Here is a 57,671-nt window from a genome sequence, read left to right as displayed (position 1 = left end):
GAGCGCGAAATCAGGCGCAGCAATTCCTGGTAATAGCGTTCAAGCACCGCGCATGTCCCCGTGATCAAAACGAGCCATGATAGCAAGCCCATCAAATAATAACAAGAATCATTCTCATCTATGGTGCAATCTGAGGCGCCGGATAACGCTGGATATTTTTGGCAATGCAGACAATAATCGGCAGCAGAAGGCGCTGTCGCAGAGAATATCGCCATGTATTATCGATTTTATCGATACTAACTAGGTATATTTTCCGTTTTACATCGATCTTCATGCCATGCATAATCTGTTGCAACTGAAGCCAGACAATCAGCCGCAGCCGTCATTCGCCTGCAGCCGGTTGCGGTTTTGACATCCTCCACTTTCTGTTAGGAACCTACAATGAAAAAACTGCTCGCTTTTATCGCCGCCGCCGGCTTCTCGCTGTCCGCCGTTGCCGCTCCTGAAGTCTATGTCATCGATGGCAGCCACACTTTCCCCCGTTTCGAGTACACCCACATGGGCTTCTCGACGCAGCAAAGCCGTTTCAATAACACCACCGGCAAGGTCACCCTGGACCGCGCCGCCAGGACGGGCGCCGTCGAAGTGCTGATCGACACCAAATCTGTCGACACGGGTTCGACCCTGTTCAACTCGCACATCCAGGGCGAAGACTTCCTCGACACGGCCAAGTACCCGGTCGCCACCTACAAGTCGACCAAGTTCAATTTCGACGGCGACAAGCTGGCCTCCGTCGACGGCAACCTGACCCTGAAAGGCGTGACCAAGCCAGTCACCCTGACCGTCACCTCGTTTACCTGCGCACCGCACCCGATGCTGAAAAAAGACGCCTGCGGCGCCAACGCCACGGCCAAGATCAAGCGCTCGGAATTCAACGCCGGCAAATATGCGCCGGCCGTCAGCGATGATGTCACTTTGACGTTCGCCATCGAAGCGATCAAACAGTAAAAACGTGTGACAAAATCTACTGCGCGTCGCGCTTTGCGGCCTGCGATGCTCACCGTGCTCAAGCACGGTTGCGCTTCTTAGTCGCAAATCATCGCCGCTCGCTACGATTTGTGTCAGACGTTTGTGTGGTGCTGAAGAAGTATCACTGCAAACCAAAAAAATGGCGGCGGACTTCGGTTCGCCACCATTTTTTATACCCACCCCCGGCTTTTATGCCAGGTGATACACCTCCTGCTGCCCATACACGGGCGTGTTCAACCCTTCCATGCGCGCCTTCAGCTGCAGCGACAGGTATTGCGAATAGTGGCGCGACTGGTGCAGGTTACCGCCGTGGAACCACAGCGCTTGCTGCTGCGTGGGTTTCCACATATTGCGCTGCTCGCCCTCCCACGGGCCCGGGTCCTTCGTCGTGGCGGAGCCGAGTCCCCACACCTTGCCCACTTTATTCGCCACCTCGGGCGAGATCAGGTCGGCCGCCCAGCCATTCATGGAACCGTAGCCGGTAGCGTACACCAGCAGGTCGGCCGGCAGTTCCGTGCCGTCGGACAGCACGATGGAATGGCTTTTCAGCTCCTGCACGCCGACGCCGCTTTTCAGCTTGATCTTGCCGTCGGCGACCAGCTCGGAGGCACCCACGTCGATGTAGTAGCCGGAGCCGCGGCGCAGGTATTTCATGAACAGGCCCGAATCGTCGTCGCCGAAATCGAGCATGAAGCCCCGTTCTTCCAGCCGCGCATAAAAATCCGCATCGCGCTCGCGGATGGCCTGGAAGACGGGCTTCTGGAAGTCGGCCAAAATCTTGTATGGGATCGAGGCGAACGTCAGGTCCGCCTTGGCCGTCGTCATGCCGGACGCCAGCGCCCGTTCCGAATACAGGTCGCCCAAGGCCAGGTCCATCAAGGAATCGGACTTGACGATGTGCGTCGACGAGCGCTGCACCATGGTCACGTCCACGCCCGCTTCCCACAGGGCGGCGCAGATATCGTGCGCGGAATTGTTCGCGCCGATGACCACCACCTTCTTGCCGGCATACGCGTCCGGCCCCGGATGCTGCGACGAGTGCTGCTGCTCGCCCTGGAACACGTCCATGCCCTTGAACTTCGGCATGTTCGCCTTGCCCGACATGCCCGTGGCCAGCACCAGCTGCTGCGGCTTCAGGGTGACGGGCTGGCCGTCGCGCAGCACTTGCACCGTCCACTCGCCCGTGGCTTCGTCGAAGCTGGCCGATTCGCAGGAAGTCGAGCCCCAGTAGTTCAGTTCCATCACCTTGGTGTACATTTCCAGCCAGTCGCCCACCTTGTCCTTGGGTGTGAAGACGGGCCAGTTGTCGGGGAACGGGATGTACGGCATGTGGTCGTACCAGACGGGGTCGTGCAGGCACAGCGATTTATAGCGCTTGCGCCAGCTGTCGCCCGGGCGCGCGTTTTTCTCGATGATGATGGTCGGCACGTTCAGCTGGCGCAGCCGCGCGCCCAGCGCGATGCCGCCCTGGCCGCCGCCGATGATGACGCAATAGGGCTGGCGCGCGTAGCCCAGTTTGGCCGCTTCCTGTTCGCGGTGCTCCAGCCAGCTGCGGCGGTCCGTGCGCGCGCCGTGTTCCGCGCCCATGGGCCGCCGCCCGCCCTTGGCTTCCTCAAAACCCTTCAATTCGCTCATGGTGGTGAGCAGGGTCCAGATCTTGCCGTCGCGGATGCGGATGAAGCCCACGCCGCGCGCCACGTTCGTTTCCACCGTGATCCAGCTTTGCAGCACGCCGCCCGCTTCCACGGCATGCTCGCCGTCGGCGATGCGGACGGTCACGGGCTGCACGGCGCCCAGTTGCGCGGCCAGCATGGCGGCGATCTGCCCGCGGCCTTCCAGCGTTTTCAAATTCCAGGTAAACAGCACCAGGTCGCGCCAGTAGCCGTCCTGTTCGAACAATTGCGCGGCGCCCGTGCCGTCGCTGGCGCGAAGACAGCCTTCGAGCTGCTCCAGGATGCCGGCCACGGCCAGATCGTGTGGGTTGATATCGGTTTGCATCGTGTCTCCTCCAAGTCTGCTGACTTTATGATGGGATGCGGCTGTGTTGCCGCTGACGATGTTGTAACACCGGCGTTCCGGCCCCGCATCCCGCAGCGCAGCATGGCGGAATGTGAGACGGAAATCTCAGCTTGCCGGATGCCTTACTGGCGGTGCGGCGGCACGATGTGCAGCTGCTTGAGGCGCCGGTACAGGGTGGCGCGCGAGACGCCCAGCATGGCGGCCGCCTGCAGCGGGCGCCATTTGGCGGCGCTCATGGCGTTGACGATGCGCGTGCGCTCGGCCAGCTCCGGCGGCGTGTATTCCAGCACGCCGTCCGCGACGGGCGCATTGCGCGTGGCGCGCACGCTGGCCTGGCGCAGCGGTGCGCGCACGCGGGCGTGCAGCCAGGTGCTGCCGCCGGCCAGGCGCAAGGACAGCAGATTGTGTCCCGCGCGCGCATCGAACAGCCGCTCGGCGCGCACTTCCAGCACGTCGGCGACGGGACGCGGCAGGGTGTCCAGCCCCCCGATGACGTCGCGCGCGCAGCGGTTGGCGGCGACGATGTCGCCATGCTCGTCGATGGCGAGCAGCATTTCCGGCTGCACTTCCACGAAGTGGCGGTTGCGGTGCGCCAGCAGGATGCAGCAATGGCCATAGGACTTCAGGAAAAAGCCGTCCTCGATCAGGGTCGCGCCTTGCCGCACCAGCTGCTTGACCAGGCGCTGGCTGTCGCGCGCATCGGGGGAAGTCAGCGCCGAGGCATCGAGCACGCCGATCAAGTCGCCGTGCGGCGAAAAGATCGGTGCGGCGCTGCACGTGAGGCCCGTGAAGGCGGCGCGGAAATGGTCGGTCTTGTGCACGGTGATGGCTTCCTGGTCGAGCAGCACGGAGGCGATGCCGCACGTGCCTTCCTCCTCTTCCGACCAGCACGAGCCCGGGTACAGGCCCGCCTTCTTGAAATCCTTGCGCTGGTCCGTGTCGACCACGTAATCGATGGTCACGCCGCGCGCATTGGCCAGGATGACGCAGTAGCCCGCTTCGCGCACCATGGCGTGCAGGCGAGGCAGGCACTGGCCCGTGGAGCGCAGAAAATTCTCCTCGGATTGCTGGATGGCGCGCAGTTCGGCGCCCGTCAGGATGCGCGGCCCCGTGGTGGAGGCGGGGTCGAGCCGGTAGTCGTCCAGCGAGCGCCGGTACGATGACGCCAGCCTGGCCGTATCGGCGCCAGGATGGACGACACGGCCCGCGATCAGGTCGCGTACGCGGTCGATATGGCTGGTCTGGCGGACGTAGGGCATGGCGCTCTCCGGTGTCTCGGTATTTTTGATGGTATGCCCGTTTGTAGCATGAAGGCCGGGGGGACGCATTCTGCGCTGCAGCATGGCGCGCACGTGAGACGTTCGTCTCAGCGCCTGGCGCCGCACAGTAGGATGCTTTACAACAATAAAAAAGAGCATCTCTGATAACATTCGTTCAAATCTAAAGTCAGCTATCGCAAGGGATACCTATGGCAACGCAAGCGATGTTCCCGGTGCGCCGCTCACTCGTCCTGGCCCTGCTGGGCTGGAGCGCCGCCTGCTGCGCCGCCGGCCAGCTCGATCCCGAGGGGCTGAGCAGCATGGAAAAGGAAGTGGCCCGGCGCGCCGCCGTCGAGCCGGCCATCGGCGCCGACTGGCAGGTGATGCGTTCCGTGGAAGCGGGCGTGCAGGTGGCCGGCGAGAGCAATCTGTTCTGGAAGCTGTCGAATACGCCGGCGCGCAATCCCGGCTTCGATTTCAATCCCTACTGGTACGAGTTCTATGTCAAGCCGGCGCTCGGTTTCAAGCGCAACCTGGGCGACGGCAAGCAGCTGTATGCGCGCGCGTCGGCCGTCGGCTCGGGCACCTTGCGTCACGATCCGTTTGGCGCGGGCGATACGGGCCGCATCTCGGTCGAGGAATTCGTCGCCGGCATCCGCCTGCCGCTCGGCGGCACGCGCGCCATGCTTGACCTGTCGGCCGGCGCGCAGAATTTCACGCTGGGCACGGGCATGCTGATTGCCAATGGCGGCTCGAACGGCTTTGACCGCGGCGCGCTGAAACTGGGGCCGCGCAAGGCCTTCCAGAATTCCGTGGTGGCCAAGATAAGCCAGGACGCGTTCAGCGCCCAGGCGTTTTACCTCGACCCGAATGAAAACCCCGACAACGATAGCGGCACGCGCGTCGTCGGCGTGGATGTCAGCTACGCGCCCGCGAACGACCGCAAGGCCGGCATCGCGTATGGCAAGGTACCGCGTTCGCATGCCGCGTATCCGCAGGCGGCGCCAGGCGGCATCGGCGCGCCGCTGGCCGTGCCCGATGGCCGCAAGGACTTGCAGTTCGTGTATGGCTACGCGCGCGTTCCCGTGCTGCCCACCATGCTGTCGAAAGGCTGGTTCGGCGTCGATGCGGCGCGCGAATGGAATACGCGCGAGCCGATGCGGGGCTGGGGCTGGCGCACGGAAGGGGGCTTTTCGCTGCCCGACGTGGCGTGGACGCCGAAGTTCACGCTTGGCTACCAGAGTTTTTCCGGCGACGATCCGCGTACGGCGCGCAACGAGCGCTTCGACCCGCTGTTCTTCGAAGGCACGCCGGGCGCCTGGGCTTCGGGCAGCAAGGCGACCTGGGTTTTCGTCAATGCCAACGTGAATGCGCTGCAGGCCACCATCGAGCTGCACCCGACGCCGAAGGACACCGTGACCGCCTACCTGGCCCAGGTGCGGGCCAACCGGATGGGCAGTCCGCTGCAGTTCGGCCAGGCCACGCGCCTCGACGTGCCGGGCGACGCGCCCGTGGTGATCGCGGGCGTGCTGCGCCCGATGCTGGCCAACGACGTCTTCGTCAAATACGTGCGCGTGGTGAACCCGAATACCTACCTGACCCTGGGTTTCAGCGCCTCGTTCGCGCAGTCGGGCGTGAACCAGCTGGTGAACGGGCAGGCCAAAACGTGGACGGGCTGGCTGGCGAACGTCGTATGGGTTTATTAAGTATTCTGATTATCAAGGAGAGCATCGCATGAACGATTTCCCAAGCATGAAACGCCTGGCCCTGGCCGCCGCCTGCCTGGCGCTGGCCGCCGGCGCCTACGCGGCAGAGGCGACGGCGCCGCTGTCGGCCGCCGCCAGCGATCCGGCCGCCTTGCAATGGATGGTGGGCGCGCCGCCGCCGGCCGACAAGATCATCCGCTTCGACGATGGCAGCTATTTCAATTTTCCGCAGCTGCGCTGGAGCGTGTCGCACTTCCGCCAGCTGATGCCGACGGTGGCGGTGGCGCGCGGCTTGAAAGCGCCCGTGCCCTTGAAACGCGCGCTGCGCAACGATATCGACGGCCTGCGCTTCACGCCCCTGGGCGCGAAGGAAACGATGACCTGGGAGCAGTCGCTGGGCGCCAACTACACGGACGGCATCGTGGTGCTGCACCGGGGGCGCATCGTGTATGAGCGTTACCTTGGCGTGCTGAAGGAAAGCGGCCAGCACGGCGCCATGTCGGTGACGAAGTCCGTCATGGGCACCATCGGCGCGGCCCTGGTGGCCGAAGGCAAGCTCGATCCGAACAAGAAAGTGGCCGAGTATGTGCCGGAGCTGGCCAAATCCGCGTTTGGCGACGCTACCGTGCGCCAGGTGCTCGACATGACCACGGGCCTGAAATTCAGCGAAGATTACGCGGACCCGAAAGCGGAAGTATGGCAGCACGCGGCGGCCGGCAGCCCGCTGCCCAAGCCGAAGGATTACACGGGCCCGCGCAGCTATTTCGAGTACCTGCAGACGGTGCGGCACGAGGGCCGGCACGGCGAGGCGTTCGGCTACCGCACGGTCAACTCCGACGTGCTGGGCTGGATCATCGCCCGCGTCACGGGGCAGAACGTCAACGACTACCTGTCCGAGCATGTCTGGCAAAAGCTGGGCGCCGAGCAGGATGCCTACATGACGGTCGACTCGACGGGCACGCCGTTTGCCGGCGGCGGCCTGAATGCCGGCTTGCGCGACCTGGCCCGCTTCGGCGAGATGCTGCGCAACGATGGCCGCTACAACGGCCAGCAGATTCTGCCCAATGCGGCCGTCGACGATATCCGCCGTGGCGGCGACAAGCAGCTGTTCGCCAAGGGCGGCTACGATTTGCTCAAGGGCTGGAGCTACCGCGACATGTGGTGGGTCACGCATAACGACCATGGCGCCTACATGGCGCGCGGCGTGTACGGCCAGCGTATCTACATCGATCCGAAGGCGGAAATGGTGATCGTGCGCTTCGCCTCGACGCCGACGGCAGCCAATGCGGCCAACGATCCTACCACCACGCCGGCCTTCGAAGCGCTGGGCAAGCTGCTGCTGGCCAGGCCGAAGTAAGACTGGCCGCGCGGCTGCATGGCCAGCCGTGCGGCGGAACGGGCACAACTGCAATATACTGTCCTTTCGTCATCATTTATTGCTTAAGTGATAATTTATTTGTTGCACGCAAGGAGCAGGCACCGTGGAAACCAGCCAGCCGGACCAACCGCACCCGCCGCTCTGGCGGCGTCTGCTGTGGCCGGTCGCCCAGCTGGGTTCGGCCTTCAAGCTGACGGGCACGCATCTGCTGCACCACGTGATCGGCGCGAGCCTGATCGCCGCGCTGATGCTGGTGCTGGAAGGTTTTCACGTGCTCGAATGGCTCGATGCTGCCATGCTGCGCGCCAGCGCGGCGCAGGAGCAATTGCTGGACCGGGGCAAGGACCCGGGCGCCGCCTACCGGCCCGGCATCATCGAAATCGACCAGCCCGCGTTTGAACAGGTCTTCGACGAGCGCGAACCGCTGGAACGCACGCGCCTGGAGCAATTGATCGCCAGCGCCGCCGCGCGCGGCAGCAAGGTGCTGGCCATCGACCTGGATCTGGCGCCGGCCGTGTATGAGCAGCACAAGGCGGGCGAGCGGCCGCTCGACAGCCTGCTCGACCGGCTGGCAGCCGATGGCCGGAAACTGGTGCTGATCCTGCCCGAGCAGTCGGACGAGAATGCGAACCTGCCGTGGATACGCGCGCGCTGCACGGCCGGCATCCACTTCGCCAGCCCGCGGATCCGCGAGCGCATGGGCGCCGTCACGCGCATCGAGCTGAAAAGTCCCGTGCTGGCGGCCGTGGCCTTCGAGCTGGCGCATGGCGCCGATGAACAGGAGCAGCAGCAACCCATGCCGGCGGCCCTGTCCGAGCAAAAAGAAGTGGTGGCGCTGGCTGGCCGCGTGTGCCAGCTGGCGCGGCGCACGGGCAGCGAAAAGGAGCTGGCGCGCTGGGCGTTCGAGCCCGTCATCCGCGGCGACGCCAGGGCGGCGGCCGAGCAGAATGCCGTCACGGCGCCGTTTCACCCGGCTGCCGTGGCGCCGGCATTCCTGAATCCCACGCGCACGCGCGTCCAACTGATCGAGGGCCAGGCCGGCGTGGATGCCGGGGCGCTGCGCAAGAACGTCGTGTACATCGGCAGCACGTATGACGTGCGCGACCGCTATACGACGGCCGAAGGCGAGCAGGCCGGCCTGCACCTGCATGCGGCTGCCCACACGTCGCTGGGCATCGGCACGGCCGACGTCAATAAATATGCGGTGTTCGCGGCCGATATCGTCATCGGCGTGCTGCTGGGCTGCCTGTTCGGCGGTCTGTGGACCCTGTACGGCCGCGCCGAACTGGCCATCGACAAGCGCATGGAAGACCATGATTTCAGCCGCCTGCACCGCATGGGCACCGTGGCCGAATTCTATGGCATCCGCCTGATGCTGGCGCTGGTGTGGGCTTCGCCGTTTGCCATCGGCGCGCTGGCCATCTACCTGTCGCGCGGCTTGCTGGAGCAGGGCTGGTGGGTCAACCCCGGTCCGCTGATCGCCGGCATGTTCCTGCACGCGATGTCGCTGCGCGACGAAGCCCACCATCCGCACGAGGAAGTGCCTGGCCTGTCCGTCTGGGCCCAGCTGCGCCGCACGCATCCCGGCATCGTGCTGGTGCAGGCGCCGCTGGCGGTGCTGTTGTTGATCGTCGCCGTGATCTGAAACAGGTGAAATTGGCCGATGGCTTGCCGCGTTATCGTGGCGCGCGCAGCCAGGGCGATCTGGCCGCCGGTGAACGCTGATTAGTCGGTAATGGCGCGCAGGCGCGCCAGCGCGTCTTCCACCACGAATTCGGGCGCGGTTTCGATGCGCTTTGCGCCGCGCGCTTCAAGGTCGAGCATGCGGATCTGGTTGACCAGCGCCACGCCCTGCGTCGTCGTGCCGCTGCCGCTCAAGGACGCGGCAAAGCCCGCGTGGCGGGCAAAATCGCCGCCTTGCGTGATGGGAGCGACCAGCACGACGCCGAGCGCGTTGAAGGCGCTGGTGGATAGCACCAGCGCCGGCCGGTATGTACCGCGCTGCTCACGGCCTTCCGTCGGCTCCAGATTGACCATCACGATGTCGCCACGGCCGAACTGGACGCGCTTTACCATGCTTCGCGGCCTGCCGGTTTGACCTGGCTCCATGCCGCCATGTCGGCCGGTTCTGGCGCCGTGACATCGCATTGAGCCACCAGATCATCGAGCGTAAAGGCGGGGCGCTTGGCTTTCAGGAATATGCCGTCGGGACGCACATCAACCGCCAGCTTGTCGCCCAGCGACACCTTCAGCATGCCCAGCAGTTCTGTTGGCAAGCGCACCGCAGCACTATTACCCCATTTTTGGATGGATAGTTCCATGTGACCTCCTATGTGTCTACATTGTAGATTCATGTGATCGCATAATCAAGGACGCTGCTCACCCGATCAGCTTCAACCCCGGCGGCAGCGCCTCGCCCAGCATGCGCTTGGTATTCGCTTCGTCCAGCTGGGTCACTTCGCTGACCATCGCCTGCCACAGGGGCGGGGCGCCGACGGCTTTCAGGCGGGCGAGGATGGTGGCGCGCAAGTCGTCGGCGATGTCGCGCGAGCGGTCGCCCGTCATGCGCGCCAGGTGGGTGGCCGCGAAGGCGGCCGGTTCGATTTTTTTCCAGTCCAGCGCCAGCAGCACCTGCAGCCATTCGGCCACGGTGGCGCTGTCGACCACTTCGTGCGCGCTGCCGTGGAAGGGTTGGCGCGCGCCGACCCTGGCCAGCGCCCACAGGGTGTTCGTGTCGGCCGCTTCGCCCTTGTTACTGGCTTTCTCCAGGCGTTTCAGCAGCCAGGCGCCCACTTCCGCCTTGTAGGCGCCGGGGATGCGCTCCAGCGAGGCGCCCAGGCGCAGCATGTCGTCGTCGCTGCCGTTCACGAGGGTGACGGGGCGGCTGCCGCGCTGCGCCGCATCGGCTTGCAGGTTGAAGGCGAAGTCGTCGAGCAGGCGCAACTGCTGCTCCGTGCTCAAGCCGCCGGCCACCCGGCGCCACAAAGTCCACCATTCGGCGCACACCTGGCTGTCCTTGTGGTGCTGCACGCCCGTGTCGAACATCGCCCACAGCTGCTCGATGCGCCACGGGTCCAGCGCATCGCCATAGCCGGGACGCAGGCAGTAGCCGGCCAGATTCAGCCAGACCCGTTCATGCTCGGCGGAGCGGCGCCGGCCACGGGCGCGCAGCAGGAGGGCATCGAACAGCTGGCGCAGCAATGGCGTATCCCAGCTTTCGCGCCCGCCCAGACCACGTTCCAGGTGCTGGCGCAACTGGCGCACTTCCTTGACGTCGACCTTTTGCGCCTTGCCGCCGAAGATGCGCTCGATCTTCTCGATGGCTTCCTTCATGCGCGGTGACACGGCTTGAGCCTCGCCACCGCCTTGCTCTTCCTTGCCAGCGCGCAATTGGAATTCCAGCAGCCAGCGCGCACCGGCATCGGCTGCGGCCACGCAATGCACTTCCAGCGTGCCCACTTCCGTCATCACGGTGGCCAGCTGCACGGTGATTTCGCGTTTGTCATTGCCGCCGTCTTTGGCGTGCAGCACGCTGGCCAGCGGCGGCAGGCGCAGGTAGTCGCCCGCGTCCAGGTCGACGATCTCGCCCAGCTGCGGCGGCGTGCCCGCTTCGGCAAGGGACGTGGCCAGGTGGAAGCGCACGGGCCGGCCCAGGCGCAGCGCGAACAGGCGCTCCGTCAGGCGGATTTCCTCGCCGCTGGCGCTGCCACGGGGCAGGATGCAGACGGCGCGGTGGTCCTTGCCCGCTTCGCCCAGCACGAGGAAATAGCTGCGCGGCGAACCGCCGCCGATGCGCGGCGCCTGGCCACGCCGGGCCAGCGCGTAGGCGACAGCGCCACGGGCCACGGCCACGTCGGGATTGTCGTTGTGCAGGATGGTCAGCGGCTGTCCGCGCCAGTGCGCCAGGGTGTCCGCCAGGCGGCGCGCCAATGCGTCGGCGCGGAACACGCCGCCATTGAGCAGCAGGGTGTCGGGCAGGTCGCCCTGCAGTGCCCCTTGATTCTGCTGCAGGAAGCTGGCCAGGTGGCGCGTGATGGCCGCGTCCTGCGCATACGGCAGGCCGAATTCGACGATGCCGGTACGGCCCTTTTTCGCTGTGTCAGCCAGTTCCACCTTCGGGAAGAAGCCGTCGACCACCATGGCCGCCACTTCGTCCCGCGTGACGTCGGCGGAACGGCTGCCGCCTATCAGGCGCGAGCCGGCGCCCAGCAGGGTGACGGTGGTTTTCTCCGGTGCATCGCTGGAGAGCAGCAGCTCCTTGGCGGCGCGGCAGCGTTCCATCAGCTGCGACAAGCGCGCGGCGGACAGCTTCATGCCGCCTTCGCTGCCCGCCGCCATGCGCGTTTCCACCAGGTGGGCCAGCGCCAGGTCCATATTGTCGCCGCCGAGGATCAGGTGGTTGCCCACGCTGCTGCGCGTGAGCTGCGGTTCGCCGTCGTCATCGAAGGCCACGTCGATCAGGCTGAAATCCGTGGTGCCGCCGCCCACATCGCAGACCAAAATGCGGCGCGTTTGCGCCAGGTCAAGCCGCAAGGTGTCGCGCCGGCGGTGCAGGTAATCATAGAAGGCGGCCTGCGGCTCTTCCACCAGCCGCAAGGTGGGCAAGCCCGCCATGCGCGCCGCTTCCAAGGTGAGTGCGCGCGCACCCTCGTCGAACGAGGCGGGGATGGTCAGCACCAGTTCCTGCTCTTCCAGGGGCGCGGCGGGGAAGCGGTGGTTCCACGCGGCGCGCACGTAGGCCAGGTAGCTGGCGCTGGCCGCCACGGGCGACACTTTCGCGACATCGGCATCGGCGCCCCACGGCAAAATCGGCGCCTGGCGATCCACGTTCGCGTGCGACAGCCAGCTCTTCGCGCTGGAAACGAGCCGGCCCGGCACTTGCGCGCCGAGCTGGCGCGCCAGGGCGCCCAGCACGGCATGCTCCACGCCGGCCACGTCCTGCTGCGGCCAAGGCAGCTGCAAGTCGCCCGCCGCCAGTTCGCCGGCGGCGGGATGGTAGCGCAAGGAAGGCAGCAGGGGGCGTGCGCCCACTTCGCCGGGAGCGACCAGCTGCTCGATGGCGAACAGCTGGATGCCCGCCTGCGCATCGGCGGCATTGGCATAGGCGACCACCGTATTGGTGGTGCCCAGGTCGATGCCGACCAGGAAGGCCGGCTTGCCCGCAGTGCCGCGCATGCCTATTGCTGCGGCGTGCCGCGCACGTCGAATTCCACCTTCCAGCGCTCGGCGCCGTCAGGGGAAACGGCCAGCAGCTCCAGGGTGCCCGCTTCCGTCACGCGCGCGTGCAGCTTGACCTGCACCACGTCGCCGGCCGAGCGGCCTTCGGCGGACAAGGTCGCCTGGATTTCGCTCAGCTCCTGTAATTCATCGGGGCCCCAGAAGTCGAGCAAATCGCCGATCTGGTCGTTGCGGCGCGTGGACGAGGCAAAGAAGCGGAAGTGCACGGGTTCGCCCACGACCAGGCCGAATTGCTGGCCCGGCAGTTCCAGTTCGCTGCCTTCTTCCATGCCGAACGGCGCCACGCACAGGGCCTGGATCGGCGGTTCCATGCCGGGGATGGCCGGCATCGCCGATTCGATGGCCACGTAGAAGGAGCTGGCCGTGCCGCCGCGGATGCGCACGCCATGGCCCCGGCGCACGTAGCTGTAGTAGGCGGCGCCGCGCGCCACGGCCAGGTCCAGGTCGGCCCCGGCCAGCATGCGCGCCGGCTCCGCGCCTTCCATGTACAGCCAGTCGTTGACGGTGGCCATGATGCGCTGCACCAGCAGGTCGGACTTGAAGACGCCGCCGTTGAACAGCACGGCCGTCGGGTGCAGGAAGCTGGCGTCGGCCGATTGGCGGCCAGCGAAGCCTTCCAGTTCGCTGGTGGCCGCCACTTGCCGGCCCAGGAACGCGGCCAGGTGGCGCGTGATGGCCGCGTCCTGCGCATACGGCAAGCCCAGTTGCGTCAGGCCGGCGCGCGTGCGCACGGCGGGGCGGCTCGACGCTTCCACTTGCGGGAAGAAGCCGTCGAGAATGAAAGTGGACACTTCCGCGCGCGTCAGTTCCGTGCGGATGGAGCCGCCGATCAGTTTCGAGCCGCGGCTCGGCACGACGATCGGTGCCACATCGAGGCCGCTGTCGGCCAGCAGGCTTTCCTTGGCGCTGCGGCAGCCATAAGTGAGCGCGCGCATCTGCCAGGCGTCCAGCTGGGTGCCGTTGGCGGCCAGCTTGCGCGCCACCAGATGGGCCAGTGCCAGGTCCATATTGTCGCCGCCGAGCAGGATGTGCTCGCCGACGGCCACGCGGTGCGGTTCCAGCACGCCGTCGCGTTCCAGCACGGCGATCAGCGAAAAGTCGCTGGTGCCGCCGCCCACGTCGACCACTAAAATGATGTCGCCGGGCTTGACTTCCTTGCGCCAGCGCCCTTCGCTGGTCTGGATCCAGCTGTACAGGGCCGCCTGCGGCTCTTCCAGCAAGGTCAATGAGGCGTAGCCGGCCGCCTGCGCCGCTTCCATCGTCAGCTCGCGCGCGGCCGGATCGAACGAGGCGGGGATGGTGACGGTGATTTCCTGCTCGGCGAACGGTGCTTGCGGGTGGGCGTTGTCCCAGGCCTGGCGCAAGTGCGTCAGGTAGCGCGTGGCGGCCGTGATGGGCGAGATGCGCGGCACTTCGGCCGGCGCGTCGTTCGGCAGGATGGCCGCGCGGCGGTCCACGCCCGGGTGGCACAGCCAGCTTTTCGCGCTCGACACCAGACGGATCGGCGTGGTGGCGCCGCGGCTGCGGGCCATTTCGCCGACGACGAACGGCGCTTCGGCTTCCTCGGTGACCCAGGGCAGGGCCAGGTCGCCCGCCGCCACTTCATCGGCGTGCGGCAGGTAGACGAACGACGGCAGCAGCGACAATTCTTCGACGGTGCCCGGCGCCGACAGCTGCGGGACTTTCAGCACGCCGTGGCTCGATTGCTCGCCGTCGCTCTCGACCAGGTTCACGTACGACAGGGCGCTGTGGGTGGTGCCCAGGTCGATGCCGATGGCGTAGCGTGCGGTATTGTTGGTTTGATCGTTCACAGTTCCACCTCGGCTGGCGCCAGGATGGCCGCGTCGTGCTGCTCGCTCAGTTTCGGCAGGCGCACGCTGGACGCGCGCCAGCCGCGGTGGCTGAGGGTGCCCGTGAACGGCGCCGAACCGACGACGTTGCCCGTCAGGCGCACTTGCGCGGAATCAAAGCCTTCCTGCAGCACGATGCGGCTGCCTTCGGCTTCCTGGCGCACGGCCTCGATGGTGAAGTATTCGCGCATGACCTTGGCGCAACCTTCATGCACGACGCGGGCGGCCGCGCCGATGTCGGCGTCGGCATGGCTGCCCAGGTTTTCCTGGGTAAAGTCGATCAATCGCGCTTCGCGTTGCAGCAGGGCCAGCAATTGCAGGGCCGCATCGGGCGTCGCTTCCTTCAAAATGACGGGCGCGGCGGCCGGCGTCGGCACGGGGGCGGGCGCCGGAGCCACTGGCGCCACCGGGGCGGCTTCGGGCAAGGACAGCTTTTCCACGCGGGCCGCATAGGCGGCGTCCGACAGCGTGCTGAAGAAGGCGCCGAAAGCCAGCGGGACTCGGCGCCAGAACGATGGGTGGGACGATGAAGTGCTCATAGGGAACTCGTTTCTCTGATCTGTAGGGAGGCGTCGGCGGCGGGGGCCGCTTCGCAAGGTAGTGCCATGTGCGGGGCCAACAGGGCCGGCTGCGTTTGCCCGCATGATACCAGCTACCGGGCCGCCGCCAAAGTCGCCGCCCCCCTGGCAGGCAGGCCGAAGCGTGGATTTTCTTTGTTCCTGCGCAAGGAAACGTTCGATTTCGTGCCGCTTCGACTAGAATCGCGCATTATCTTTTTGCATGACCTGGATGCCATGTCTACCGACTTTTCCCTGTATTTAGCCAGCAGCACTTACATCGACAGCGACCATCCGGCCGTGCGCGCCAGGGCGGCCGCGCTGGCGGCAGGCGCGGTGGGCGACGCCGCCATCGCGGCCCGCTGCTTTGCCTTCGTGCGCGACGAGATCGCCCACAGCTGGGATTACCGGCGCAATCCCGTCACCTGCCGCGCTTCCGACGTCTTGCAGCATGGCACGGGCTATTGTTATGCGAAGAGTCATCTGCTGGCCGCGCTGCTGCGCGCCAACGGCATTCCTGCCGGCCTGTGCTACCAGCGCCTGGCGGTGGGCGAGGTGGGGCCGCCGTTCTGCCTGCATGGCTTGAACGCCGTGTATCTGCAGGAATTTGGCTGGTACCGCATCGATGCGCGGGGCAACAAGCCCGGCGTCGACGCGGCCTTTGTGCCGCCACGGGAACAGCTGGCCTTTCCCGTGCTGGCGCCCGAGGAGCGCGATTTGCCGGAAATCTGGCCGGCGCCGTTGCCGCAGGTGATCGCCTCCCTGACGGGCCATGCGACGGTGCAGGACGTGGCGGCGCATCTGCCCGATGTCGAGATGCTTCCGTTGAACAAATAATCATAGAAAGAAACCATGAAAAAAATCCATATTGGTCTGATTGGCCTGATGCTGCTGGCCGGTTGCGGCAGCAAGGGCGAGAGCGGCGGGCAATCGAGTGCCGCGCGTCTCGACGGCAAGGAAAAAGGCAGCGAGTTTCTTGCCTATGAGCATAACGTCAGCGTCGATACGAGCGAGGCGCAAGTGCCGCTCCTGTATGAAAAAGTGGTCGCCGCCTGCAAGGCCGATACGGAAAACGGCTGTCTGCTGCTCGATTCCAGCATCAACGGCGGACGCTACGTGCACGCACGCATCAGCGTGCGCGCCAAGCCGGCCGGCATCAAGAAGCTCGTCGCGCTGGTCGCGGCCGAAGGCGACGTCACCAGCCAGGGCACCAAGGTGGAAGACCTGGGGCGTCCGGTGCTCGACAGCAAGAAACGCCTGGAAATGCTCAAGCAGTACCAGGCGCAGCTGCAAGACCTGGAAAAGCGCTCGGGCACCAACGTCGATGCGCTGATCAAGGTGAGCAAGGAACTGGCCACCGTGCAAGTGGAGCTGGAGCAGGCGACGGCCGCCAATGCGCTGTTGATGCAGCGCATCGACACGGACTTGCTGAACGTGGCCATCAGCGCCGACGGCAGGCAATCGTTCTGGCGCCCCGTCAAGCGCGCGCTGGGCAATTTCACGGAAAACCTGTCGGAAGGCGTGGCCAACGCCATCACGGCCATGGCCTACATCCTGCCGTGGCTGATCGCTTTCGTGCTGCTGTTCCCGCTGGGGCGCAAGGGCTGGCGCCGCCTGCGTGGAGCTCCGCGCAAGGATTGATGCCGGGATTGTTGCGTCCTGCGCACCGTTTTACGGCAATTTGAAACCTGGCTGCACAGTCCTTGTGCAGCCAGGTTTTTTTTCGTGCGGCGCTGGCCCCGTGCACCATGGCGGACACCCGCTGGCGCTGGCATGCATTCTGCTTTAACAACATCGCAGGCCCAGCTCGACCCCCACGAACCCATCACAGGAGTCCCCATGTCACGACGCATCATCCTGAAAGCGGCCGCCGCCGGCGCACTGGCCCTGGCCACGTCCACTTACATGCAGGCGGCCTTGGCCGCCGACACGATCAAGGTGGGCATTTTGCACTCCCTGTCGGGCACCATGGCCATTTCCGAAACGTCGCTCAAGGATGTGGCGCTGATGACGATTGCCGAAATCAATGCCAAGGGCGGCGTGCTGGGCAAGAAGCTGGAGCCGGTCGTCGTCGATCCGGCCTCGAACTGGCCCCTGTTCGCGGAAAAGGCGCGCCAGCTGGTGGCGCAGGACAAGGTGGCTGTCGTGTTCGGCTGCTGGACGTCCGTGTCGCGCAAATCCGTCTTGCCGGTGTTCAAGGAACTCAACAGCTTGCTGTTCTACCCGGTGCAATACGAGGGCGAGGAGCTGGAAAAGAATGTGTTTTATACGGGGGCCGCGCCGAACCAGCAGGCGATCCCGGCCGTGGAGTACCTGATGAGCAAGGATGGCGGCGGCGCCAAGCGCTTCGTGCTGCTGGGCACGGATTACGTGTATCCGCGCACCACCAACAAGATATTGCGCGCCTTCTTGAAAAGCAAGGGTGTGAAGGATAACGACATCAGCGAGGTCTACACGCCGTTCGGCCACGCCGACTATCAAACCATCGTCGCCAACATCAAGAAGTTTTCTACGGGTGGCAAGACGGCCGTCATTTCCACCATTAATGGTGATTCCAACGTGCCGTTCTACAAGGAACTGGGCAATGCGGGCTTGAAAGCCACGGACGTGCCCGTCGTCGCGTTTTCCGTGGGAGAGGAAGAGTTGCGCGGCATCGATACCAAGCCCTTGCTCGGTCACTTGGCGGCCTGGAATTATTTCGAATCCGTCAAGAATCCCGTCAACACGGCCTTCATCAAGCAGTGGAAGGCGTATGCGGTGGCGCAAAAGCTGCCGAACGCGGGTTCGGTGGTGACGAACGACCCGATGGAAGCGACCTATGTCGGCATCCACATGTGGGCGCAAGCCGTGGAAAAGGCGAAATCGACGGATACGGACAAGGTGATCGCCGCCATGGCCGGCCAGAGCGTCAAGGCGCCATCCGGCTTTACCCTGACCATGGATGCCACGAATCACCACTTGCACAAGCCCGTGATGATCGGCGAAATCAAGGCCGATGGGCAATTCAATGTCGTGTGGAAAACCAAGGAACCGATACGCGCCCAGCCGTGGAGCCCGTTTATCAAGGGCAATGAGGGCAAGCAGAAGCTGTAAAGAGCTTGCGTGTCGATTCATCGCCGCAACCCCAGGCAAAGAGCTGGGGTCAGACCCGCCGGGTCTGACCCCTGTCCTTGCCTTTGGGGCAAGCGCTTGCCCCGTGCAGTTTTTCCATGGAACTTACAATGAGGTTCATCCCCAAACTGCTGGTCCTCGCCTGCCTGTTGCTCTCCGCGCTGGCGCAGGCCGCCATCCCTCCAGAATTGCTCAAGCCGCTGTCCGGCGACGATCCCGACGCCAGGGTCGCTGCCGTGGCCCAGATCGCCGCCCTGGCCACGCCCGAGGCCGCCAAGGTGCTGCAGGCGCTGCAGGACGACGCCTTGTATGCCACGCCCGATGGCAAGGTGTATATCGTCGACGGCGAGCAGGCGCTTGACCCGGCGCTCGGCAAGAACGTGCCGCTGCCTGACGGCATCGATGGCGTGATGGTCAACAACCGCTTGCGCTCGGCCGTGGCGGGCGCCTTGTCGGGGCTGAAACTGCTGGCGCCGGAACGGACCGAACGGCTGGCGGCCGCGCAAGCCTTGCAAAAGGCGGTTGATCCCGCGCAAATTCCATTGATCCGCGCGGCGTTGGCGCAGGAAAACGATGCTGAAATTACGCAGATATTGCAGGTGCTGATCGCCAGCGCCAACCTGCATGCGCCCGATGCGGCCACGCGCAAGGCCGCCGTGCAGGCGCTGGCCGGCAGCAGCGATGCGCGCCTGCTGCCCGTGCTGCAAGCCATGCTGGAGAAAGGTGGCGAGCCGGACGAATCCGTGCAACTGGCCGCCATCGAGACCATGCGCCAGATCAAGGGACGAGTGGCGCGCATGGAGTTCGTCGGCAATGTGTTTTACGGCATTTCGCTGGGCAGCGTGTTGCTGCTGGCGGCCCTGGGGCTGGCCATCACGTTCGGCTTGATGGGCATCATCAACATGGCGCACGGGGAATTGCTGATGATAGGCGCTTACACGACCTATCTGTGCCAGCTGTTTTTCCGCAACTTCCTGCCCGGCGTGCAGGACTGGTATTTGCTGACCGCCTTGCCTGCCGCTTTTTTCGTCTCCGGCCTGGTGGGCGTAGTACTGGAGCGCACGGTGATCCGCTGGCTGTATGGCCGGCCGCTGGAAACCCTGCTGGCCACCTGGGGCATCAGCCTGATCCTCATGCAGGCGGTGCGCACGATCTTTGGCGCGCAAAACGTGGAAGTGGCCAATCCCGCCTGGATGTCGGGCGGCGTCACCGTGCTGGGCGGCCTCGTGCTGCCGTACAACCGCCTGGCCATCATCGGCTTTGCCGTCGTCGTCGTCGTGGCCGTGTGGTTGATCCTGAACAAGACGCGGCTGGGACTGTTCGTGCGGGCCGTTACGCAAAACCGCCGCATGGCCGATTGCGTGGGCGTGGCGACGGGCAAGGTCGACATGCTCACTTTCGGCCTCGGTTCCGGCATCGCCGGACTCGGCGGCGTAGCCCTGTCGCAGCTGGGCAATGTGGGGCCGGACCTGGGCCAAAGCTACATCGTCGATTCCTTCATGGTGGTGGTGCTCGGCGGCGTGGGCCAGCTGGCCGGCACCGTGATCGCCGCGCTGGGCCTGGGCGAAGTCAACAAATTCCTCGAACCGGTGGCGGGCGCCGTGCTGGCGAAGATCGCCATTTTGATATTCATCATCATTTTCATCCAGCGCCGGCCGCAGGGTCTGTTTGCCATGAAGGGACGCAGCGTCGAATGATTACCTCTTATCAATCCAAGCCTGGCCTGTTCACGCGGCCCGTCTGGCTGGCGATTGCCGCCTGTACATTACTGGCGGCGTTGTTGCCGATTTTCAATCTGGCATTTGCCGAAGGGCATGCCTTGCACGTGTCCGCCTACACGGTGGCGCTGGTGGGCAAGTTCATGTGCTACGCGCTGGCCGCGCTGGCGCTGGACCTCGTCTGGGGCTACACGGGCATATTGTCCCTGGGACACGGCGTGTTCTTTGCCCTGGGCGCGTATGCGCACGGCATGTATCTGATGCGCGCCATCGGCGACCAGGGTCAGTATCACAGCAGCTTGCCCGACTTCATGGTCTTTCTCGACTGGAAAACCTATCCCTGGTACTGGGCCTTCACGGAACATTTCTGGTATTGCATGGCCCTCGTCGTGCTGGTGCCGGGCGTGCTCGCCTTCGTCTTTGGTTACTTCGCGTTTCGCTCGCGCATCAAGGGCGTGTATTTTTCCATCATCACGCAAGCGATGACGTATGCCTTCATGCTCTTGTTCTTCCGCAATGACACCGGCTTTGGCGGCAACAACGGTTTCACGGATTTCAAGACGATCTTGGGCCACAGCATCACGGCGCCCGCCACGCGGGCCGTGCTGTTCCTGCTGACCCTGGCTTTCCTGCTGGCCGCTTTGGTCGGCGCGCGCGCCATCGTCCGTTCGAAGCTGGGACGGGTGCTGCAGGGCGTGCGCGACAGCGAGGCGCGCTTGATGTTCCTCGGCTACAACCCGCTGTGGTTCAAGCTGTTCGTCTGGACCTTGTCGGCCGTGCTGTGCGGCATCGCCGGCGCCCTGTACGTGCCGCAGGTGGGCATCATCAACCCGTCTGAAATGTCACCGGCCAACTCCATCGAGATGGTCGTGTGGGTGGCGGTAGGCGGGCGGGGGACTTTAATCGGCCCCATCCTGGGCGCCTTCACCGTCAACGGCTTGAAAAGCTGGTTCACGGCCGCCATGCCGGAACTGTGGCTGTTCGCGCTGGGCCTGCTGTTTATCGTCGTCACCCTGTTCATGCAGCAAGGCATGCTGGGCGTATTGAGCAAGCTCAAACGCAAGCCCATCGTGGCAGAGGAGGCCGCATGAGTATCCGCATGTTGCCCGGCATGGCCAGCACCGAGGCTGGCCCCACGTACTCGCGCGTAAAAGGCGAGGGCGTCGATACGACGCATGGCGCCATTTTGTATCTGGAAGATATCAGTGTGTCGTTCGACGGCTTCAAGGCGATCAACAAGCTCAGTCTCGATATTTCCGTGGGTGAGTTGCGCTGCATCATCGGCCCTAACGGCGCGGGCAAGACGACCATGATGGACGTGATCACGGGCAAGACGCGGCCCACGTCCGGCACGGCCTGGTTCGGCCAGACCATGAATCTGGCGACCATGACGGAAGCGCAGATCGCCCACGCGGGCATCGGCCGCAAGTTCCAGCGTCCCACCGTGTTCGAGCAGCATACGGTGTTCGACAACCTGGAACTGGCGATGAAGATGGACAAGCGCGTGGCGCCCACCCTGTTTGCGCGCCTCACGTCCGAGCAGGAAGGCAAGATCGAAGCGGTATTGCGCTTGATCCGCCTCAACGGCCACGAAGCGCGGCCGGCCGGTTTGCTGTCGCACGGGCAAAAGCAGTGGCTGGAAATCGGCATGCTGCTGATGCAGGAGCCGCAGCTGATACTGCTCGATGAACCGGTGGCCGGCATGTCGGACGCGGAAACGGCGCGCACGGCGGAATTGCTCAATGAATTACGCGGCAAACATTCGATCATGGTGGTCGAGCACGACATGGGCTTTGTGACGGAAATCGCCCGGCAGGGCATCGTCACCGTGCTGCACGAAGGGTCCGTGCTGGCGCAAGGCCGCATGGACGAGGTGCAGGCCGACGAGCGGGTCATCGAAGTCTATCTGGGAAGGTAATAGGGGAGATCACAGACTATGCTGGAAGTACAACAGTTAAATCAATACTACGGCTCCTCGCACACCTTGCGCGGCATCAACCTGTCGGCGCGCAAGGGTGAATGCCTGGCCTTGCTGGGGCGTAATGGCGTCGGCAAGACGACCTTGCTGAAATGCCTGATGGGCGTGCTGCCCGTAGCGCAGGGCAAGGTGGTGTTCCACGGGCGCGACATCACGAAGCTGGCGCCGCATGCACGCGCAAAGCTGGGCATTGCCTACGTGCCGCAGGGGCGCGACATCTTTGCGCGCCTGACGGTCGAGGAAAACTTGCTGATGGGCATGGCGGTGAAGCGGGGCAGGCAAGCTGCGCGCATCGATCCCCACGTGTATGAACTGTTTCCGGTGCTCAAAGAGATGCTGCAGCGGCGCGGCGGCGACTTGTCGGGCGGGCAACAGCAGCAACTGGCCATCGCCCGCGCCCTGCTGGCCGAACCGCAACTGATCATCTTCGACGAGCCGACGGAGGGTATCCAGCCGTCCGTCATCAAGGATATCGGCAGGGTCATTTCCTTGCTGAAACAGCGCGGCGACATGGCCATTGTGTTGTGCGAGCAATATTTCGATTTCGCCCGCGAACTGGCCGACGACTTCATCGTGCTGTCGCGGGGGCAGGTGGTGGCCAGCGGCAAGGCGGCGCAGATGGATGGCGATGAGGTAAAACGGCACCTGGCCGTGTAAGGTCAGACGAGCTGCAGCCAGCCCAGGATCGCGCCGGCCGCCAGCAGCCACAATAAATGGATCGTCGTGCGCCAGATGATCAGGCCAGCCACGATGGACAGGCTCCACAGGGGCCAGTCCGTGCGGAAGTCATGGTTGGCGCCGCCCAGTATCATGCCCGTGGAAATCAAGAGGGCGACGACGATGGGCGCCATGCCTTGCTTGAAGGCGCGCACGGGGCGCAGCTCGCGGTTGCGGTAGCCCCACTGGGCTGCCACGTAGGTGAGGGTGGTGCTGGGCAACATGATGCCCACCATCGTGATGAACACGCCGAGCCAGGCGGCCGTGTAGCTGCCCGCGTTCATGCCCACGTTCCAGCCCATCAGGGCGACGAACAGCACGTTCGGGCCGGGCGCCGCTTGCGCGATGGCGATCGATTCATTGAATTGCGCCTGGGTCAGCCAGCCGTGCTGCTCGACGAGGAAACGGTGCATTTCGGACGTGGTGGAAATGGCGCCGCCGATCGACATCAGCGACAGCATCAGGTAATGGCCGAACAGGTTCAGCCAGTCGCCCGCGCTCAACACCAGTTGCAAGGGCGGATTCATGCGGACAGCTTTCGATACGTGAGCAGGCAGCCGATGCTGCCCAGGCCCAGCAGGATGTACAGCAGGGGCCAGCGGAAGACCGCCACCATCAGCACGCCCAGCACGGTGATGGGCAGGGTCAGCCACAGGGGCAGCGGATGCCTGGCCAGCGCGGTCGCCAGTTTCACGCCCGTGGCGGCGATCATGCCGGCCGACACGGCCGCCATGCCGCGCAGGGCGCCCGCCATCTGCGGGTTATCGCCAAAGCGCGTGTACAGCACGCCCAGCACGAGCACGATGACGAGGGGCACGGTCAGCATGCCGGCCAGCGCCGTCAGCGCGCCCCGCAAGCCGAAATAGCGCCCGCCCACCATCAGGGACAGGTTGACGACATTCGGCCCGGGCATGATTTGCGCCACGGCCCAGTCTTCCAGGAATTCCTCTTGCGTCAGCCAGCGCTTGCGCTCGACCATCTCGCGCTGGATCACGGCCAGCACGCCGCCGAAGCCTTGCAGGGCCAGCCAGGTGAACGAGAAGAACAGGTCGGCAAGCGAGGCGGGCTGGGGGCGGGGGAGGTCGGGCTGGGTGGTGGCGGAAGCAGGCATGGCTGATTATCGCCGTGGCCGCTCGCGCTTGTCCATCGCTTTCGGCTGCGGTTGTGCCTGGAAGAAAAAAACCGTGGCTCATGTTTCCCTGCCATTGACATCGAGAGTTTATCGGCAATACTTTTATCGGCACCATGATCGCTGTCCCTGTCCGCGCTGTCGCGGTTCGCACCGCTACGCCGTCGCCCCCCTCCGTCCCCTTCGCAGGAGTTGTCCATCATGCCTCAATCCACAGAAACGCTGCATATGCCCGTCAAAACCTTGGTGCCGCATGCCCGGATCGATCAGAAGATGTGCGACATCGTCAATCTGGGCATCGCCGTGCAGGCGGCCTTCAGTACCTTGTGCGCACTGGAATACCTGAAGTCATACAATGTCGCCCCGGAACTGATCGAGCGCGTGCTGCTGCACCCGGAGCAGCGCCGGCAGACCGTGCATTGAGTATCCGCACGGCAACTGTGTTGCCGGCGGCCGCGATCCGCTGTTGTCGGATTGATCATTGCGGCTCAGTTATGCACAAATGATGAGTTGACGAAATTGGCGAAATAATTTTCTTGTGATTATGTGTGAGTTTCTAAGTGGTTGATTTTAATGGGTTTTATTTTTGCTGTTTGATTGAGCAGTTTATTGAAAGCCGCACGGGCTGTGGCTTTGAAGGCTGTCAATAGGCGCTTATCCACAAAGATATCCACAGTCCGTGTGGATATCTGAAAAAGCGCTTAACAATCCGCCACTTAGGAAATTGACGCCGCTCAATCCATGTAATCGGCGGGCAAGATGGGCCGGAATGGGGCATGCCGCAAGCCTGTATGCCTATCCAGTGCTCTTGTTTTTATGACTGAAAGTAGCGGCGCAGGGTCAGGGCGTGCCGCCGGCCGGCGCCGCTGGCGTGTCGCCGCACTGGGCCAGGGCGGCGGCCAGTTCTGCGACCTGTTGCTGCGCTTCGCGCAAGGTGGCGTAGGTGCGCAGCGAGGCAATCACGGTGGTAAACAACTTGCGCGTGGTGAGGTCGGTCTTGCACCAGAAATCGTTGATGTCGTAGTCGATGATGATGCGGTGTTCCAGCGCCTGGCCGGGCTGGCCCGTGCGCAGGATGATGCGCACGGCGCTGTTGTGCAAGTCTTCGCGCACCTGGCGCGCCACTTGCAGGCCGGCATCCTGGGTTTCCATGATGACATCGAGCAGCACCACGGCGATATCTTGTGTGCCGCGCAGCAAGGCCAGCGCTTCGGCGCCCGAATACGCGTGCAAAAAACTCAGCCGGCGGCCCTGGAAGCTGGCCTGGCTAAGGGCGAACTTGGTCACCACATGCACATCGACATCGTCATCGACGATCAGCACGCGCCAAGGCGCCGCGTTGGCCGGTTCTGCCGCCGCATCTGCCCGTTCCAGCGGTTCGTCGACCAGCCAGTCGGGTTCGTCCGCCCCCTTGGCGGAACTATCGCTATCCATATTCATGCGTTTATCCACCGTTGATCGTCGTCGCTACTCCACACTATGCCAGTCTGCGGGGTTTGTCAAAACAATGCTGTTCAAGCAAGACGGCCTGGGCCAGGGATTGCCAATGCACGGCAAAATATATTTTCATGGTGGCAGGGTAAGTTTGTTTTAGCGCAAACTCCTGATTGCAAGTCATTGATTTCATTGGGGTAAAAAATTGCCTGTGAAATCAGCAAATTGTTGAAACCCGCATCAATACTGGTGTTGCGGCTTGTCAAGAGGGGCTTATCAACAACTTTATCCACAGTTGCTGTGGATATCTAAAAAAGCCGTGCAAAAACCGGGGCTTAGCGCCCGTTCGTGCGGCTGGGTGCAAGCATTCACGCGGCGAGCCCGAGCCCGCCCAACTGGGCAAATGCATGCAGGAAGCGCTGCTTGGCTTCGGCCGGACCCATGGCCTCGATTATACCGGGCAAGGGGGCGATGCCGTCAAGGTAAGCCCAGCGCTCGGCCGAGTGCGGCATCAGGTCGCGCTTTTCCGTGGCCAGCGCGATCAGGTCGGCCCGCTTGATGGGCGCGTAATCGGAAAAATCCAGGCCATAGGTGGCGGCGATGATGGCGCTGACTTTGTCTTCCAGCACGGCAAACTCCGGCAACAGCACTTTCAAGGGTTTGACCATGTCGCCCAGGTAGGCTTCGGCCGCGTCGTGCAGCAGGGCGGCCAGGCGCAAGGGGGGCGGCACCAGTTCGGCGACGATCAGGCTGTGCTGGGCGACCGAGTAAAACACTTGCGTCTGTCCATTGAAGCGGCACTGGTAAGCGAGGCCGTGCGCGATGTCTTCGATGGCGACCTTGTCGATATGCGGGCGCAAGGGATAAAAACGGTTGCCTGAATAGGTGGATACGTAGTCGGTAGTAATCATTTCTGGATCAGCTCGCCTGCTTTGCACGGATGATCCATCCTACACCGGATGGCCGCCGCTTGCCTCCCGCCTGTCCTTCCCCTTCCCGGCCGAGCCTATGCATCTTGGCAAATCCTTTAATTTATTTCATATCATTCATTGATATTTCTCAAATACACTGTGGAAATCTTGTTTGTCTGGAATTTAAATTTGGGGGCAAGGCAATGACGGCGATACCTTCGGCAAGACCTTCGTATATCTATCAGGGCGGTTCGGTGATGATGCACTCGCCGCTGCAATTGAAACAGTCGGAAATGTACGGCTATTTCGTCCGGGGCGACCTGGCGAAGCTGCAGGCGACCGTGAATACCACCCTGAACCAGGTGGCGGGCAGCAAGATGACCCTGAAAGCCCTGTCGCCGTATGTGATGCTGACGTTTACGCGCGTCAACCATGCGGATTCCGCCAACCCCGTCGACCAGGCAAAGGGCTGGATCACGGAAGTCGATATCGTCACCTGGATCATGGTCGGCCAGATGGACGCCGCCGGCAAGCTCGCGCATATCTACTGGTATCCGTGCCATATCTTCGTCGATGACGCGATGGCACTGATCAACGGGCGCGAGCTGTTCGGCTATCCGAAGTACCTGTGCGACTACGAGATTCCCGCTGCCGGCAGCGAGCCGCTGCGCTGCTCCGTGGCTGCCAAGGGTTTCCAGCATTTCTCGCCGGAAACGAAACTGGCCCTGCATCCGTTGCTGGAAGTCAACGCCACTGTGCAGACGGGGCAGCACAAGAACGTCAACAGCTTCCTCGAACTCATCGAGCAGGCGTTCCAGATTTTCCTGTCCATCCCCGATTTCTTTGACATGGACCAGGCCGACTTGGCCGATATTTTGTCGCTGCTGCGCAATCCGCGCATCGACCAGATTTTCCTCAAGCAATTCCCCGACAGCGCGGGCGTGAAAGCCGTGTACCAGGCCCTGGTGGCCGCGCCGGCCGAGATCAACCGCCTGTACAGCGCGCGCCTGCTCGGCTACGAATACGAATGCACCTTGCACGCCTTCGACAGCTTCCCGCTGGACCAGACCCTGGGCCTGAAGCTGGGGCCGCAGGCGGCGATATTGCCGTTCCAGGTGAATTTCGACTTTACGGCCATGCCGGGCGAGGAACTGGTCGACAATTCCCGCATCGCGCCGGAAAAGATCGCCATCCTCGGCGGCGGCGTAGCGGCCATGACCACGGCGTACTATCTGACGAATCAGCCGGGCTGGCAAAACCGGCACGCCATCACCGTCTACCAGCTGGGCTGGCGCCTGGGCGGCAAGGGTGCCAGCGGACGCAATGCGCAGCTTGGCCAGCGCATCGAGGAACACGGCCTGCACATCTGGTTCGGCTTCTACGCGAACGCCTTCAGGATGATCAAGGAAGCGTACGCGAGCCTGGAGCGTCCTCCCGGCGCGCCGCTGGCCACCTGGCGCGACGCTTTCAAACAGCACGATTACGTGGCCCTGTCGGAAGACGTCAAGGGGCAATGGCGCAACTGGTCCATCGTCTTTCCCACCTTGCCGGGCGAACCGGGCGAGGGCGGCGAAGACATCACCCTGTGGCAGATGGCCATCGCCATGGTGGGCTGGATCGAGCAGTGGATACGCCAGATCCGGCAGGTGGCGGACGCCGACGCGCGCATCGTGCGCGCCAGCGCGTCGCAAGGCGAAGGCGTGTGGCCGGGCTGGCTGCGCCGCCTGGCCGATGAAGTGGTGGGGCAGGCCGACGAGCTGGGGCTGGACGTGGGCCTGTCCGTGGGCGCCCTGGCGGCACTGGTGGCCGACCTGGCGCCGGACTCCACGCGCCACGACCAGGCCCGCCACCAATTGCTGGCCAGCACCCTGAACGGCATCCGCGCCTGGCTGCGCCTGCGCTACCGCGCGCTGATCGATGGCGACGACGAATTGCGCCGCCTGTTCATCTGCCTGGACCTGGGCATCACGGTCATGAAGGGCATGTTCCAGGATGGCGTGTTCAAGAACGGCTTCGACGTCATCAACGATATCGACTTGCGCGACTGGCTGCGCAAGCATGGCGGCGACGAGCAGTTCAGCGTCAACTCGGCGCCCGTGCGCGGCTTCTATGACCTGGTGTTCGCCTACGAAGGCGGCGATTTTGCGAAACCGAACATCGAGGCGGGGACGCTGTTGCGGGCGATGGCGCGCATCGGCCTGGCCTACAAGGGCGGCATCATGTTCAAGATGCAGGCCGGCATGGGCGACACGATCTTCACGCCGCTGTACGAAGTGTTGAAAAAAAGGGGCGTGGAATTCAAATTCTTCCAGCGCGTGGAAGAACTGGTGCCGGGCGCGGGCGATATCGACAGCATCCGCATCACCGAGCAGGTGCAATTGAAGGACCCCGCCGCCGGCTATGCGCCGCTGGTCGACGTGAAAGGCCTGGCGTGCTGGCCCAGCGCGCCCGATTACGCGCAGATCGAACCGGCGCAGGCGGCGCTGCTGCAGGAGAAAGAGGTCAACCTGGAATCGTACTGGAGCGAGTGGCCGCAGCAGTACCAGCAAGCGTTCGGCCGGGCGCTGCCCGCCACGGTATTGAAGAAGGGCGTCGACTTCGACAAGGTGGTGTTCGGCATTTCCATCGGCTCGCTGCAGGCCCTGTGTCCGCAACTGCTGGCGCAAAGCCCGGCCCTGCAACTGGCGGCCGACAAGGTGAAAACCGTGGCCACGCAGGCCTACCAGGTATGGCTCAACAAGGATTTGCGTCAGATGGGCTGGACCACGCAACCGAAGGGCCAGCAGCCGGTGCTGTCGGCCTTCACGGAGCCGTACGACACGTGGGCGCCGATGGATCAATTATTGGCGCACGAGGATTGGCCGGCGGGACTGGCGCCGAAAAACGTCTCCTACTTTTGCAGCGCCTTCCCCGTCGACAGCTATCCGCCCGTCACCGACACGGATTTCCCGGCCCGCTGCGCGGCACGCGCCAAAGCGGGCGCGCTGCACCAGCTGGAACGCGAAATCGGCGCGCTGTGGTCCGAGGCGGGCGGGCCTGGCGCGTTCCCGTGGCAATGGCTGGTCGACGCGAAGGCGGCCACGGGCGCGGCCCGTTTCGACAGCCAGTACTGGCGCGCCAACGTCGACCCGTCCGAGCGCTATGTGATGTCGGTGGTGGGCAGCACGCAGTACCGGCTGGCCACCGACCAGTCAGGATTCAGCAACCTGTTCCTCACGGGCGACTGGATCAAGACGGGCATCAACGCAGGCTGCGTGGAGGCGGCCGTGATGGCCGGCATGCAGACCTCGCGCGCCATGACGGGTTATCCGGCCGTGATCCAGGGGGAGACGGATTTTTAGGTATTTCGCTATGATGGCGTTTCATTGTTCCCTGCGCGAGCGAATCATGCAACGCCTGATGTTGTTGTTTCTGATCTGTATCAACCTGCACGCTGTCGCCGCGCCGCCCGGCGCGATTGTGCTGTGGCCCGGCGCGCCGCCCGGTGGCGCGGCGCCGGGGCCGCAGCGCGACAGCGCCAAGGGATCCATCACGCAGGTCGAACAACCGTATTTGATCGCGCACCGCCCGGCGCAGCCGAACGGTATCGCCATGCTCCTGGTCAGCGGCGGCGGCTATGCGCATATCGAGGCGGGCAAGGAGAGCGGCCCCGCCGCCAGCTGGCTACAGGCGCAGGGCATCACGGCGTTTGAACTCGTGTACCGCCTGCCGCAGGAGGGCGGAGGCGTCAGCGCGCCGTTCCAGGATGGCCGGCGCGCCATGCGCGTGCTCCGCGCGCGGGCGGCCGAATGGGGCATCGACCCGGCGCGCATCGGCATGCTGGGATTTTCCGCCGGCGCGCACCTGGCCGGCATGACGGCCGTGCAGGCGGATGCGGCCCGCTACGCGCCCGTCGATGCGGTCGATGCCGTCTCCGCGCGCCCGGACTTTGCCGTGCTGCTGTACCCCGTGCTGACCATGCAGCCGCCATTTGACACGACGCATGCGAAAAAGCAGCTGCTGGGCGCCCATCCTGCGCAGGCGGCGCGCGACGCGCTGTCGGTGGAACTGCACGTCGATGCGCGCACGCCGCCCGTGTTCATCGCGCAGGCGCTCGATGACCTGATTGCGCCGCCCGAGAACAGCCGGCTGATGGCGGCCGCCCTGCGCCGCGCGGGCGTGCCCGTCGAGCTGCATTTGTTCCGGCACGGCGGCCATGGCTGGGGCCTGGGCAAGCCGGGCAGCGAACCGGCCGCCTGGCCGCGGCTGTTGCTGGCGTGGCTGCAGGCGCACGGCTGGATGCCTCAGCCGGCGGGCTGAGTTTCCAGGTCGCGCCGCGCCACGCTCAGCGCCTCTTGCAGCTGCGGCAGGAACTGTTCCACGTTATCGAGCTGGCCGTTCGAGGCCAGGGTTTCCATCTGGTGGCACAGGCCGTGCAGGGTGGGGCGGCTCAGGTAGCCGGCGCTGCCCTTCAGGGCGTGGAAGGCGGCCGCCGCCGCGCTGGCGTTGCCATCGCGCACGGCGTGGCAAGCCAGGTCCAGGCGTCGCGGCGCTTCCGTCAGGAACGCTTGCGCGATGCGCTGCAAATGCTGCGGCGACAGGCCGGCCAGCGGCAAAATGTGCACGGGCGCCGTCATGGGATCGGCCGGTGTCTCCGCCTGCGCCGTGCCGGCATCGTCCAGGCCGAACTGGCGCGCCAGGCTGTCGTCCCCGGTGGGCGCGGCAGGCGGCAGCGCGTGGCCGCGCGCCAGCAGCAGGTCGATGATGGCGTCGATTTTCTCGAACAGCAGCGCTTCGTCGACGGGCTTGCTGAGGAAATCGTCCATGCCGCAAGCCAGGTAGCGTTGCCGGTCATGTTCGCTGGCGTTGGCCGTCAGCGCGAGGATGGGGATCTGCGCGTCGGGAATGGGGAATTCGGCGTTGCCGCCGTCGCGGATCAGGCGCGCCGCCTGTTCGCCATCCATCAGCGGCATGCGGCCATCCATCAGCACGCAATCGTAGGCGCCCGCACCCAGCGCGCGCAGCGCCTGCTCGCCGTTTTCCACGATGGTCACGGCATGCCCCATGCTTTCGAGCAGGGTGCCGATGATGATCTGGTTGGTGCGCACATCTTCCGCGCACAGGATGCGCAGGCGGCAGGCGTGGCGCGCGTGGCGTGCCGGCCGGCGCGCGTCGGCGGCCGGCGCGCTGCCCGGCGTCAGCGGCAAGGTGAAATGGAAGCGCGAGCCGATGCCGACCCGGCTTTCCACGCCGATCGTGCCTTGCATCAGTTCGACCAGTTCCTTGCAGATGGCCAGGCCCAGGCCCGTGCCGCCGTAGCGGCGCGTGGTGGAATGGTCGGCCTGTTCGAATTTCTGGAACAGGCGCGGCAAGGTGTCCGCGTCGATGCCGGGGCCCGTGTCGCTGATGATGAATTCGATTTCGCTGCAGCCGTCGCGGCGCGGCGGCGTGCGGGCGCGCCGCACTTCCAGCAGCACTTCGCCATTCGCCGTGAATTTCAGCGCATTTCCCAGCAGGTTGATGAGGATTTGCCGCAGGCGCGTGGGATCGGCGCGCACGTAGCGCGGCAAGTCCAGCGCCAGCTCGCGGCGCAGCAGCAGGCTCTTGGCGTCGGCCTGGCCCTGCACGATGCCGGCCGCGTCGCCGATCAGCGCCAGCAGGTCGAAGTCGACGGTTTCCAGGGTCAGCTTGCCGGCGTCGATCTTCGAGAAATCGAGGATGTCATTGAGAATGGTCAACAGCGACACGCCATTGTGCAAGCCGATGCGCAGGTATTCCTGCGTGCGGCCTTTGACGGACTGGTCGCGCAGGGCGAATTTCAGCATGCCGATCACGCCGGCCAGCGGCGTGCGGATGTCGTGGCTCATGGCGGACAGAAAATCGATGCGGTGGCGGCTGACCACTTCCGCGTGTTCCTTGGCCTTCAGCAGGGCGTCGTTGCTGAGGGTCAGCGCCAGGGTGCGCTCCTGCACGCGCTGTTCCAGGTTGTTGCGCAGCAGGCGGATCTGGTCGGCCAGGGCAAAGGCCAGCAGCAAGCCGTCTAAGGTGCCGCCGAGCAGGGTCACCAGCTGGGCGTTGGCCACCATGGCCGGCATCAGGCCCAAGTTGGCCGGCAGGATCAGGAAGCCGGGCAGCATCAGGGCGACGAAGGCCAGCACGAAGAAGCGCGCCGGCTGGTAGCCGCGGCGCCAGACGACGATGCCGCAGACGAGCGCGAGCAGCATCCAGATGCTGATGGCGATGGTGGCCAGGGTGTGCGCATACGACAGGGCGAAGAAGCAGCTGGGCAAGAGCAGCAGGGGCAGCACCAGGTTGATCTTGCTGATGCGGTGCAGCAGGGGCGAGTAATCGCGCAGGCGCAGGAAATGCGTATAGAACAGGGTGCTGAAGACGGGCAGCAGGAAAAAGGGCACGTAATGCAGCTGCAGCAGGCGCCAGTCGAACAGGTCGGCAAAGACGTGGAAGGTCATGGCCCAGGCCAGGCCATACGTCAGTACGTACAGCGTGTAATAGGCCGAGGCTTTTTCCAGGGTGATGGAAAAGATGAAGAAATTGAACAGGCCCAGCGCCAGCAGGGCGCCGATCGACGCCACCATCAGGAAGTTTTCCTTGCCTACCAGCTTGCGGTAATCCTGCTGCGTCTGCACGCCGAACAGCGGCGCGCGCGCGTAATAGGGGCTGGAAAAGCGGATCAGGATGTCATACGTGGCGCCCGGCGCCAGTTGCACGTTCCTGCCGTAGTGCAACAAATATTCGTGCGGACGCTGGTAGCCCGTCAGCAAGGTCTGCGGCGCCGTCTGCGGCCCGGGGCCGTATACGTACACGTCGACCAGGTCGATCAGGGTGTCGTTCGGGTCGATGACCCAGGCCGTTTCGCCGCTGTCGTTGCGCACTTGCGCGTGCAGCCAGTAGGCGCCGCCGAACAGGTCGACCTGGCCGGCCGGGCGCTGGCGCGCCAGCCAGGCGGGCAGGGCGGCCGCATCGGCGGGCGCGGCGTCACTTCCGGCGAGAAACAGTTGCCCGCCGTTGCCCAGGTGCTGGATGCCCTGCTTGCTCAAGGGCAAGGGCGCCGCCTGCGCCGCGCCCGCCAGGCCCAGCAGGCCGATCAGCAGGCCGAGCAGGAGCGGCCAGCCGCATAGCCAGGCGCAGACGCGGGAGCTGGAAGCGCGGTGGCGGGAAAGGGGCGGGTGGGCTGGCATCGATGGGTTTGGTGATGGTCGCGCGGGAAGCGGCGGCAACGCCGTTTGCTGTGGAGTGCCCATTTTAATCGACTCTCGGTGACATACGGCAATTTCATGTCCTGCCGGCATGGCGCCGGCTCCGGTATCATGGCGCCTTTGCCCGCGAGATATTCATGCTCAGTCCCGACCAGTTCCTGGCCTTCCTGGCCGCCGCCGTCCTCATTACCGCCAGTCCCGGCCCCGACAACCTGATGGTGCTGGGCGTGGGCATGTCGCGCGGGCGCCGCCAGGGCATGGCCTTCGGCCTGGGCTGCGCCCTTGGCTGCCTCACGCACACCGTGCTGGCGACCATCGGCGTATCGGCCCTGCTGGCCGCCTCGCCCACGGCATTTACCGCGCTGAAAGTGGCCGGCGGGCTGTACCTGGTGTGGCTGGGCATCGGCGCCTTGCGCAGCCGTGGCGGCGCCAGAGTCGATGGCGCGGCCGCCTTGCCCGACGAGTCCTTGCTGCGTTTGTTCGGCAAAGGGCTGTTTGCCAACAGTATCAATCCGAAAGTCGTGCTGTTTTTCCTGTCGTTCTTGCCGCAGTTCATCGTCGCGGGCCAGGGCAATGCCAGCTGGCAGACGGCGCAGCTGGGCCTCGTCTTCACGGCGCAGGCGTGCGTGCTGTTTGGCCTGCTCGGCTACTTTTCCGGCGCCGTCGGGCTGTGGCTGAACCGCCGCCCGCGCGCCGGCCTGTGGCTCGACCGGGTGGCCGGCACCATCTTCATCGGCCTGGGCTTGCGCCTGATCCTGGCGCGCTGAGCTCTTGCCTGGCGGTAATGCGAAACGCCAGTTCCATCTGATCCTGCACGGCCATGGCGCCGCCCAGGACGGCGAAGGGGACGATGCCGAAGTCGCTCTGTTTCAAGAGCAGGCTGCCGCTGGCCTGCAGGCGGCGTCCATCGGCCGCTTGCTCAATGCGCACCGGCAACTGCAGCGTGCGCGTCACGCCATGCAGGGTGATGTCCGCCTCGAGCACTTCCTTGTCGCCCGTGCGGCGCGCCTCGATGTTCACCCACGGATAGCGTTCCGCCTCGAGCACGCGCACCAGCATGTTTTGGCGCGTGCCGGCGATGGCGTCGGCCGACGGCATCGTCGTCAAGCCGGCCGCCTGGCGCAGGCTGGCTTCATCCACACTCATCTCGTCGAGCCGGAAGCGGAACTGCGCGCGTCCCGGCGCGGGCGCCACCACGCCCTGCAGGCTGCGGCTGGCCACCACGTGGTCATGCCCTAGCCGCGCCAGCGCGCCGCCGCGGCGCACGGTGATGGTCAGCAGGGACTCCTCGGGCGCGATGTGCAGCAGGTGCACGCCTTGCCGCTGCCACGCGGGCGCGGGCATGGCGGCCGGTGCGGCCGGTGCGGGAGCGGGGGCCGGCGCCGGCGGCAAGGGTATGCAGGACGCCAGCCCGGCGCAGGCAAGCAGGAAAATAGCGCGGATGGTTGACGGCAGGCGGTGGTTCTGGCTGGGCATGGGCGGACGAGGCAAGGGCGATGGGGGAATAGTACGCGATCCGCGCGGCGGCGCGCGTGCAATGTTAGAGCTACGTCATAAGGCGGTCATATGCCGCTGTTATGATGCTTTTGTTGGCACACAGCATGCGGTGCGCAAATCACTACGTTCCGGGAGCGATAGGATGCAGGCATGACTCAACAGCTTAGCCGGTGAGCTCAACCATCGGCACCAGACATGTAAAAATTGTTTTATGGCAAGATCCGCAGGGCGGGGCAAGGGAAATGCAGGAATTGGGCGGGGATTTAATGAAGTCCTAAGCCTGTCCGAGGGAAGGACTGGCATAGTGGATACATGGCGCACGGAAACCCCGGGCGCAAGGTTGCCGGACACCTCAATGACCGGCACGATTTCCACTTTTCATGTGTTTTCCGTTTTATCCCTGCGCTCTGAAACAGCGTTTCAACCGGCTGCCGCGACTTGCGAAGCCGGTTTTTTTTGTCCGGATTTTCGTGCAGGGCCGGAAAATGCCCGGCGCCGACGTACTGCGGCGCCGGGCGCGGGCGCTTAACCCGTTTGCTTGGCCAGCCATGCATCGACGGCCGGCAGGCGCTCGGTGCGTACCTTGATGCGGTACTTGATGCCGGCCACGGAACTGTCGGCGTCGCCGCGCGCGCTGGCCGGCAGATTGGCCTGCGCATACGCTTCCAGCTTGACGATCATTTCCGGCTGCGCCGAGCCGGCCGCCAGGCGCGGGAAGTAGCGGCTGCGCGAACTGGCGTCGATGCGCGCATTGACTTGCTCCAGGTGCGCCAGCGCGAAGTCGAACGCCAGTTCCGGATGCGTGCGCGACACGCGCGAGATCATGGCCGGGCTGTTGGTCACGCCAGGTTCATCCGTCAGCGCCAGCGCCAGCGCGCGCTGCGCCAGGGCCGTATCGTCGGTCGAGGCCAGCAAGTCGTACAGCTGGTTCTTGACCAGCGGCGTCTTTTCCTGCTGCGCCTTGGCGTGCAGCTGCTCCCAGGTGGCGGCGTCCGCATGCTGGGCCACGACGCCCAGGATGGTGCGGCGCAGCGGCGCGGGCATGGCGGACGGATCCTGTTCGCTGGCCGCGTAGCGGCGGCGCGCTTCCGCGATCACGCCCGGCTCGCCCATGTCGCCGAGGATGGCAATCAGGCGGCCGCGCAGGGTCGCCACGCTCGATGCTTCGCCCGCGCGCGCTTCCCAGCCTGTCTGCGCCATCATCGGCGCCAGGCGCGCCATGGCAAAGCGGGCGAAAGCCTGCTGGCGCGCCGTATCGCCTGCATACTGTTCATACAGGCCGTTCAGCGCGCCGGCCACGCGGCCCAGCACTTGCGGGTCGGCCGACAGCGGCGTGGCCTTCACCAGTTCCAGGAAAGCCGCCGGGTCTTGCAAGCCCGCCATGCCCAGCGACTGGCTGTCCGCCAGCAAGCCCAGCTGGTCGATCGGCGCCAGGCGCGCGAAGCTGCCCGCCAGCGCGTGCGTGCCGGTCGGCGCGTACAGGGTACGGTAGTAGCCGCTCTGGCCCGCGTTCACCAGCAGGGCGCCGCAACCGGGCACGTTCAGGGTGGCCTTGCCATTCTTGACCAGCACGCGGGCCAGCTTGCCGTTGCCGACCGTCGACGCGATGACGGGCACTTTCCACGACAGCGCTTTCTTGTCCGGCTGGTCCTTGGAAAATTCCGTCTGCGTCAGGGTCACGCGCGTATTGCCTTTCCGGCACACGGCGTCGCTCACCGTGATCATCGGCACGCCCGGCTGCAGGGTGAAATCATGGGCGATGGCGCTGACAGGCTTGCCCGCGGCCGCGTCGACTTCGCGCCACAGGTCGTCGGACACCGTATTGCCATACGCATGCTTGCGCATGTAGCTGCGCACGGCCGTGCGCCACGTGTCGGCGCCCACGTACGCTTCGAGCATGCTGATCACGGCCTTGCCCTTTTGGTAGGTGATGCCGTCGAAGGCCTGGCTGGCCTGTTCCACGGTGGCGATGCGCTGCACCACCGGATGCGTGGTGCGCAGCGCATCCTGGCTCATGGCCGATTCGCGCCCGCCCACCTTGGACAGGGCCGTGTTCCATTCGGGGTGCAAACGCTCCGTGGTGCGGCTTTCCATCCACGAGGCAAAGCCTTCGTTGAGCCACAGGTCGTCCCACCAGCGCATGGTGACCAGGTCGCCGAACCACTGGTGCGCCATTTCATGCGACAGGGTGGTGTAGATGTTTTCCTTGTCCGACTGGGTCGAGATGGCCGGGTCGAGCAGCAGGCCGTATTCGAAGGTGAACACGGCGCCCCAGTTTTCCATGGCGCCGAAGAACTGGCTGCGGCCCGGCGCGGCGATGTTGTCGAGCTTGGGCAGCGGGTAGCGCACGCCGAAATAATCGTTGTATTCGCGCAGCAGGGCGGCCGACTCGTCGAGCGCGAAGCGGCTTTGCGCCAGCGCACCCTTCTTCGTGATGACGCCCAATTCCGTGCCGTCGGCCATCTTTGTCGCCCGTTCGAAGTCGCCCAGGCCGAAGAACAGCAAATACGTCGACATGCGCGGCGTGGTGGCGAAATACACGTGCTTCATGCCATTGCCCAGTTCTTCGCTGCTGGCGATCGGCATGTTGCCGACGGCCATCTGGCTGCTCGGGACGACCACGTCCAGCGCGAAGGTGGCCTTGTAGTCCGGTTCATCCCACGACGGCAGCATGCTGCGCGCGTCCGAATTCTCGAACTGCGTGTACAGCGCGCGCTGGCGTCCTTGCGGCGTGTCGTAGTCGAGCGAGAACAGTCCCGTGGCCTGCGTGCCGATCTTGCCGGTGTAGTCGATGCGCAACAGGTACTCGCCCTTGGCCAGCGGCTCGGCGAAATGCACGGTGGCCGTCTGCTTGTCCGCGTCGATATCGATCTTGCGCGTCACCTGCTTGCTGCCGCCCGCGCCTTCGATGGCGGCGGCGGCAAACGCCAGGTTCAGGGCATTGAACGTGATGCTGGCCGTCGGCGTGTCGACGGCCACCTTGATGGCGGCTGCGCCCTTGAAGGTGGAAGCGGCGGCATCCGGCGTGATCGACAGGATGTAGTGCAAGGGCGTGACCCCGCGCGGCAGCTGCGTGGTGGTGCCAGGGGAGTGGCTGGCCGAGGCGTATTTGGCGGCGGGTGCGGCGTGGCCCGGGGTAAAGGCGGTGACGGCGGCCAGGGCCAGGACGGCGGCGGCCAGTTGGCTGCGGCGGAAACGCGGAGTCGGTGTGCGATGCATGGTATGCCCTTCGTTCATGGGTAAAACGCCCGCCGGCCGGGTAGGCTGCGAGCGTTGATGGCGGTTGGGGGACATCGCTGGAACTGGAAGCCAGCGTTCCCGTACAGCAATCTAAGTGGAAACGGGGGCAAAGTCAACGCGCCAGGAGCGCCGCACCACGACGGTGCGCTGGTATGATGGGCGCCTGACCGCCTTGCCACAGGCCGGTGCCGCACCTGATTGTCAACCACCCTAACGAGACGAGACGAGACCTGCACATGAAACTGTATATCAGCCCCCGCACGCCGAATCCGCGCCGTGTCACCATGTTCATCGCCGAAAAAGGCATCACCGGCATCGAGGAAGTGGCGCTCGACCTGATGGCGGGTCAGCACCGCGATCCCGCCTTCCTGGCGAAAAACCCGCTGGGCCGCGTGCCCGTGCTGGAATTGGCGGACGGGCGCGTGCTGACCGAAACGCGCGCCATCTGCACTTACCTGGAAGGCTTGCAGCCGCAGCCGAACCTGATGGGCGAAGGTTTCGAAGAGCGCGCCTTCATCGAAATGGCCGACCGCCGCGTGGAACTGCATTTGTTCAGCGCCGCCGCCAACTGGGTGCGCCACGGCCATCCGGCCCTGGTGGCGCTGGAAAACCCGCAGTTTCCCGATTTCGCCACGGCGCAGGCGGGCAAGCTGCGCGAGACGGCGCAATGGCTGGACCAGGTGCTGGCCAGCCAGCCCTACATCGCCGGCGAACGGTTTACGATTGCCGACATCACGGCCTTCTGCGCGCTGGAATTTGCGCGCGGCCTGATGAAGTACCGTCCCGGTGCGGAAGGTTTGCAGCACCTGCAGGCCTACCGCGACCGCATCGCCGAACGCCCCAGCGCGCAGGCGAAGTAGGCCCATGAAAAAACGCCTGCGCCGGAAGATCCGGTGCAGGCGTTCTGTCTTGCGGAGGCCGTCAGGCCGGGTTGACTTCGACTTCCTTACTTCAGCTGCTCCAGCAGGAAGGTGTAGGTCAGCGCCCACATCAGCGCCTGCTGGTCGTTGTTGGCGGCGCCCGCATGGCCGCCTTCCGTGTTTTCCCAGTACAGCACGTCGTGGCCTTGCTCTTCCATCTTCGCCACCATCTTGCGCGCATGGCCAGGGTGGACCCGGTCGTCGCGCGTCGAGGTGGTAAACAGCACGCGCGGATATTTCTTGTCCTTGAAGACGTTCTGGTACGGCGAGTACTTGCTGATGTACGCCCATTGTTCCGGCACGTCCGGGTCGCCGTACTCTCCCATCCACGAGGCGCCCGCCAGCATCTTGTTATAGCGGCGCATGTCGAGCAGCGGCACCTGGCTGACGACGGCGTTGAACAGGTCGGGACGCTGCACCAGCACGGCGCCCGTCAGCAGGCCGCCATTGCTGCCGCCCATGATGCCCAGGTGGCGCGGACTGGTGACCTTGCGCTGGATCAAATCCTGCGCCACGGAGATGAAATCGTCATACGCGCGCTGGCGGTTTTCCTTCAGCGCCGCCTGGTGCCAGCGGGGGCCGAATTCGCCGCCGCCGCGGATGTTCGCCAGCACGTACACGCCGCCTTTTTCCAGCCACGCCACGCCCGTGGTGCCGCTGTAGCTTGGTTTCAGCGACATTTCAAAGCCGCCGTAGCCATACAGCACGGTGGGATTGCTGCCGTCGAACTTCGTCTTCTTGCCCATGATGGCGAAATACGGCACCTTCGTGCCATCCTTCGACGTCGATTCGAACTGCTCCACCTTGTACGGCGCCGCGTCGTAGTAGGCGGGCAGCGACTTGATCTTTGTCCGCTTGTCGCTCTGCGCCGTGGCCAGGTACAGGGTGGTCGGGTTGAGGAAGTCGGTCACCGTCAGGAAGTACTGCTCCGAGTCGACGGGGTCGAGCGCGCTGACGGCCAGGGTGCCCAGCTTCGGCGCATCGACGGCGCGGCGCTGCCACTTGCCGTTCACATGGCGCAGTTCCGTCAGGCGGTTCTTGACCTTGTCCAGGGTGGTGACGAGGATGGCCGACTTGGTCGCCGTGACATTGTCCAGCGAAGACGTGGCCGTCGGCGCGTACAGCACTTCCAGTTCCTGCTTGCCCTGCATGAAGGCCTTGAAATCCGTCGCCAGCAATGAGCCTTGCGCATAGGTCTTGCCGTTGACTTTCCAGTCCGAGCGCAGGGTGATGACCAGCTGGTCGCGCACGGTGAAGGCCGTCGCGTCATCCGGTTTCGGCACTTTCTTCAGCCCGGCGCCGTCGCGCAGGAACATTTCGCCGCTGTAGAAATCGATTTGCCGCTCGATGAACTGGTGTTCGTGGCCGGGCGTGAAATCCTTGTAGGCGCCCGCGCTCAGGTCGTCGGCTTTGGCTTCATACAGCGTTTGCGCCTGCGCCAGCGGCGTGCCGCGCTGCCACTGCTTGATGATGCGCGGGTAGCCGGAGCTGGTCATCGAGCCGGGGCCGAAATCCGTGGAGACGAGCAGGGTGTCCTGGTCGATCCAGCTGGCGCTGCCCTTCGCTTCTGGCAGGGTGAAGCCGCCGTCGACGAAGGCGCGCCTGGCCACGTCGTATTCGCGCACCACCTTGGCATCGCCGCCGCCGCGCGACAGGGAAATGAGGCAGCGTTCGCCCTTCGGATACAGGCAGGACGCGCCGCCCCAGACCCAGTTTTCACTCTCGCCGGCGGCCAGCTGGTCGAGGTCGATCACGGTTTCCCACGCGGGTTCGGCCTGCTGATACTGCGCCAGCGTGGTGCGGCGCCAGATGCCGCGCACGTGCTGGGCGTCGCGCCAGAAGTTGTAGTAAAACTCGCCTTCCTTGCTGACGGAGGGAATGCGTTCCTTGGAATTGAGGATGGTTTTCAGGCGCGCCTGCAGGGCGGGAAAGCCGGGCTGGCTTTCCAGTTCCCTGGTGGCGACGGCATTGTGCTGCTTGACCCAGGCCAGCGGCTTGTCGCCGAGGACGTCTTCCAGCCACAGGTGGGGATCGGTGTTGGCGGCGGCGGGCGCGGGTGCTTGTGCATGGGCGATGCCCGCTGCGGCCAGGCCGAGCAGCATGCTGCCGGCGAGAGTGCGATATGACGACATAGAGGGTTCCTGGTTGGTCCGAGGGAGGCCGCGTTGCAGGCAAAACGGCGCAGCCATGGTGCCATGGATTGCTTTTGGGAACCAGTGTGACGGCGTTATTGGTATAGGTTTGACATGTTTTTCATATGATATTTCATTCAAATCCTATCGGCTTTATTTTCTGCGGCATTGGGTGGTGTTTGCGGATTTTAATTTCGTGCTTGCCGGAAAGTACTACACTGGCAACTTCGCCACTACCTTGATCTCGAACTGGAAACCGTACAGCCATGTGACGCCCACGGCCGTGACGGCGGGGTGGGGCGCGTCGCCCCAGTACTCGGCCTGCACGATGTTCCAGATGCGCTGGAATGTCGCTTCCGGATTGACGATGAAGACGGTCACGTCGACCACGTCATCGAAGGTGCAGCGGGCGGCGCGCAGGATGGTGTTCAGGTTGTCGAACGCCAGCCTGACCTGGGCTTCCAGTCCGGGTTCCGGCGTGCCGTCCGCGCGACTGCCCACCTGGCCGGAGACGAACAGCAAGCCTTGGGCCCGCACGGCGGGTGAATAGCGGTTTTTCTCATACAGCGCCTGGCGTCCGGGCGGAAAGACGACGTCGCGCGTGGTCACTGTATTGCTCACTGCATTACTCATGGCATGGCTCCCTGGAGGTTGCCGCCCGACGGCGGCCTGGGCAGAACTTTAGCGCCGGCAGTCGCGCAGATAAAGGCGCAAGTTCCCCCAAGACTATTTGTATAATCCAAACAATCGGGATGGGGAGGTGGCGATGGACAAGTTGGATACGATGCGGGCATTCGTGCGGGTGGTCGAGACGGGTAGTTTTACCCGGGCGGCCCACACCTTGCACATGAGCCGCACGAGTGTCACGCAGCTGGTGCAGCAGCTGGAAGCGCGGCTGCGCTTGAAGTTGCTGAACCGCACGACGCGCAAGGTCAATGTCACGGCCGATGGCGCCGCTTATTACGAGCGTATCGTGCAGGTGCTGGCCACCCTGGACGAGCTTGAAGCCAGCTTGCCCGGCGCCGCGACGCTGCCCCGTGGCCAGTTGCGGGTGGACGTGCCCAGTCCGCTCGCCAGCCTGCTGCTGGTGCCGGCGCTGCCGCAGTTTTACGCCCGCTACCCGGACATCCAGCTGGACATGGGCGCCAGCGACCGCATGGTCGATGTGATAGGCGATCACGTCGATTGCGTCATCCGTGGTGGCGAGCTGCGCGACCAGTCCTTGATGGCGCGCAAGATCGGCGACTTGCAGCTGGCCGTGTATGCGGCGCCTGGCTATCTGCAGCGCGCCGGCATTCCAAGCCATCCGCAGGAACTGGAAGACGCCCGGCACCGTATCGTGCGCTTTCGCTGGGGGAGTGGCGGCAACGCTTACTCCGCCGTGATGCGGCAGGGTGGTCAGAGCGTGACGATCCAGGGCCAGTACGTGCTGTCGATAGACGACGGCAACGCTTACCTGGCGGCAGGGCTGGCGGGGCTGGGCGCCTTGTGGTTGCCGGATTACATGGCCCGGGCACATGTCGAGGCCGGGACCCTGATTCCCCTGTTTGCCGGCTGGCAGATCGCTCCCATGCCCTTGTACCTCGCCTATCCGCCGAATCGCCATGTCAGCATAAAACTGCGCGTCTTCATCGACTGGGTGGTCGAACTGATGGCGCGGCATGCGCCGCCGCAGCGCCATGAAACGGTTTCTGTTACTACATAGTGTACTCCTTAGGGCAGTTGATTGATCCACACGGGCGCCGACCAGACGATATTGCCATCGTCCTGCGTCAGCCGCGCGTAATAGAAATGGGGGCCGGGCGCGGGCGTGAGGCTGAGTTCGGCCTGATCCGATACCTGTGTGACGGAGCCATTGCTTCCTGGCACGCCGTGGAAGATGGCGACGGCGGCCGCTTGCCGCCCGGCGCTGTTGCTGAAGCTGATGGCCAGCTGCAAGGGACCGTGGTTGTCGAAGCGCTCGCCCATCAGCTTGCCATTGGCCGTAAACAGCAGCTGCGCGTGCTTGTCCATGGTGGCAAACACGCGGCGCGCGCGCAGCGCTTCGAGGAAGCCGTCGCGTGAGACGGGCGTGCCGGCGGCCGGGCTGGCCACCAGCACGGCCGTGCGGTTGCCGTAGGCCGCGCCCCAGTTGGCGCAGTGGTTGTCCTGGTTGCTGCTGAAGGCCACATGGTAGCCGGCCGCCAGGGCCCGGTTGCAGGCCGCCTCGTAATTGCTGCGCCGCGTCTCCGTTTCCTGGTCGTTGGTGGAAAAAGCGGACGTGTTCATGACTTCGCACAACACCATGGCCGCGTCGCCATCCGGCGTGTAGCCGAGCGGCTGGCCATCGACGAGAAACTGACCCGCATAGGCGGGGTGGTTGAATTGCCCGATCCAGCCCCGTTCGCGCATCAGCGCGTACAGGCCAGCGTAATCGCTTTTCGGCGTTTCCACGTCGGCCAGCAGCTCGCCCAGGGCATTCCTTTCCCAGCCCAGCAGCTGGTCGCTATTGAAGATGTTCAGGTGGCCGCCCTTGTTGATGACGCCCCATTCCATGCCGTACAGGGCCAGGAAGCCGGGATGGGCGGCCGAATACGCGGCCGCTTCGGCCAGGCCCGTCTGGTACAGGGCTATCGCTTCGGCAGGGGCTGCAGCGGCGTTGGTGCCATCGGAACCGTCATACATATGGTTGTGCTCGGATGTCAGCAGGGCGTCGAGCCCGTGTTCTTGCGCGTACTTGTAGGCATCGATGGGGCCGAAGGGCGCCGTTTGCGGGTCTTGCGCGCCATGGCAGGCATCGAGCGCCGCGCCGCCGTCGCTGTGGCGCGTCTGGCTGTGCAGGTTGGCGTAGACGATGCGGTACGCAAGCTGGCCATCCAGGCTGGGCAGTTGTTGCAGGCCGGCCTGGAAGGCGGGCACCCTGGGCGGCGCGCCGGCCCCCCGCTGCACCTGGATGTGCCATTGCTGTTCCACCTGCGCTTCCTGCGGCGTGCCGGCATCGGCCACGGCCAGCAGGCGCAGTTCATATAAACCGTCCGGGACCGGCACGCGCCGTTCGCGCGCATCGGCGTCGGCGCGGCCATCCCAGGGCAAGGTGACGCTGTGGCCGCCGGCCCCCACCTGTTCCGTACCCGACCAGCGCCGCAGCACGGCGCCTTGCGGGCCCGGGCCGGACAGTGTCAAGGTCCAGCGCACTGCATGCGCGCGCCCCTCGTCGGGATAGGCGAGGCGGACCAGAAAGGTGCGCGCCTGCGTTGTCCGTGCACCGAGCGCGGCGCGGAAGGGTGCGACGACAGTGGCGTCGAGTTCGCTGTGTTCCTTCGGATCTTGCGCGGCGACACTGTTGCTCCACGTTATGAGCAACACGCCAGCACACACGCAAGCGAGCCATGGCGGCCAAGGCGGCCAAGGCGGCCGCCAGCGGCGCAGTGTCTTGAGCATCGTGGCCTCCCGCAACGGCTTCAGATGGTAAGTTAGACAAGAGTTGCCACCTGCCGGTTCCCGCATGCACCAGCAAGTGGCGTGCTTGCACCGTGATTGGCCATGATCTGGCGCAAAGCCAGTGCAAATGGCGCCGCGCGCCCCTGCAAAAGCTGGCACGGCGCTTGCTACACAAGAGATACGGATCAACGGCGATCCCCTGAATAAACGCACAACGGTCCAACGACGGACCACATGGACAACGGCGTCCGCCCAGGCTGATTTTTTTCATCGGCGGGGGCGGGCGCCGTTTTGTTTTATCAACGGGATATTTCGGGAACCTATCATGGTCAGCCAAAAAGCAACGCGCATCGCGCTCTTCTCCCTCGCCACGCCGCCCATGCGCGCATTCCACCTGACGTGGATGGCATTTTTCGTGTGTTTCTTCGCCTGGTTCGCCTGCGCCCCGCTGATGCCGGTCATCAAGGGCGAGTTCGGCCTTTCCTTGGCGCAAGTGGCGAATATCAATATCGCGGCCGTCGCCATCACCATCCTCGTGCGCCTGATCGTGGGGCCCTTGTGCGACCGCTACGGCCCGCGCAAGACGTACACGGGCTTGCTGCTGCTGGGCGCCATTCCCGTGCTGGGCGTGGCCGCGTCGCAAAGCTATGAAAGTTTCCTGTTCTTCCGCCTGGGCATCGGCGCCGTCGGCGCCAGCTTTGTCATTACGCAATATCACACCTCCGTGATGTTCGCCCCCCGTGTCGTCGGCACGGCGAATGCGGCCGCCGCCGGCTGGGGCAATGCGGGCGGCGGTGCGGCGCAGGCGCTGATGCCGCTGCTGCTCGGTGCCGTGCTGATGCTGGGCGTGTCCGAATCGCTGGGCTGGCGCATCGCCCTGCTGGTGCCGGGCGTGCTGATGCTGGTCATGGCTGCCCTGTACTGGCGCTACACGCAGGATTGCCCGGAAGGCAATTACTCGGATTTGCGCAAGGCTGGCGTGTCTATTGAGGGGGGGAAGAAAGGCGGCTGGGCCAGCTTCAAGGCCGCCAGCGGCAATTATCGCGTGTGGCTGCTGTTCGTCACCTACGGCGCCTGCTTCGGCATCGAGATCTTCATCCACAACATCGCCGCCGTGTACTACGTCGACCATTTCGGCCTGTCGTTGAAATCGGCCGGCCTGGCCGCCGGCAGCTTCGGCTTGCTGGCCCTGTTTGCCCGGGCTTTGGGCGGCTGGATGTCGGATAAATTGGCCCTGCGCGGCAACCTGAACAGCCGCGTGACCCTGCTGTTCATGTTGATGATCGGCGAAGGCGTGGGCCTGCTGTGGTTCGCCAAGGTCGACAGCGTCACGTATGCCGTCATCGCCATGCTGGTCTTCGGCCTGTTCACCCACATGGCGTGCGGCGCCACCTACGCGCTGGTGCCCTTCATCGACAGCAAGGCGCTGGGCGGCGTGGCTGGCATCATCGGCGCGGGCGGCAACGTGGGCGCCGTGGCGGCCGGCTTCCTGATGAAGGGCACGGGCGACATCCGCCAGACATTGACCATCCTCAGCGCGCTGGTGGTGATCTCGGCCCTGTGCGCCATCGCCGTGCGCTTTACCCGCGAAGCGGCCGAACCGAACATGGCCGCGGCCTGAGGAGACAAGCATGAACCACCCCTTGAACATCGTCGTCCTTGGCCATGGCATGGTCGGACATAAATTCCTCGAACGCCTGGCCCTGGAAAACGCGCCGCACCTGCACGTCACCGTGCTGTGCGAAGAACCGCGCCCCGCCTACGACAGGGTGCACCTGTCCGAATTTTTCAGCGGCAAGTCGGCCGAGGACCTGTCGCTGGTGGCGCCCGGCTTTTTCGACAAGGGCAACGTCGTCCTGAAGCTCAATGCGCGGGCCGTGTCCATCGACCGCGCGGCGAAAACCGTCACGGCCAGCACGGGCGAAGTCTTGATCTACGACAAACTCGTGTTCGCCACCGGTTCCACGCCGTTCGTGCCGCCGCTGCCTGGCAAGGAGAGGGATGGCTGCTTCGTCTACCGCACCATCGAAGACCTGGAAGCCATGCTGGCCTGGGGCGCCAGATCCACCACGGGCGTGGTCATCGGCGGCGGACTGCTGGGCCTCGAATGCGCGAAGGCCTTGCGCGACTTGCAGCTCGACACCCACGTGGTGGAATTCGCGCCGCGCCTGATGGCCGTGCAGGTCGACGAGGGCGGCGCGCGCGTCCTGCGCCGCAAGATCGAGGAACTGGGCGTGACCGTGCACACGCAAAAGAACACGCTGGCCATCGTCGATGGCGAATCTGCCACGCACCGCATGCAGTTCGCCGACGGCAGCCATCTGGAAGCGGACATGATCGTCTTTTCGGCCGGCATCCGTCCGCGCGACGAGCTGGCGCGCGCCTGCGGCCTGGAGGTGGGGCCGCGCGGCGGCATCGCCATCGACGACAGCTGCGTCACGTCCGACCCGGATATCTACGCGATCGGTGAATGCGCGCTGTGGGGCGGGCTGGTGTTCGGCCTGGTGGCGCCCGGCTATGAGATGGCGCGCATCGCTGCCCGCCACCTGCTGCAGGAGGAGGGTGAGGCATCGTTCAAGGGCGCCGACATGAGCACCAAGCTCAAACTGATGGGCGTGGACGTGGCCAGCCTGGGGGACCCGCATGGCAATGCGCCGGGCAGCCGCTCCTACCAGTTCATGGACGAGCGCAAGCAGATCTACAAGAAGATCGTCGTTTCCGACTGCGGCAAGTACCTGCTGGGCGGCGTGATGGTGGGCGACGCCAGCGAATACGGCACCTTGCTGCAGATGATGCTGAATAAAATCGAGCTGCCGGCATCCCCCGAATTCCTGATCCTGCCGCAGGCGGACGGCCAGCAAAAGGTCGGCCTGGGCGTGGACGCCTTGCCCGAGTCGGCGCAAATCTGCTCGTGCAACGACGTGTCGAAGGGCGCGCTGTGCGCGGCCGTCGCCGGGGGCGCCACCACCATCGGCGCATTAAAATCCTGCACGAAAGCCGGCACTGCGTGCGGCGGCTGCGTGCCGCTCGTGACGCAGATCATGAAGGCGGAAATGCAGAAGCAGGGCCTGGCCGTCAACAACCACGTGTGCGAACACTTTGCGTACTCGCGCCAGGAATTGCACCACCTGGTGCGCGTGGGCAAGATCCGCAGCTTCGGCGCGCTCCTGGGTGCGCATGGCCAGGGTTTGGGGTGCGACGTGTGCAAGCCCGTGGCGGCGAATATCCTCGCATCTTGCTGGAACGATTTCGTGCTGTCGCCCGTGCACGCCAGCTTGCAGGATAGTAATGATTATTTCCTTGGCAATATCCAGAAGGATGGCACGTATTCCGTCGTGCCGCGCATGCCAGGCGGCGAGGTGACGGCCGACGGCTTGATCGCCGTGGGCATGGTGGCGAAAAAATACGGTTTATATACGAAGATCACGGGCGGCCAGCGGGTCGACCTGTTCGGCGCGCGCGTGGACCAGTTGCCGGCCATCTGGGAAGAATTGATCGCGGCCGGCTTCGAATCGGGCCACGCCTACGGCAAATCCTTGCGCACGGTCAAATCGTGCGTCGGCTCCACCTGGTGCCGCTACGGCGTGGCCGACAGCGTGGGCTTTGCGATTCAACTGGAGAACCGCTACAAGGGCTTGCGCACGCCGCACAAGATCAAGTTCGGCGTTTCCGGCTGCACGCGCGAATGCGCCGAGGCGCAGGGCAAGGATATCGGCCTGATCGCCACGGAAAAGGGCTGGAATCTGTACGTGTGCGGCAATGGCGGCATGAAGCCGCGCCATGCGGAACTGCTGGCGTCCGATCTCGATGAAGCGACCCTGGTGCGCTATGTCGACCGCTTCCTGATGTTTTACGTGCGCACGGCCGACCGCCTGCAGCGCACCAGCGTGTGGCGCGACAACCTGGAAGGGGGCCTCGATTACCTGAAGGCCGTCGTCGTGGCCGACCGCCTGGGCATCGCCCACGAACTGGAGGCGGACATGCAGCACGTGGTCGACACCTATGCCTGCGAGTGGAAGGAAGCCGTCACGAATCCCGCCGTGCGCCAGCGCTTCCGCCATTTCGTCAACAGCGAGAAGAACGATGAAAACGTGGTGTTCGTCGAGGAGCGGGGCCAGATCCGGCCTGCCACGCTTGACGAACGCCGCAGCACCGTGATTCCCATCCTTGCCGTGGAGGCGTGAGCCATGAATGCGATGAATGAATTGAACAGCGCCAGCGCCGACAACTGGGTGGTCATCTGCCCCCTGACCGACATCGTGCCCGACACGGGCGTGTGCGCGCTGCTGCAGGGGCGCCACGTGGCCGTGTTCCGCGTCGGCGATGCCGCGCCGCGCGTGTACGCCATCGACAACGTCGACCCGAACGCGGGCGCTTCCGTGCTGTCGCGGGGCCTGGTGGGCAGCATCGGCGAGCGCGTCGTCGTCGCCTCGCCCATCTACAAGCAGCATTTCGACCTGGCCAGCGGCGAGTGCATCGAAGCGCCTGAACACTCGGTGGCCGCCTGGCCGGCGCGCGTGTTCGGCGGCATGGTGTGGGTGGCCATATGAACACCGCCGCACGGCCGTCTTTAGTCGTCGTCGGCAACGGCATGGCCGGCATGCGCACGGTCGAGGAATTGCTGAAACTCGCGCCGGACCTGTACGACATCACCGTGTTCGGCGCCGAGCCGCACGGCAATTACAACCGCATCCTGCTGTCGCCCGTGCTGGCCGGCGAAAAGTCGGTGGACGACATCATGCTGCATACGCGCGACTGGTATGCGCACAACGGCATCACCCTGCACGCGGGCGATCCTGTCGTGCGCATCGACCGCCAGGCGCGCACGGTACAAGCGCTGTCCGGCATCACGGTAGCCTACGACCGCCTGCTGCTGGCCACGGGATCGACGCCCTTCATCGTGCCGGTGCCGGGCCACGCGCTGCCCGGCGTGATCGGTTTTCGCGACATCGCCGACGTCGACACCATGCTGCAGGCGGCGCGCCAGCACCGTCACGCGGTGGTCATCGGCGGCGGCTTGCTGGGGCTGGAAGCGGCCAACGGCCTGCAGCGCCAGGGCATGGACGTCACCGTGGTGCACATGAGCGGCGCGCTGATGAACCAGCAGCTCGACGCGCCCGCATCGATGCTGCTCAAATCGGCGCTGGAAGCGCGCGGCCTGCGTTTCCTGATGCAGGCGCAAACGTCCTCCATTCTGGGCAGCGCCCGCGTGGAAGGCGTGCAGTTTGCGGACGGCAGCAGCATACCCGCCGACCTGGTGGTGATGACGGCCGGCGTGCGCCCGAACATCGCCCTGGCGCAAGCGGCCGGCCTGCACTGCGAGCGGGCCATCGTCGTCGACGATTGCCTGCAAAGCTACGATCCGCGCGTGTACGCCGTGGGCGAATGCGTGCAGCACCGGCGCGCCACCTTCGGCCTGGTGGCGCCCATCTGGGAGCAGGCGCGCGTGTGCGGCGCGCACCTGGCCGGCGCAGGGCACCGCCGCTACGTGCAGCAGGCCAGCGCCACCAAACTGAAAGTGACGGGTATCGACCTGTATTCGGCCGGCGACATCCTCGGCGGCGAGGGCAGCGAAGACCTGGTGCTGCGCGACCCGCGCCGCGGCATCTACAAGCGCCTGGTGGTGCAGGGCAGCCGCCTGGCCGGCGCCGTGCTGTATGGCGACGTGCAGGACGGTCCCTGGTATTTCGACCTGATCCAGCAGCGCCGCGACATCAGCAAGCTGCGCGCCCATTTATTGTTTGGCCAGGCGCTGTGCGCCCAGGCCGCCTGACAGGACATTCCATGACAAGCTGCACGCCCGTGAAAACCACTTGCCCGTATTGCGGCGTCGGCTGCGGCGTGGAAGCGACACGCCTGCCCGACGGCGCCATCCGCATCGCCGGCGACACGGCGCACCCGGCCAACCAGGGCCGCCTGTGCGTGAAAGGCTCGGCCCTGGGCGACACCCTGGACCTGGACAAGCGCCTGCTGCAGCCGCAGGTGCGCGTCGACGGCGTGCTGCGGCGCGCTTCCTGGGACGCTGCGCTGGACCAGGTGGCCGGCGGCCTGCGCGCCATCATAGCCGAGCACGGCCCCGACGCCGTGGCCCTGTATGTCTCGGGCCAGCTGCTGACGGAAGACTATTATGTGGCCAACAAATTCATGAAGGGCTATGTGGGCAGCGCGAACATCGACACCAATTCGCGCCTGTGCATGTCGTCGGCCGTGGCGGGCCACAAGCGCGCGTTCGGCGAGGATATCGTGCCGGGCTGCTATGAAGACCTGGAACTGGCCGACATGGTGGTGCTGGTGGGCTCGAACACGGCCTGGTGCCACCCGATCCTGTTCCAGCGCATCACACGTATCAAGGAAACCCGGCCGCACATGAAACTGGTGGTGATCGACCCGCGCCGCACGGCTACCTGCGAGCTGGCCGATTTGCACCTGCCCGTGAAACCGGGCACCGACGTGTGGCTGTTCAACGGCTTGCTGTGCTATCTGGCGCGGGAAGGCGCGATCGATGACACTTTCGTCACGCAGCACAGCTCGGGCCTCGACGACGCGCTGGCGGCCGCCCACGTGGATTGCGGCGACCCCTTGCAGGTGGCGGCCATCTGCAAGGTCGACCCGCACGCCTTGCTGGCGTTTTACCAGGCGTTTGCCGCCACGCGCAAGGTCGTCACGGCGTTTTCGCAGGGCGTGAACCAGTCATCGAGCGGCACGGACAAGGTCAACAGCATCATCAACTGCCATCTGGCGACGGGACGCATCGGCCAGCCCGGCATGGGGCCGTTTTCCCTCACGGGCCAGCCGAACGCCATGGGCGGGCGCGAAGTGGGGGGCCTGGCCAACATGCTGGCGGCGCACCTCGACCTCGACCAGGAGGCGCACCGCGAAGCAGTGCAAACCTTCTGGGACTCGCCGCGCATGGCCAGCAAGCCTGGCCTGAAGGCCGTGGAACTGTTCCACGCGATCGAATCGGGTAAAGTGAAAGCCGTGTGGATCATCGCCACCAATCCGCTGGTCAGCATGCCGGATGCCGACCAGGTGCGCCGCGCGCTGGCCAGGTGCGAGCTGGTGGTGGTGTCGGACATCAGCGCCGGGTCGGATACGAACGTGCATGCCGACGTGCTGCTGCCCGCGCTGGGTTGGGGCGAAAAGGATGGCACGGTGACCAATTCCGAGCGCCGCATCTCGCGCCAGCGCGCGTTCTTGCCGGCGCCCGGCGAGGCGCGCGCCGACTGGGACGTGCTGTGCGAGGTGGCGCGGCGCATGGGCCATGCCGGCTTCGATTTTACTTCGCCGCAGGCCATCTTCGACGAACACGCGCGCCTGTCCGCCTTCCGTAACGAAGGGACCACACAGCGCCTGTTCAACCTGGGCCACCTGGCCGGTCTGGATGCGGCGCGCTACGATACCCTGGCGCCGCAGCAGTGGCCGCAGGGCCGGGCGCGCCTGTTCGGCGACGGGCGCTTCGCGCATGCGGGCGGGCGCGCGCGCTTCATTCCCACGGCGCCGCGCGCCCCGCGCAACATGCCCGACGAGGACTATCCGCTGATCCTGAATACGGGCCGGGTGCGCGACCAGTGGCACACGATGACGCGCACGGGCAAGGCGGCGAAACTGTCGGGGCATATCGCCGAGGCCTTCATCGACATCCACCCGCAGGATGCGCTGCTGTACAGCGTGCGCGAAGGCGAGCTGGCGCGCATTTCCAGCGCCTGGGGCGCGATGGTGGCGCGCGTCGTGCATGGCGGCGGCATCGCGCGCGGCCAGGTCTTCGTGCCGATCCACTGGAGCGACGCGAATGCGTCCGACGCGCGCGTGGGCGCCGTCGTCAACCCGGTCGTCGACCCCGTCTCGGGCGAGCCGGAATTCAAGCACACGCCCGTGCGCATCGAGCAGTTCCGCGTGCACTGGCATGCGTTTGTCCTGAGCCGCACGCCCTTGAACCTGGACGGCGTGGCGCACTGGACGCGCATCCAGGGCGAGCAATTCCTGCGCTACGAACTGGCCGGCCGCCAGCGCATCGAGGATCTCGGCGCCTGGGCGCGCGCGCTGCTGGGCGTGACGGACGAGAATGCCGACTGGCTCGATTATGCGGATGCCAGCGCCGGCGTGTACCGCGCCGTGCACCTGGACGAGGGGCGCATCGCGCAATGCGTGTATGTCTCTCCCCGTCCCGACCTGCCGTCGCGCAGCTGGCTGGCAGGCCTGTTTGCGCACGCGCAGCTCGATGCGGCCGACCGCGCCGGCGTGCTGCTGGGCCAGCCCATCGGCAAGGGCATGGACGCCGGTCCCACCGTGTGTTCGTGCTTTGGCGTGGGGCGCAATACCATTTGCGCGGCCATCGTGGAACAGCAGCTGACGACGACGGCGCAGGTGACGGCCTGCGTCAAGGCGGGCGGCAATTGCGGCTCCTGCGTACCGGAGATACGACAGTTGCTGCTTGAGGCGCGCAGCGCGGCCTGAAAATCTGTCCTTTCCGGCACGGCTTTGTTATATTGCCAGCTCTATAACAGAGAGGCAGTGTGATGATAGAAGTGCAACACCCGACGGTCTGGCTGACGGGCTTGAGCGGCGCCGGCAAGACCAGTATCGCCCTGTCGCTGGTGCAGGCGCTGAAGGCGCAGGGCCGCGCCGTGGCGATGCTCGACGGCGACCAGCTGCGCCATGGCTTGAACCGCGACCTGGGTTTTACGCCCGAAGACCGGCATGAAAACATCCGCCGCGTGGCCGAAGTGGCGCGCCTGATGAACGGTGCGGGCTTGACCGTCATCGCCGCCTTCATTTCCCCCAGCCGCGCCGACCGGGCCATGGCCGCCGCCATCATCGGCACGGCGCATTTCATCGAAGTCCACGTCAGCACCCCGCTGGCCGTGTGCGAGGCGCGCGACGTCAAGGGCCTGTACGCGAAGGCGCGCGCGGGGCAGATCGCCGAATTCACGGGCGTGTCCGCCCCCTACGAAGCGCCGCTGGCGGCCGCGCTGACCCTGGACACGGGCGCCCTGGCGCTGGAAGAGTCGGTCGAGCGTCTGTGCCGGCATTTGCAGCAGCGGCCGTGACGACCTGGCGCAAATGGCTGCGCCGGCACTTGCCCGCCAGCCTGAAGGCGCGCATGAGCGTGGTCGTCTTTCTGCTCGTGCTGGGCGCGGTCGCCTCGCTGGCGCTGGCCACCCTGGCCGTGGCCGAGCGCGGCATGCGCGACGTGACGGGGCGCCAGCAGTACGTATCGCTGTCCAGCGCCGCCGTGTTCATCGATGAAGAACTCGACGCGAAGCGCAATGTGCTGCGCGCGATGGCGGACAGCCTGGCGGCCGGCGGCGCGCACGACGGCGCCAGCCTGCAGCGCTTCCTGGGCGCGCAAACGGTGCTGGGCAAGGAGTTTTATTCGGCCGGCGTGGTCGGCATCGACGGCGACGTCCTGGCCAGCGTGAGTCCCTTCAAGCCGCAGGCGGGGTTGAACGTCAAGGGCCGTCCATATTTCGAACAGACGCTGGCGACGCGGCGCTCGGTGATTTCCGCGCCGCTCAACGGCAGCATTTCCGGCATGCCCATCGTCGTGGTGACGCAGCCCGTGTTCGACGCGCAGGGCGGCGTGCGCTATGTGCTGGCGGCCAGCGTGAACCTGCGCCAGCCCGATTTCCTGGGCCGTCTCGGCGCGCTCAAGCCGGGTCCGGGCGGCTACCTGTACATCATGACCAGCGCAGGCGTGATCGTCGAGCATCCCGACAAGTCGCGCATCATGCAGCATATCGAAGCGCATGGCCCCATCAGCGTACCGACGCGGCGCGCCATGCAGGGTTTCGAGGGCTGGCTGACGGGCACCACCACGCAAGGCGTCGATGCCCTGTTTGCCTACCACCGCATCGCCTCGACGGACTGGATACTGGCTTCCGTCTATCCCATGAGCGACGCGTTTGCGCCGCTGCACGCCATCCGCAGCAAGATCCTGCTGGCCGCCGTGCTGCTGGCCGCGCTGGCGGGCCTGGCCGGCTGGCGCGTGGTGCTGCGCCTGTTGCAGCCGTTGGCGCGCTTGCGCCACCAGGTGCATGAGATTCGCCGTCATCGCCTGGGCATCGATGTGCTGCAGATCGAGCGGCGCGACGAGATCGGCGACTTGAGCCGCGATTTCTATTCGCTGGTGGCCGAGCGCGAAATCGCCGAGGCGCAGACGCGCGGCAGCGAGCGGCGCTTGAAACTGCTGACGGACCATGTGCCCGTGGTGATCGTCTATATCGACCGCGAGCACCGCTACCAGTTCATCAACGCCACGTTTGAAAAATGGTTCGGCAGGTCGCAGCGGGAAAGCCTGATGCAGTCGATCCGCGACGTGCTCGGCGAAGAGGCGTATCAATTGCGCGAAGCCTACCTGCGGCGCGCTTTCGCGGGCGAGGAGGTCGAATATGAATTTACCATCGGCGGTGAAGGGGAGGCCGGCCCGCGCGCCTTCCAGACCAGTTACGTGCCCGACGTGGGCGAGAGCGGCGCGGTGGAAGGCGTGTATGGCCTGATCCACGAAATCACCAAGACCAAGGCGGTGCACACGGCGCTGCAGTTTGCCGCCGCCACCGATACCCTGACGGGCATCGCCAACCGGCGCCGCTTCGACGAACAGCTGGCGCAAAGCATGCAGCGCACGCGGGCTGCGCGCGCGCCGATGGCGCTGGCCTATCTCGATATCGACCGTTTCAAGGCCATCAACGACAGCCTGGGACACAAGGCGGGTGACGAGGTGCTGAAGGAATTCGCCGCGCGCCTGGTGCGCAGCGTGCGCGCCAGCGATCTGGTGGCGCGCCTGGCCGGCGATGAATTCGTGATCATTCTCGAAGGCGTGAACGGCGCGGCCGAAGTGCGCCAGGTCGGCGCCAAGATCATCGACGCCATCCGCCAGCCCTTCGCGCTGGCCGGCGGCCCGCTGCCGGTGACGACCAGCGTCGGCATCGCCATTTTCCGCGAAGGCGCGCTGACGCCGGCGCAGTTGCTGGACCTGGCCGACCAGGCCCTGTATGCCGCCAAGGGGCAGGGCCGCGACGGCGTAGCGCTGCTCGAGGCGGCGCCGTAGGTTTTATTTACAGGGTGGCAGTCCAGTGGTCGAGCTGCTGCGTGGTGGCCGTCACGCCGCCGCAGACGATGACGAGCACCTTGCGGTAGGGCGCCAGTTCCGGCGCCTTGCCGTAGACGGCCGCCAGCGCCGCGCCGCAGGCCGGCTCCACCACCAGGCGCTGGTCGGCAATAAAGCGCTGGCAGGCGTCGACGGCGGCCCGGTCCGACACCACCACGCTGTGCAGCAGGCGCGTCTGGCTGACGGCAAACGCCTGCGCGCAGACCTGGCGCGCGGCCAGCGACGTGGCGATGCTGCTCACGGCCGGCAGGGCCACGTGTTCGCGCGCGGCCACGGCCGCGGCCAGCGAGGCGGCGCCTTGCGTTTCCACGGCCACCAGGGCCACGTCGTTCCAGCCATTGCGCTGCAAGCCTTCGGCCACGCCGGCCAGCAGGCCGCCGCCGCCCACCGACAGCACCACGGCGTCCGGCTTCAGGCCCGCGCGCGCCACTTCATCGATCATGCCCGCGTGGCCCTGCCACAGCAGCGGGTCGTCGAACGGGTGCAGAAAGGCGTCTTGCGGCGTGAGCATTGATTGCGCCAGCGCGTTCGCTTCCTGCCACGCGGCGCCGTGCACGATGACTTCGGCGCCTTCCTGCGCGATCAGGGCCCTGGCCCGTTCGCTGGTCGTTTCCGGCACGACGACGATGACGGGGATGCCCAGCTGGCGTCCCGCATAGGCGACGGCGATGCCGGCATTGCCGCCGGAAGAAGAGATGAAACGGCTGGCGCCGCGCCGCGCGTATTCTTCGCAGGCGAGGCCGATGCCGCGGATCTTGAAGGAGCCGGGTGGCTGCAAGGCTTCTAGCTTGAGCCAGATGTCGCGTTCGCTGTGCAGGCTCAAGGCGCGCGAGTTGAGCAAGGGAGTTTCGATGTGCAGGGCCATGCGTGTTCCTGGTAAACAGTCAGGCCAGCATCATAGCCGAAGCGCCCGCGCCACTGTGTCACCCTTGCTGATACATGACTGCTGCTAGTTCAGCGGGGCGTTCTTGAGCTGGTGCGTGCGCGCCACTTCCTTCATCGCTTCGAGCAGGTCGTCGCGCAGCTGGCGCGGCAGCTTGCCGAAGAATTCCTCGTCGTTCTGGTCGGCCATCCCGGCCAGCACGGGCACCAGCGCCTCGCCTTCCGTGGTCAGTTCGATCGAATGCTGGCGGCGGTCGGCCAGCAGGATCGACTTGCTGACCATGCCCTTGCTTTCCAGGCGGTCGATCAGCTTCGATACGGCGCCCTTGCTCATGCCGGACACTTGCGCCAGCACCGTGGGCGAGGTGCAGCCCAGGCGGAACATTTCGCGCAGCACCACCCATTCGGAGACCGTCACGCCATTGGCCTCGGCTTTTTTCTGGAAGCTGTGGGAAACGTGGTTGGACACGAAACGCAGCCAGTAACCGAGATGGGCTTCCAGCTCGCTGACGGGGACGCTGTTGGGGTGGGCTGCTTGCGGCATGGCGGCCGTTTCAAAATTATGGCTCATTTCTTTTCCTTCACTGGGCGGCGTTGCCGGCATGGTTAAGGCCTTCACGCTTGCTGTCGAGTGGTTTGTTTGGGAACAATCATCGTGCTTGAGGTATTTCTAACACTGTTTTCACAGGAAATCACTTACCGGCAAAGAATTTTTCCTTTTTTCTTGCTCTGGATAGATAAAAAACAATATCAAGCGAATAATCGTATTGCCAGAGAGGAAGATTAAAAAAATAACTCATGTTGCATCAATGGTAACAGGATTTTTGCCGAATTGATAAATATTTCATATCATTCCGTGTGCTTGCCCACATACGACGTATTGCCCACGCGACAGTGCGAGGTTTTGATGCAGAAATGCGGCCCGCTCAGGCCAGCACCACTTTCACGCCCGCTTCGCGCAGTACTTCGGCAAAGCGGGGCGGCGGCGGCGCATCCGTAAACAGGATATCGACTTGCGCCAGGTCGGCCAGCCGCACCAGCGCCTTGCGGCCGAATTTGTGCTGGTCTGCCACCAGCCACACTTCGCGCGACTGCTCGATGATGGCTTGCGCCACCTTCACTTCGCGCGCGTCGAAGTCGCGCAGGCTGCCATCCTCGTCGATGCTGGAAATGCCGATGATGCCGATGTCGACCTTGAACTGGCGGATGAAGTCGATGGTGGCTTCGCCCACGATGCCGCGGTCGCGCCCGCGCACCACGCCGCCGGCCACGATGACTTCGCAGGCGGCGTTGTCGGCCAGGA

General features: G+C 65.1%; 45 protein-coding genes (2 of these 45 cut by a window edge). 24 read left to right on the top strand and 21 right to left on the bottom strand.

Annotated features, from left to right (window positions below; translation table 11 throughout):
• Nucleotides 1-47: the 5' end (the start) of a sigma-70 family RNA polymerase sigma factor gene (locus BZG29_RS19630; RefSeq protein ID WP_077406580.1), read on the bottom strand. Its footprint begins 490 nt before the window's first position; the window shows 47 of its 537 coding nt (coding positions 1-47); its start codon is at nucleotides 45-47; its stop codon lies beyond the left edge, outside the window.
• A gap of 334 nt (nucleotides 48-381) precedes the next feature.
• Between BZG29_RS19630 and BZG29_RS19625 the strand changes: the two genes are divergently transcribed.
• Nucleotides 382-948 carry a YceI family protein gene (locus tag BZG29_RS19625; protein WP_077406577.1) on the top strand — a complete coding sequence of 189 codons (567 nt, stop codon included), beginning with the start codon at nucleotides 382-384 and terminating at the stop codon, nucleotides 946-948.
• A 210-nt stretch (nucleotides 949-1,158) separates the two neighbouring features.
• On the opposite strand, the gene BZG29_RS19620 is transcribed toward BZG29_RS19625, so the two are convergent.
• Entirely contained in the window at nucleotides 1,159-2,967 is a 1,809-nt protein-coding gene (locus tag BZG29_RS19620) for an NAD(P)/FAD-dependent oxidoreductase (protein WP_077406574.1), read from the bottom strand.
• Between the two features lie 143 nt (nucleotides 2,968-3,110).
• The gene (locus BZG29_RS19615; protein ID WP_077406571.1) at nucleotides 3,111-4,247 is read right to left on the bottom strand and encodes a GAF domain-containing protein; all 1,137 of its coding nucleotides are present in this window, start codon (nucleotides 4,245-4,247) and stop codon (nucleotides 3,111-3,113) included.
• A 209-nt stretch (nucleotides 4,248-4,456) separates the two neighbouring features.
• On the opposite strand from BZG29_RS19615, the gene BZG29_RS19610 reads away from it, so the two are divergent.
• From BZG29_RS19610 to BZG29_RS19600, 3 genes are all read left to right on the top strand, one after another.
• Entirely contained in the window at nucleotides 4,457-5,953 is a 1,497-nt protein-coding gene (locus tag BZG29_RS19610; RefSeq protein WP_077406568.1) for an alginate export family protein, read from the top strand.
• Nucleotides 5,954-5,981: 28 nt separating this feature from the next.
• Nucleotides 5,982-7,310 carry a serine hydrolase gene (locus BZG29_RS19605; protein WP_077406565.1) on the top strand — a complete coding sequence of 443 codons (1,329 nt, stop codon included), beginning with the start codon at nucleotides 5,982-5,984 and terminating at the stop codon, nucleotides 7,308-7,310.
• A gap of 124 nt (nucleotides 7,311-7,434) precedes the next feature.
• On the top strand, nucleotides 7,435-8,976 hold the full coding sequence (locus tag BZG29_RS19600) for a CHASE2 domain-containing protein (protein WP_077406562.1): 1,542 nt from the start codon (nucleotides 7,435-7,437) through the stop codon (nucleotides 8,974-8,976).
• An 80-nt stretch (nucleotides 8,977-9,056) separates the two neighbouring features.
• Here BZG29_RS19600 and BZG29_RS19595 read toward each other — a convergent pair whose 3' ends face one another.
• From BZG29_RS19595 to BZG29_RS19575, 5 genes are read right to left on the bottom strand one after another with little or no spacing between them, the layout of a single operon-like run.
• On the bottom strand, nucleotides 9,057-9,407 hold the full coding sequence (locus tag BZG29_RS19595) for a type II toxin-antitoxin system ChpB family toxin (protein ID WP_077406559.1): 351 nt from the start codon (nucleotides 9,405-9,407) through the stop codon (nucleotides 9,057-9,059).
• Complete coding sequence (locus tag BZG29_RS19590) at nucleotides 9,401-9,652, bottom strand: AbrB/MazE/SpoVT family DNA-binding domain-containing protein (RefSeq protein WP_077406556.1); 252 nt, start codon at nucleotides 9,650-9,652, stop codon at nucleotides 9,401-9,403. The genes BZG29_RS19595 and BZG29_RS19590 overlap by 7 nt, the downstream gene beginning before the upstream one ends.
• 58 nt (nucleotides 9,653-9,710) lie before the next feature.
• On the bottom strand, nucleotides 9,711-12,506 hold the full coding sequence (locus BZG29_RS19585; protein WP_077406553.1) for an Hsp70 family protein: 2,796 nt from the start codon (nucleotides 12,504-12,506) through the stop codon (nucleotides 9,711-9,713).
• A 2-nt stretch (nucleotides 12,507-12,508) separates the two neighbouring features.
• A complete protein-coding gene (locus BZG29_RS19580; protein ID WP_077406550.1) occupies nucleotides 12,509-14,380 on the bottom strand; it encodes an Hsp70 family protein in 1,872 nt (623 codons plus the stop codon).
• A complete protein-coding gene (locus BZG29_RS19575) occupies nucleotides 14,377-14,958 on the bottom strand; it encodes a DUF2760 domain-containing protein (protein ID WP_077406547.1) in 582 nt (193 codons plus the stop codon). The genes BZG29_RS19580 and BZG29_RS19575 overlap by 4 nt, the downstream gene beginning before the upstream one ends.
• A 255-nt stretch (nucleotides 14,959-15,213) precedes the next feature.
• On the opposite strand from BZG29_RS19575, the gene BZG29_RS19570 reads away from it, so the two are divergent.
• From BZG29_RS19570 to urtE, 7 genes are all read left to right on the top strand, one after another.
• Nucleotides 15,214-15,813, top strand: coding sequence for a transglutaminase family protein (locus BZG29_RS19570; RefSeq protein ID WP_077409201.1), 600 nt, complete (start codon nucleotides 15,214-15,216; stop codon nucleotides 15,811-15,813).
• Between the two features lie 15 nt (nucleotides 15,814-15,828).
• The gene (locus BZG29_RS19565; RefSeq protein WP_077406544.1) at nucleotides 15,829-16,617 is read left to right on the top strand and encodes a DUF4349 domain-containing protein; all 789 of its coding nucleotides are present in this window, start codon (nucleotides 15,829-15,831) and stop codon (nucleotides 16,615-16,617) included.
• 198 nt (nucleotides 16,618-16,815) lie between these two features.
• Entirely contained in the window at nucleotides 16,816-18,069 is a 1,254-nt protein-coding gene (gene urtA / locus BZG29_RS19560; protein ID WP_077406541.1) for an urea ABC transporter substrate-binding protein, read from the top strand.
• A gap of 128 nt (nucleotides 18,070-18,197) precedes the next feature.
• Nucleotides 18,198-19,784 carry an urea ABC transporter permease subunit UrtB gene (gene urtB / locus BZG29_RS19555; protein WP_077406538.1) on the top strand — a complete coding sequence of 529 codons (1,587 nt, stop codon included), beginning with the start codon at nucleotides 18,198-18,200 and terminating at the stop codon, nucleotides 19,782-19,784.
• Nucleotides 19,781-20,896, top strand: coding sequence for an urea ABC transporter permease subunit UrtC (urtC, locus tag BZG29_RS19550; RefSeq protein ID WP_171985065.1), 1,116 nt, complete (start codon nucleotides 19,781-19,783; stop codon nucleotides 20,894-20,896). The genes urtB and urtC overlap by 4 nt, the downstream gene beginning before the upstream one ends.
• A gap of 20 nt (nucleotides 20,897-20,916) precedes the next feature.
• A complete protein-coding gene (gene urtD, locus BZG29_RS19545) occupies nucleotides 20,917-21,723 on the top strand; it encodes an urea ABC transporter ATP-binding protein UrtD (protein ID WP_253192907.1) in 807 nt (268 codons plus the stop codon).
• A gap of 18 nt (nucleotides 21,724-21,741) precedes the next feature.
• The gene (urtE, locus tag BZG29_RS19540) at nucleotides 21,742-22,440 is read left to right on the top strand and encodes an urea ABC transporter ATP-binding subunit UrtE (RefSeq protein WP_077406533.1); all 699 of its coding nucleotides are present in this window, start codon (nucleotides 21,742-21,744) and stop codon (nucleotides 22,438-22,440) included.
• Between the two features lie 2 nt (nucleotides 22,441-22,442).
• Here the strand turns inward: urtE and BZG29_RS19535 are convergent, their stop codons facing one another.
• Nucleotides 22,443-23,027 carry a chromate transporter gene (locus BZG29_RS19535; protein WP_077406530.1) on the bottom strand — a complete coding sequence of 195 codons (585 nt, stop codon included), beginning with the start codon at nucleotides 23,025-23,027 and terminating at the stop codon, nucleotides 22,443-22,445.
• Nucleotides 23,024-23,611, bottom strand: a complete 588-nt coding sequence (locus tag BZG29_RS19530; RefSeq protein WP_077406527.1) for a chromate transporter — start codon at nucleotides 23,609-23,611, stop codon at nucleotides 23,024-23,026. The genes BZG29_RS19535 and BZG29_RS19530 overlap by 4 nt, the downstream gene beginning before the upstream one ends.
• Nucleotides 23,612-23,830: 219 nt before the next feature.
• Between BZG29_RS19530 and BZG29_RS19525 the strand changes: the two genes are divergently transcribed.
• Complete coding sequence (locus BZG29_RS19525) at nucleotides 23,831-24,052, top strand: hypothetical protein (RefSeq protein ID WP_077406524.1); 222 nt, start codon at nucleotides 23,831-23,833, stop codon at nucleotides 24,050-24,052.
• 417 nt (nucleotides 24,053-24,469) lie between these two features.
• On the opposite strand, the gene BZG29_RS19520 is transcribed toward BZG29_RS19525, so the two are convergent.
• Nucleotides 24,470-25,069 carry a response regulator gene (locus BZG29_RS19520; protein ID WP_253192658.1) on the bottom strand — a complete coding sequence of 200 codons (600 nt, stop codon included), beginning with the start codon at nucleotides 25,067-25,069 and terminating at the stop codon, nucleotides 24,470-24,472.
• A gap of 362 nt (nucleotides 25,070-25,431) precedes the next feature.
• Nucleotides 25,432-25,974: a phosphohydrolase gene (locus BZG29_RS19515; RefSeq protein ID WP_077406521.1), complete on the bottom strand. Its 543-nt coding sequence runs from the start codon at nucleotides 25,972-25,974 to the stop codon at nucleotides 25,432-25,434.
• Nucleotides 25,975-26,177: 203 nt separating this feature from the next.
• Between BZG29_RS19515 and BZG29_RS19510 the strand changes: the two genes are divergently transcribed.
• Nucleotides 26,178-29,315 carry an NAD(P)-binding protein gene (locus tag BZG29_RS19510; protein WP_253192657.1) on the top strand — a complete coding sequence of 1,046 codons (3,138 nt, stop codon included), beginning with the start codon at nucleotides 26,178-26,180 and terminating at the stop codon, nucleotides 29,313-29,315.
• A 46-nt stretch (nucleotides 29,316-29,361) separates the two neighbouring features.
• Nucleotides 29,362-30,273 carry an alpha/beta hydrolase gene (locus BZG29_RS19505; RefSeq protein ID WP_253192656.1) on the top strand — a complete coding sequence of 304 codons (912 nt, stop codon included), beginning with the start codon at nucleotides 29,362-29,364 and terminating at the stop codon, nucleotides 30,271-30,273.
• Here BZG29_RS19505 and BZG29_RS19500 read toward each other — a convergent pair.
• Complete coding sequence (locus BZG29_RS19500; RefSeq protein WP_253192655.1) at nucleotides 30,258-33,152, bottom strand: hybrid sensor histidine kinase/response regulator; 2,895 nt, start codon at nucleotides 33,150-33,152, stop codon at nucleotides 30,258-30,260. The genes BZG29_RS19505 and BZG29_RS19500 overlap by 16 nt on opposite strands.
• A 155-nt stretch (nucleotides 33,153-33,307) precedes the next feature.
• On the opposite strand from BZG29_RS19500, the gene BZG29_RS19495 reads away from it, so the two are divergent.
• Nucleotides 33,308-33,937, top strand: a complete 630-nt coding sequence (locus BZG29_RS19495; RefSeq protein WP_034754929.1) for a LysE family translocator — start codon at nucleotides 33,308-33,310, stop codon at nucleotides 33,935-33,937.
• On the opposite strand, the gene BZG29_RS19490 is transcribed toward BZG29_RS19495, so the two are convergent.
• Nucleotides 33,900-34,646, bottom strand: coding sequence for a YceI family protein (locus BZG29_RS19490; protein ID WP_253192654.1), 747 nt, complete (start codon nucleotides 34,644-34,646; stop codon nucleotides 33,900-33,902). The two genes, BZG29_RS19495 and BZG29_RS19490, sit on opposite strands and share 38 nt — an antisense overlap.
• Before the next feature lie 546 nt (nucleotides 34,647-35,192).
• Complete coding sequence (locus BZG29_RS19485) at nucleotides 35,193-37,886, bottom strand: M1 family metallopeptidase (RefSeq protein ID WP_077406514.1); 2,694 nt, start codon at nucleotides 37,884-37,886, stop codon at nucleotides 35,193-35,195.
• A 257-nt stretch (nucleotides 37,887-38,143) separates the two neighbouring features.
• Here BZG29_RS19485 and BZG29_RS19480 point away from each other — a divergent pair, with 257 nt between their 5' ends.
• The gene (locus BZG29_RS19480; RefSeq protein WP_077406511.1) at nucleotides 38,144-38,767 is read left to right on the top strand and encodes a glutathione S-transferase family protein; all 624 of its coding nucleotides are present in this window, start codon (nucleotides 38,144-38,146) and stop codon (nucleotides 38,765-38,767) included.
• Nucleotides 38,768-38,853: 86 nt separating this feature from the next.
• Here BZG29_RS19480 and BZG29_RS19475 read toward each other — a convergent pair whose 3' ends face one another.
• Nucleotides 38,854-40,959, bottom strand: coding sequence for a prolyl oligopeptidase family serine peptidase (locus tag BZG29_RS19475; RefSeq protein ID WP_077406508.1), 2,106 nt, complete (start codon nucleotides 40,957-40,959; stop codon nucleotides 38,854-38,856).
• Between the two features lie 213 nt (nucleotides 40,960-41,172).
• Complete coding sequence (locus BZG29_RS19470) at nucleotides 41,173-41,568, bottom strand: RidA family protein (RefSeq protein ID WP_150131140.1); 396 nt, start codon at nucleotides 41,566-41,568, stop codon at nucleotides 41,173-41,175.
• A 157-nt stretch (nucleotides 41,569-41,725) separates the two neighbouring features.
• On the opposite strand from BZG29_RS19470, the gene BZG29_RS19465 reads away from it, so the two are divergent.
• On the top strand, nucleotides 41,726-42,664 hold the full coding sequence (locus BZG29_RS19465) for a LysR family transcriptional regulator (RefSeq protein ID WP_077406502.1): 939 nt from the start codon (nucleotides 41,726-41,728) through the stop codon (nucleotides 42,662-42,664).
• Between the two features lie 8 nt (nucleotides 42,665-42,672).
• Here the strand turns inward: BZG29_RS19465 and BZG29_RS19460 are convergent, their stop codons facing one another.
• Nucleotides 42,673-44,304 (bottom strand): CehA/McbA family metallohydrolase, encoded by a 1,632-nt coding sequence (locus BZG29_RS19460; protein WP_253192653.1) that lies wholly within the window; start codon nucleotides 44,302-44,304, stop codon nucleotides 42,673-42,675.
• Between the two features lie 400 nt (nucleotides 44,305-44,704).
• Here BZG29_RS19460 and BZG29_RS19455 point away from each other — a divergent pair, with 400 nt between their 5' ends.
• The 7 genes from BZG29_RS19455 (at nucleotide 44,705) to BZG29_RS19425 (ending at nucleotide 55,426) form a co-directional block, all read left to right on the top strand.
• The gene (locus tag BZG29_RS19455; protein WP_077406499.1) at nucleotides 44,705-46,000 is read left to right on the top strand and encodes an MFS transporter; all 1,296 of its coding nucleotides are present in this window, start codon (nucleotides 44,705-44,707) and stop codon (nucleotides 45,998-46,000) included.
• Between the two features lie 10 nt (nucleotides 46,001-46,010).
• Nucleotides 46,011-48,563 (top strand): nitrite reductase large subunit NirB, encoded by a 2,553-nt coding sequence (nirB, locus tag BZG29_RS19450; protein WP_077406497.1) that lies wholly within the window; start codon nucleotides 46,011-46,013, stop codon nucleotides 48,561-48,563.
• Nucleotides 48,564-48,575: 12 nt separating this feature from the next.
• The gene (gene nirD / locus BZG29_RS19445; RefSeq protein ID WP_077409194.1) at nucleotides 48,576-48,929 is read left to right on the top strand and encodes a nitrite reductase small subunit NirD; all 354 of its coding nucleotides are present in this window, start codon (nucleotides 48,576-48,578) and stop codon (nucleotides 48,927-48,929) included.
• On the top strand, nucleotides 48,926-50,152 hold the full coding sequence (locus BZG29_RS19440; RefSeq protein WP_077406494.1) for an FAD-dependent oxidoreductase: 1,227 nt from the start codon (nucleotides 48,926-48,928) through the stop codon (nucleotides 50,150-50,152). Before nirD ends, BZG29_RS19440 begins: the two co-directional genes overlap by 4 nt.
• An 11-nt stretch (nucleotides 50,153-50,163) precedes the next feature.
• Nucleotides 50,164-52,833 (top strand): nitrate reductase, encoded by a 2,670-nt coding sequence (locus tag BZG29_RS19435; protein WP_077406491.1) that lies wholly within the window; start codon nucleotides 50,164-50,166, stop codon nucleotides 52,831-52,833.
• Nucleotides 52,834-52,895: 62 nt separating this feature from the next.
• Nucleotides 52,896-53,426 (top strand): adenylyl-sulfate kinase, encoded by a 531-nt coding sequence (cysC, locus tag BZG29_RS19430; protein WP_077406488.1) that lies wholly within the window; start codon nucleotides 52,896-52,898, stop codon nucleotides 53,424-53,426.
• The gene (locus BZG29_RS19425; protein WP_150131004.1) at nucleotides 53,423-55,426 is read left to right on the top strand and encodes a diguanylate cyclase; all 2,004 of its coding nucleotides are present in this window, start codon (nucleotides 53,423-53,425) and stop codon (nucleotides 55,424-55,426) included. The genes cysC and BZG29_RS19425 overlap by 4 nt, the downstream gene beginning before the upstream one ends.
• A 7-nt stretch (nucleotides 55,427-55,433) precedes the next feature.
• On the opposite strand, the gene BZG29_RS19420 is transcribed toward BZG29_RS19425, so the two are convergent.
• The 3 genes from BZG29_RS19420 to BZG29_RS19410 form a co-directional block, all read right to left on the bottom strand.
• A complete protein-coding gene (locus tag BZG29_RS19420) occupies nucleotides 55,434-56,351 on the bottom strand; it encodes a pyridoxal-phosphate dependent enzyme (protein ID WP_077406482.1) in 918 nt (305 codons plus the stop codon).
• A gap of 84 nt (nucleotides 56,352-56,435) precedes the next feature.
• On the bottom strand, nucleotides 56,436-56,939 hold the full coding sequence (locus tag BZG29_RS19415) for a MarR family transcriptional regulator (protein WP_077406479.1): 504 nt from the start codon (nucleotides 56,937-56,939) through the stop codon (nucleotides 56,436-56,438).
• 355 nt (nucleotides 56,940-57,294) lie between these two features.
• Nucleotides 57,295-57,671, bottom strand: the 3' end of a protein-coding gene (locus BZG29_RS19410; protein WP_171985063.1) for a DeoR/GlpR family DNA-binding transcription regulator. Its footprint extends 382 nt past the window's final position; only the last 377 of its 759 coding nucleotides appear in the window; its start codon lies off the right edge, out of view; its stop codon occupies nucleotides 57,295-57,297.

Source organism: Janthinobacterium sp. LM6, assembly GCF_002002885.1.
GTDB lineage: Bacteria > Pseudomonadota > Gammaproteobacteria > Burkholderiales > Burkholderiaceae_D > Janthinobacterium > Janthinobacterium kumbetense.
Note: the sequence above shows the minus strand (reverse complement) of the source record. Positions and strands in the feature narration are given on the sequence as shown.

Coding starts and splice junctions, on each gene's coding strand:
- BZG29_RS19625 (WP_077406577.1), top strand. CDS start 382: ATGAAAAAACTGCTCGCTTTTATCGCCGCCGCCGGCTTCTCGCTGTCC.
- BZG29_RS19620 (WP_077406574.1), bottom strand. CDS start 2,967: ATGCAAACCGATATCAACCCACACGATCTGGCCGTGGCCGGCATCCTG.
- BZG29_RS19615 (WP_077406571.1), bottom strand. CDS start 4,247: ATGCCCTACGTCCGCCAGACCAGCCATATCGACCGCGTACGCGACCTG.
- BZG29_RS19610 (WP_077406568.1), top strand. CDS start 4,457: ATGGCAACGCAAGCGATGTTCCCGGTGCGCCGCTCACTCGTCCTGGCC.
- BZG29_RS19605 (WP_077406565.1), top strand. CDS start 5,982: ATGAACGATTTCCCAAGCATGAAACGCCTGGCCCTGGCCGCCGCCTGC.
- BZG29_RS19595 (WP_077406559.1), bottom strand. CDS start 9,407: ATGGTAAAGCGCGTCCAGTTCGGCCGTGGCGACATCGTGATGGTCAAT.
- BZG29_RS19590 (WP_077406556.1), bottom strand. CDS start 9,652: ATGGAACTATCCATCCAAAAATGGGGTAATAGTGCTGCGGTGCGCTTG.
- BZG29_RS19585 (WP_077406553.1), bottom strand. CDS start 12,506: ATGCGCGGCACTGCGGGCAAGCCGGCCTTCCTGGTCGGCATCGACCTG.
- BZG29_RS19575 (WP_077406547.1), bottom strand. CDS start 14,958: ATGAGCACTTCATCGTCCCACCCATCGTTCTGGCGCCGAGTCCCGCTG.
- BZG29_RS19570 (WP_077409201.1), top strand. CDS start 15,214: ATGTCTACCGACTTTTCCCTGTATTTAGCCAGCAGCACTTACATCGAC.
- BZG29_RS19565 (WP_077406544.1), top strand. CDS start 15,829: ATGAAAAAAATCCATATTGGTCTGATTGGCCTGATGCTGCTGGCCGGT.
- urtA (WP_077406541.1), top strand. CDS start 16,816: ATGTCACGACGCATCATCCTGAAAGCGGCCGCCGCCGGCGCACTGGCC.
- urtB (WP_077406538.1), top strand. CDS start 18,198: ATGAGGTTCATCCCCAAACTGCTGGTCCTCGCCTGCCTGTTGCTCTCC.
- urtC (WP_171985065.1), top strand. CDS start 19,781: ATGATTACCTCTTATCAATCCAAGCCTGGCCTGTTCACGCGGCCCGTC.
- urtD (WP_253192907.1), top strand. CDS start 20,917: ATGGCCAGCACCGAGGCTGGCCCCACGTACTCGCGCGTAAAAGGCGAG.
- urtE (WP_077406533.1), top strand. CDS start 21,742: ATGCTGGAAGTACAACAGTTAAATCAATACTACGGCTCCTCGCACACC.
- BZG29_RS19535 (WP_077406530.1), bottom strand. CDS start 23,027: ATGAATCCGCCCTTGCAACTGGTGTTGAGCGCGGGCGACTGGCTGAAC.
- BZG29_RS19530 (WP_077406527.1), bottom strand. CDS start 23,611: ATGCCTGCTTCCGCCACCACCCAGCCCGACCTCCCCCGCCCCCAGCCC.
- BZG29_RS19525 (WP_077406524.1), top strand. CDS start 23,831: ATGCCTCAATCCACAGAAACGCTGCATATGCCCGTCAAAACCTTGGTG.
- BZG29_RS19520 (WP_253192658.1), bottom strand. CDS start 25,069: ATGAATATGGATAGCGATAGTTCCGCCAAGGGGGCGGACGAACCCGAC.
- BZG29_RS19515 (WP_077406521.1), bottom strand. CDS start 25,974: ATGATTACTACCGACTACGTATCCACCTATTCAGGCAACCGTTTTTAT.
- BZG29_RS19510 (WP_253192657.1), top strand. CDS start 26,178: ATGACGGCGATACCTTCGGCAAGACCTTCGTATATCTATCAGGGCGGT.
- BZG29_RS19505 (WP_253192656.1), top strand. CDS start 29,362: ATGCAACGCCTGATGTTGTTGTTTCTGATCTGTATCAACCTGCACGCT.
- BZG29_RS19500 (WP_253192655.1), bottom strand. CDS start 33,152: ATGCCAGCCCACCCGCCCCTTTCCCGCCACCGCGCTTCCAGCTCCCGC.
- BZG29_RS19495 (WP_034754929.1), top strand. CDS start 33,308: ATGCTCAGTCCCGACCAGTTCCTGGCCTTCCTGGCCGCCGCCGTCCTC.
- BZG29_RS19490 (WP_253192654.1), bottom strand. CDS start 34,646: ATGCCCAGCCAGAACCACCGCCTGCCGTCAACCATCCGCGCTATTTTC.
- BZG29_RS19485 (WP_077406514.1), bottom strand. CDS start 37,886: ATGCATCGCACACCGACTCCGCGTTTCCGCCGCAGCCAACTGGCCGCC.
- BZG29_RS19480 (WP_077406511.1), top strand. CDS start 38,144: ATGAAACTGTATATCAGCCCCCGCACGCCGAATCCGCGCCGTGTCACC.
- BZG29_RS19475 (WP_077406508.1), bottom strand. CDS start 40,959: ATGTCGTCATATCGCACTCTCGCCGGCAGCATGCTGCTCGGCCTGGCC.
- BZG29_RS19465 (WP_077406502.1), top strand. CDS start 41,726: ATGGACAAGTTGGATACGATGCGGGCATTCGTGCGGGTGGTCGAGACG.
- BZG29_RS19455 (WP_077406499.1), top strand. CDS start 44,705: ATGGTCAGCCAAAAAGCAACGCGCATCGCGCTCTTCTCCCTCGCCACG.
- nirB (WP_077406497.1), top strand. CDS start 46,011: ATGAACCACCCCTTGAACATCGTCGTCCTTGGCCATGGCATGGTCGGA.
- nirD (WP_077409194.1), top strand. CDS start 48,576: ATGAATGAATTGAACAGCGCCAGCGCCGACAACTGGGTGGTCATCTGC.
- BZG29_RS19440 (WP_077406494.1), top strand. CDS start 48,926: ATGAACACCGCCGCACGGCCGTCTTTAGTCGTCGTCGGCAACGGCATG.
- BZG29_RS19435 (WP_077406491.1), top strand. CDS start 50,164: ATGACAAGCTGCACGCCCGTGAAAACCACTTGCCCGTATTGCGGCGTC.
- cysC (WP_077406488.1), top strand. CDS start 52,896: ATGATAGAAGTGCAACACCCGACGGTCTGGCTGACGGGCTTGAGCGGC.
- BZG29_RS19420 (WP_077406482.1), bottom strand. CDS start 56,351: ATGGCCCTGCACATCGAAACTCCCTTGCTCAACTCGCGCGCCTTGAGC.
- BZG29_RS19415 (WP_077406479.1), bottom strand. CDS start 56,939: ATGAGCCATAATTTTGAAACGGCCGCCATGCCGCAAGCAGCCCACCCC.